General features: G+C 71.3%; 51 protein-coding genes (2 of these 51 cut by a window edge). 35 read left to right on the plus strand and 16 right to left on the minus strand.

What is annotated here, in order from left to right; all coding sequences use genetic code 11:
* Both ACIHIX_RS35725 and ACIHIX_RS35730 read right to left on the minus strand, forming a co-directional pair.
* A protein-coding gene (locus tag ACIHIX_RS35725) for a KGGVGR-motif variant AAA ATPase (RefSeq protein WP_399963932.1) crosses the window boundary here: on the minus strand, window positions 1-107 show its beginning. 1,729 nt of this gene lie to the left of the window's left edge; the window shows 107 of its 1,836 coding nt (coding positions 1-107); it begins with the start codon at window positions 105-107; its stop codon lies off the left edge, out of view.
* Window positions 107-691, minus strand: a complete 585-nt coding sequence (locus ACIHIX_RS35730; RefSeq protein ID WP_399963651.1) for a TIR domain-containing protein — start codon at window positions 689-691, stop codon at window positions 107-109. Before ACIHIX_RS35730 ends, ACIHIX_RS35725 begins: the two co-directional genes overlap by 1 nt.
* Before the next feature lie 157 nt (window positions 692-848).
* Here ACIHIX_RS35730 and ACIHIX_RS35735 point away from each other — a divergent pair, with 157 nt between their 5' ends.
* Complete coding sequence (locus ACIHIX_RS35735) at window positions 849-1,964, plus strand: transglycosylase family protein (RefSeq protein ID WP_399963653.1); 1,116 nt, start codon at window positions 849-851, stop codon at window positions 1,962-1,964.
* A gap of 22 nt (window positions 1,965-1,986) precedes the next feature.
* Here ACIHIX_RS35735 and ACIHIX_RS35740 read toward each other — a convergent pair whose 3' ends face one another.
* The gene (locus ACIHIX_RS35740; protein WP_399963656.1) at window positions 1,987-3,135 is read right to left on the minus strand and encodes a DMT family transporter; all 1,149 of its coding nucleotides are present in this window, start codon (window positions 3,133-3,135) and stop codon (window positions 1,987-1,989) included.
* Between the two features lie 210 nt (window positions 3,136-3,345).
* Between ACIHIX_RS35740 and ACIHIX_RS35745 the strand changes: the two genes are divergently transcribed.
* The 6 genes from ACIHIX_RS35745 to ACIHIX_RS35770 all read left to right on the plus strand — a co-directional run bounded on the left by ACIHIX_RS35745 (window position 3,346) and on the right by ACIHIX_RS35770 (window position 9,953).
* Window positions 3,346-4,101: a (2Fe-2S)-binding protein gene (locus ACIHIX_RS35745; RefSeq protein ID WP_399963659.1), complete on the plus strand. Its 756-nt coding sequence runs from the start codon at window positions 3,346-3,348 to the stop codon at window positions 4,099-4,101.
* Between the two features lie 40 nt (window positions 4,102-4,141).
* Entirely contained in the window at window positions 4,142-5,293 is a 1,152-nt protein-coding gene (gene glgA / locus ACIHIX_RS35750) for a glycogen synthase (protein WP_399963934.1), read from the plus strand.
* Window positions 5,294-5,346: 53 nt separating this feature from the next.
* The gene (gene glgC / locus ACIHIX_RS35755; protein ID WP_399963661.1) at window positions 5,347-6,567 is read left to right on the plus strand and encodes a glucose-1-phosphate adenylyltransferase; all 1,221 of its coding nucleotides are present in this window, start codon (window positions 5,347-5,349) and stop codon (window positions 6,565-6,567) included.
* A 149-nt stretch (window positions 6,568-6,716) separates the two neighbouring features.
* A complete protein-coding gene (locus tag ACIHIX_RS35760) occupies window positions 6,717-8,036 on the plus strand; it encodes a wax ester/triacylglycerol synthase family O-acyltransferase (protein ID WP_399963663.1) in 1,320 nt (439 codons plus the stop codon).
* A 104-nt stretch (window positions 8,037-8,140) separates the two neighbouring features.
* Window positions 8,141-9,646, plus strand: coding sequence for an SDR family NAD(P)-dependent oxidoreductase (locus ACIHIX_RS35765; RefSeq protein ID WP_399963666.1), 1,506 nt, complete (start codon window positions 8,141-8,143; stop codon window positions 9,644-9,646).
* A gap of 76 nt (window positions 9,647-9,722) precedes the next feature.
* The gene (locus ACIHIX_RS35770; RefSeq protein ID WP_399963668.1) at window positions 9,723-9,953 is read left to right on the plus strand and encodes a hypothetical protein; all 231 of its coding nucleotides are present in this window, start codon (window positions 9,723-9,725) and stop codon (window positions 9,951-9,953) included.
* Window positions 9,954-9,962: 9 nt separating this feature from the next.
* Here ACIHIX_RS35770 and ACIHIX_RS35775 read toward each other — a convergent pair whose 3' ends face one another.
* Window positions 9,963-10,766 (minus strand): SDR family oxidoreductase, encoded by an 804-nt coding sequence (locus ACIHIX_RS35775; RefSeq protein WP_399963670.1) that lies wholly within the window; start codon window positions 10,764-10,766, stop codon window positions 9,963-9,965.
* Between the two features lie 25 nt (window positions 10,767-10,791).
* The gene (locus ACIHIX_RS35780) at window positions 10,792-11,187 is read right to left on the minus strand and encodes a hypothetical protein (protein ID WP_399963672.1); all 396 of its coding nucleotides are present in this window, start codon (window positions 11,185-11,187) and stop codon (window positions 10,792-10,794) included.
* Window positions 11,188-11,667: 480 nt separating this feature from the next.
* Between ACIHIX_RS35780 and ACIHIX_RS35785 the strand changes: the two genes are divergently transcribed.
* Window positions 11,668-11,841, plus strand: coding sequence for a hypothetical protein (locus tag ACIHIX_RS35785; RefSeq protein ID WP_399963674.1), 174 nt, complete (start codon window positions 11,668-11,670; stop codon window positions 11,839-11,841).
* Window positions 11,842-11,971: 130 nt separating this feature from the next.
* On the opposite strand, the gene ACIHIX_RS35790 is transcribed toward ACIHIX_RS35785, so the two are convergent.
* A complete protein-coding gene (locus ACIHIX_RS35790; RefSeq protein ID WP_399963676.1) occupies window positions 11,972-13,315 on the minus strand; it encodes an amidase in 1,344 nt (447 codons plus the stop codon).
* Window positions 13,316-13,573: 258 nt separating this feature from the next.
* Between ACIHIX_RS35790 and ACIHIX_RS35795 the strand changes: the two genes are divergently transcribed.
* Both ACIHIX_RS35795 and ACIHIX_RS35800 read left to right on the plus strand, forming a co-directional pair.
* A complete protein-coding gene (locus ACIHIX_RS35795; protein ID WP_399963678.1) occupies window positions 13,574-15,415 on the plus strand; it encodes a family 20 glycosylhydrolase in 1,842 nt (613 codons plus the stop codon).
* Window positions 15,416-15,429: 14 nt separating this feature from the next.
* Entirely contained in the window at window positions 15,430-16,974 is a 1,545-nt protein-coding gene (locus tag ACIHIX_RS35800) for an alpha-L-fucosidase (protein WP_399963680.1), read from the plus strand.
* A 17-nt stretch (window positions 16,975-16,991) separates the two neighbouring features.
* On the opposite strand, the gene ACIHIX_RS35805 is transcribed toward ACIHIX_RS35800, so the two are convergent.
* Window positions 16,992-18,002, minus strand: a complete 1,011-nt coding sequence (locus tag ACIHIX_RS35805; RefSeq protein ID WP_399963935.1) for a LacI family DNA-binding transcriptional regulator — start codon at window positions 18,000-18,002, stop codon at window positions 16,992-16,994.
* A 245-nt stretch (window positions 18,003-18,247) separates the two neighbouring features.
* Here ACIHIX_RS35805 and ACIHIX_RS35810 point away from each other — a divergent pair, with 245 nt between their 5' ends.
* From ACIHIX_RS35810 to ACIHIX_RS35845, 8 genes are all read left to right on the plus strand, one after another.
* The gene (locus ACIHIX_RS35810; RefSeq protein WP_399963682.1) at window positions 18,248-19,537 is read left to right on the plus strand and encodes an ABC transporter substrate-binding protein; all 1,290 of its coding nucleotides are present in this window, start codon (window positions 18,248-18,250) and stop codon (window positions 19,535-19,537) included.
* 2 nt (window positions 19,538-19,539) lie between these two features.
* Window positions 19,540-20,451, plus strand: coding sequence for a carbohydrate ABC transporter permease (locus tag ACIHIX_RS35815; RefSeq protein ID WP_399963684.1), 912 nt, complete (start codon window positions 19,540-19,542; stop codon window positions 20,449-20,451).
* Window positions 20,448-21,278: a carbohydrate ABC transporter permease gene (locus ACIHIX_RS35820; RefSeq protein WP_399963686.1), complete on the plus strand. Its 831-nt coding sequence runs from the start codon at window positions 20,448-20,450 to the stop codon at window positions 21,276-21,278. Before ACIHIX_RS35815 ends, ACIHIX_RS35820 begins: the two co-directional genes overlap by 4 nt.
* Window positions 21,279-21,311: 33 nt before the next feature.
* Entirely contained in the window at window positions 21,312-22,568 is a 1,257-nt protein-coding gene (locus ACIHIX_RS35825) for a glycosyl hydrolase (protein ID WP_399963688.1), read from the plus strand.
* Window positions 22,565-24,547 (plus strand): endo-beta-N-acetylglucosaminidase, encoded by a 1,983-nt coding sequence (locus ACIHIX_RS35830; RefSeq protein WP_399963690.1) that lies wholly within the window; start codon window positions 22,565-22,567, stop codon window positions 24,545-24,547. The genes ACIHIX_RS35825 and ACIHIX_RS35830 overlap by 4 nt, the downstream gene beginning before the upstream one ends.
* A 28-nt stretch (window positions 24,548-24,575) precedes the next feature.
* The gene (locus ACIHIX_RS35835; RefSeq protein WP_399963692.1) at window positions 24,576-27,599 is read left to right on the plus strand and encodes an alpha-mannosidase; all 3,024 of its coding nucleotides are present in this window, start codon (window positions 24,576-24,578) and stop codon (window positions 27,597-27,599) included.
* Complete coding sequence (locus ACIHIX_RS35840) at window positions 27,596-28,741, plus strand: winged helix DNA-binding domain-containing protein (protein ID WP_399963694.1); 1,146 nt, start codon at window positions 27,596-27,598, stop codon at window positions 28,739-28,741. The genes ACIHIX_RS35835 and ACIHIX_RS35840 overlap by 4 nt, the downstream gene beginning before the upstream one ends.
* A 78-nt stretch (window positions 28,742-28,819) precedes the next feature.
* The gene (locus tag ACIHIX_RS35845) at window positions 28,820-29,296 is read left to right on the plus strand and encodes a hypothetical protein (protein WP_399963696.1); all 477 of its coding nucleotides are present in this window, start codon (window positions 28,820-28,822) and stop codon (window positions 29,294-29,296) included.
* Between the two features lie 10 nt (window positions 29,297-29,306).
* Here the strand turns inward: ACIHIX_RS35845 and ACIHIX_RS35850 are convergent, their stop codons facing one another.
* Complete coding sequence (locus ACIHIX_RS35850; RefSeq protein ID WP_399963698.1) at window positions 29,307-30,008, minus strand: FadR/GntR family transcriptional regulator; 702 nt, start codon at window positions 30,006-30,008, stop codon at window positions 29,307-29,309.
* 165 nt (window positions 30,009-30,173) lie between these two features.
* On the opposite strand from ACIHIX_RS35850, the gene ACIHIX_RS35855 reads away from it, so the two are divergent.
* From ACIHIX_RS35855 to ACIHIX_RS35890, 8 genes are read left to right on the plus strand one after another with little or no spacing between them, the layout of a single operon-like run.
* Entirely contained in the window at window positions 30,174-31,262 is a 1,089-nt protein-coding gene (locus tag ACIHIX_RS35855) for a sugar ABC transporter substrate-binding protein (RefSeq protein WP_399963700.1), read from the plus strand.
* On the plus strand, window positions 31,259-32,752 hold the full coding sequence (locus tag ACIHIX_RS35860) for a sugar ABC transporter ATP-binding protein (RefSeq protein WP_399963702.1): 1,494 nt from the start codon (window positions 31,259-31,261) through the stop codon (window positions 32,750-32,752). The genes ACIHIX_RS35855 and ACIHIX_RS35860 overlap by 4 nt, the downstream gene beginning before the upstream one ends.
* The gene (locus ACIHIX_RS35865; protein WP_399963704.1) at window positions 32,745-33,770 is read left to right on the plus strand and encodes an ABC transporter permease; all 1,026 of its coding nucleotides are present in this window, start codon (window positions 32,745-32,747) and stop codon (window positions 33,768-33,770) included. The genes ACIHIX_RS35860 and ACIHIX_RS35865 overlap by 8 nt, the downstream gene beginning before the upstream one ends.
* Window positions 33,771-33,796: 26 nt before the next feature.
* Window positions 33,797-35,155: an L-fuconate dehydratase gene (locus ACIHIX_RS35870; RefSeq protein ID WP_399963706.1), complete on the plus strand. Its 1,359-nt coding sequence runs from the start codon at window positions 33,797-33,799 to the stop codon at window positions 35,153-35,155.
* Window positions 35,152-35,907 carry an SDR family NAD(P)-dependent oxidoreductase gene (locus tag ACIHIX_RS35875; protein WP_399963708.1) on the plus strand — a complete coding sequence of 252 codons (756 nt, stop codon included), beginning with the start codon at window positions 35,152-35,154 and terminating at the stop codon, window positions 35,905-35,907. The genes ACIHIX_RS35870 and ACIHIX_RS35875 overlap by 4 nt, the downstream gene beginning before the upstream one ends.
* Window positions 35,904-36,854, plus strand: coding sequence for an aldo/keto reductase (locus tag ACIHIX_RS35880; protein WP_399963710.1), 951 nt, complete (start codon window positions 35,904-35,906; stop codon window positions 36,852-36,854). Before ACIHIX_RS35875 ends, ACIHIX_RS35880 begins: the two co-directional genes overlap by 4 nt.
* Window positions 36,851-37,165, plus strand: coding sequence for an L-rhamnose mutarotase (locus ACIHIX_RS35885; RefSeq protein ID WP_399963712.1), 315 nt, complete (start codon window positions 36,851-36,853; stop codon window positions 37,163-37,165). Before ACIHIX_RS35880 ends, ACIHIX_RS35885 begins: the two co-directional genes overlap by 4 nt.
* The gene (locus ACIHIX_RS35890) at window positions 37,162-37,983 is read left to right on the plus strand and encodes an amidohydrolase family protein (protein WP_399963715.1); all 822 of its coding nucleotides are present in this window, start codon (window positions 37,162-37,164) and stop codon (window positions 37,981-37,983) included. Before ACIHIX_RS35885 ends, ACIHIX_RS35890 begins: the two co-directional genes overlap by 4 nt.
* Here ACIHIX_RS35890 and ACIHIX_RS35895 read toward each other — a convergent pair.
* Window positions 37,971-39,392 (minus strand): lipase maturation factor family protein, encoded by a 1,422-nt coding sequence (locus tag ACIHIX_RS35895; RefSeq protein WP_399963717.1) that lies wholly within the window; start codon window positions 39,390-39,392, stop codon window positions 37,971-37,973. The two genes, ACIHIX_RS35890 and ACIHIX_RS35895, sit on opposite strands and share 13 nt — an antisense overlap.
* A 136-nt stretch (window positions 39,393-39,528) precedes the next feature.
* On the opposite strand from ACIHIX_RS35895, the gene ACIHIX_RS35900 reads away from it, so the two are divergent.
* The 3 genes from ACIHIX_RS35900 to ACIHIX_RS35910 are packed head-to-tail and all read left to right on the plus strand — an operon-like array spanning window position 39,529 to window position 43,758.
* Window positions 39,529-40,728, plus strand: coding sequence for a DUF6777 domain-containing protein (locus ACIHIX_RS35900; RefSeq protein ID WP_399963719.1), 1,200 nt, complete (start codon window positions 39,529-39,531; stop codon window positions 40,726-40,728).
* A 56-nt stretch (window positions 40,729-40,784) separates the two neighbouring features.
* Window positions 40,785-42,872: a SpoIIE family protein phosphatase gene (locus tag ACIHIX_RS35905; RefSeq protein WP_399963721.1), complete on the plus strand. Its 2,088-nt coding sequence runs from the start codon at window positions 40,785-40,787 to the stop codon at window positions 42,870-42,872.
* A gap of 22 nt (window positions 42,873-42,894) precedes the next feature.
* On the plus strand, window positions 42,895-43,758 hold the full coding sequence (locus tag ACIHIX_RS35910) for an Fpg/Nei family DNA glycosylase (RefSeq protein WP_399963723.1): 864 nt from the start codon (window positions 42,895-42,897) through the stop codon (window positions 43,756-43,758).
* Here the strand turns inward: ACIHIX_RS35910 and ACIHIX_RS35915 are convergent.
* The 4 genes from ACIHIX_RS35915 to ACIHIX_RS35930 form a co-directional block, all read right to left on the minus strand.
* Window positions 43,751-44,614: a hypothetical protein gene (locus ACIHIX_RS35915; protein ID WP_399963725.1), complete on the minus strand. Its 864-nt coding sequence runs from the start codon at window positions 44,612-44,614 to the stop codon at window positions 43,751-43,753. The genes ACIHIX_RS35910 and ACIHIX_RS35915 overlap by 8 nt on opposite strands.
* 66 nt (window positions 44,615-44,680) lie before the next feature.
* A complete protein-coding gene (locus ACIHIX_RS35920) occupies window positions 44,681-45,331 on the minus strand; it encodes a zf-HC2 domain-containing protein (RefSeq protein WP_399963727.1) in 651 nt (216 codons plus the stop codon).
* A 183-nt stretch (window positions 45,332-45,514) separates the two neighbouring features.
* Window positions 45,515-46,030 (minus strand): hypothetical protein, encoded by a 516-nt coding sequence (locus ACIHIX_RS35925; RefSeq protein ID WP_399963730.1) that lies wholly within the window; start codon window positions 46,028-46,030, stop codon window positions 45,515-45,517.
* Between the two features lie 136 nt (window positions 46,031-46,166).
* Window positions 46,167-46,712 (minus strand): sigma-70 family RNA polymerase sigma factor, encoded by a 546-nt coding sequence (locus ACIHIX_RS35930; RefSeq protein WP_399963732.1) that lies wholly within the window; start codon window positions 46,710-46,712, stop codon window positions 46,167-46,169.
* A gap of 224 nt (window positions 46,713-46,936) precedes the next feature.
* Between ACIHIX_RS35930 and ACIHIX_RS35935 the strand changes: the two genes are divergently transcribed.
* On the plus strand, window positions 46,937-48,097 hold the full coding sequence (locus ACIHIX_RS35935) for a CapA family protein (protein WP_399963734.1): 1,161 nt from the start codon (window positions 46,937-46,939) through the stop codon (window positions 48,095-48,097).
* Between the two features lie 38 nt (window positions 48,098-48,135).
* Here ACIHIX_RS35935 and ACIHIX_RS35940 read toward each other — a convergent pair whose 3' ends face one another.
* Window positions 48,136-48,609 (minus strand): MarR family winged helix-turn-helix transcriptional regulator, encoded by a 474-nt coding sequence (locus ACIHIX_RS35940; protein WP_399963737.1) that lies wholly within the window; start codon window positions 48,607-48,609, stop codon window positions 48,136-48,138.
* Window positions 48,610-48,681: 72 nt separating this feature from the next.
* Here ACIHIX_RS35940 and ACIHIX_RS35945 point away from each other — a divergent pair, with 72 nt between their 5' ends.
* Window positions 48,682-49,500, plus strand: a complete 819-nt coding sequence (locus tag ACIHIX_RS35945) for an alpha/beta fold hydrolase (RefSeq protein ID WP_399963740.1) — start codon at window positions 48,682-48,684, stop codon at window positions 49,498-49,500.
* A gap of 143 nt (window positions 49,501-49,643) precedes the next feature.
* Window positions 49,644-51,383, plus strand: coding sequence for a RyR domain-containing protein (locus ACIHIX_RS35950; RefSeq protein WP_399963743.1), 1,740 nt, complete (start codon window positions 49,644-49,646; stop codon window positions 51,381-51,383).
* 16 nt (window positions 51,384-51,399) lie between these two features.
* Here the strand turns inward: ACIHIX_RS35950 and ACIHIX_RS35955 are convergent, their stop codons facing one another.
* Complete coding sequence (locus ACIHIX_RS35955) at window positions 51,400-51,861, minus strand: universal stress protein (protein ID WP_329342220.1); 462 nt, start codon at window positions 51,859-51,861, stop codon at window positions 51,400-51,402.
* Window positions 51,862-51,950: 89 nt separating this feature from the next.
* Between ACIHIX_RS35955 and lysX the strand changes: the two genes are divergently transcribed.
* Window positions 51,951-55,217, plus strand: a complete 3,267-nt coding sequence (gene lysX, locus ACIHIX_RS35960) for a bifunctional lysylphosphatidylglycerol synthetase/lysine--tRNA ligase LysX (RefSeq protein WP_399963746.1) — start codon at window positions 51,951-51,953, stop codon at window positions 55,215-55,217.
* Between the two features lie 89 nt (window positions 55,218-55,306).
* The gene (locus ACIHIX_RS35965; protein WP_399963749.1) at window positions 55,307-56,155 is read left to right on the plus strand and encodes a polysaccharide deacetylase family protein; all 849 of its coding nucleotides are present in this window, start codon (window positions 55,307-55,309) and stop codon (window positions 56,153-56,155) included.
* A 31-nt stretch (window positions 56,156-56,186) separates the two neighbouring features.
* Here the strand turns inward: ACIHIX_RS35965 and ACIHIX_RS35970 are convergent, their stop codons facing one another.
* The gene (locus ACIHIX_RS35970; RefSeq protein WP_399963752.1) at window positions 56,187-56,855 is read right to left on the minus strand and encodes a class F sortase; all 669 of its coding nucleotides are present in this window, start codon (window positions 56,853-56,855) and stop codon (window positions 56,187-56,189) included.
* A 332-nt stretch (window positions 56,856-57,187) separates the two neighbouring features.
* On the opposite strand from ACIHIX_RS35970, the gene ACIHIX_RS35975 reads away from it, so the two are divergent.
* Window positions 57,188-57,671: the 5' portion of a hypothetical protein gene (locus ACIHIX_RS35975; RefSeq protein WP_399963754.1), read on the plus strand. 2 nt of this gene lie beyond the right edge of the window; the window shows 484 of its 486 coding nt (coding positions 1-484); its start codon is at window positions 57,188-57,190; only part of the stop codon is in view: it crosses the right edge, with 1 base visible at window position 57,671.

Consider the following 57,671-nt stretch of genomic DNA (forward strand, 5'->3'; position numbering starts at 1 on the left):
ACGCGATAGCCCCAACGCGCCAGCACCACGGCCGTGTTGGCGAGCGCGAAGCTACGGCCCACCCCGCCCTTGTAGGAGTAGAACGTAATGATCTGTCCGGTTTCCATCACGCTCCAAAGCGTGGAAGTCGGCCGGGAGTCGGCGTGGCAGCGGGGGGCGGTCTGAGGGCCGGCCAGTCGGCGCACCAGTCCGGCACCTCCGCGAGGCGCGTGGCGATGAGCTGGGCGAGGCGCTGCACCTCCTGATGGAAGTACGGATACGCCTCGGATTCCTGGTACTTGGGATAGGGGACGTTGTAGTTCTTGAATTCCTGGTGCAGTTGGCGGCGGCGCACCGGCTCCGGAAAGCTGGTCCCGTCCGCGAACACCACCGGAAAGATCAGCCCCTCGGCCTGTGCCTGTTCTTCACGCTCCTCCATCGTGGCCCATTCCGCGGTGCACCAAGGGGAGCGGAAATAGGGCGCGGAGAGCACGGGAACGAGAAGTCGGCTCCGGCCCAGGGACGTGGCGAGCCGATCCGGCCAGGGCACGCCGAAGCGTTCGTCCAGCTGCTGGTCGAGGAATATCTCGGCCTTCCCGGTCTCGTCCTCCAGACAGCCTTTGAGCGCCGGGTAGAAGTGGTTCCGCACCCACGCGCTGACGTGCCCCGCGCTTCTGCTGTAACTGACGAACACGTCGAACTCGTAATCCACCGCCGCCCCGTTCACCCTCCAGCGCGCCCCGGGCCCTGGTGCGAGGGAGTGTATCCGTCGTGCCGAGAGGCGGCTGATTGCGGTCTTGTCATGGCCTGTTCGGGGCGCTTACTTTTGGCCCTCCTGACGTATGCACGTATGTCGAGGGGGACGCTCCATGGCCGTACGCGGCCGGCACCGCCGGTATCAGCCGAACAGGATCAACCGCGCCTCGCTCACCGTCACGGCGGGCGGTGCCGGAATGGCGATCCCGCTCATCGGCGCCGGCACGGCACAGGCCGCCGACGTGGACACCTGGAACAAGGTCGCCGCGTGCGAGTCGACCAACAACTGGAGCATCAACACCGGCAACGGCTACTACGGCGGGCTCCAGTTCACCCAGTCCACCTGGGAGGCCTACGGCGGCACCCGGTACGCGCCGCGGGCCGATCTCGCCACCAAGGACCAGCAGATCGCCGTGGCCGAGAAGGTGCTGGACGGGCAGGGGCCGGGAGCCTGGCCGGTGTGTTCGGTGCGGGCGGGGCTCACCCGGGGCGGGGACACCCCCGACATCCACCCGGCCGGGGGCACCAAGGCCGCCGTCCCGGACGTACAGCCGCAGACCACGCCCCAGTCCAGGGCCGGCTCGGCCGAGATGTACACCGTGGTGCACGGCGACACCCTCTCCGGCATCGCCGAGCGGGAGGACGTCAAGGGCGGGTGGCGGGGTCTGTACGCCGCCAACCGGAAGGCCATCGGGTCCGATCCCGACCTCATCCTGCCGGGACAGCGGCTGAGCCTGCGCGGCAAGGCCGCCACGGTCACGACGCAGACGTCCACGGCGCCGGCGAAGGAGAAGAAGGAGAAGCCGGCCGCCGAGGAGACCGGGCACTCGCTCGTCGCCCCGGTGGACGCGCCGACCGGCACGCCGTACCACAAGGCGGGTTCCTCCTGGTCGAAGGGCTATCACACGGGCGTCGACTTCGCCGTCCCCACGGGTACGACCGTCAAGGCCGTCGCCGCCGGGCGGGTGGTGGCCTCCGGATGGGCCGGGTCGTTCGGGTATCAGGTGGTGATCCGGCACTCCGACGGGCTCTACACGCAGTACGCCCATCTGTCCGCGATCTCGGTGAAGAGCGGGCAGAGCGTCGGTGCCGGACAGCGGATCGGCCGCTCGGGGTCCACGGGCAACAGCACGGGCCCGCATCTGCACTTCGAGGTGCGGACGGGGCCCGGCTTCGGTACGGACGTCGACCCGGTCGCCTATCTCCGGGCCGGAGGGGTCAGGGTCTGACCTCGCGGTCAGGACCTGCCCCTCAGGATTTGACCCTCATGCGGTGCCGGTCGAGCACGGGCATCGGGATGTAGGAGGCGCCGTAGAGGGGGCCGACGTAGAAGATCGGCTGTTCCTCGGACTCGGCCGGGTCGACGGGGTCCTCCAGGACCGCCGACTCGGCCACCGCGACCAGGGACTCCTCGCGAGGCGTCGGCGTCTGCCCGGGCAGGACCGCGAGCAGCTCCTCGGCCGAGGAGGGGACGCGTACCTGCACGTCCCCGACCCGCACCGGCTCCTCCGCCTGGGCCGGCAGCTGGACCGGCTGGACCGGCTCCGGCGTGGGCTCCGGCACGGACTCCGTGCGGGCGATCCGCTCCGACGTCAGCAGGATCAGGCCACCCGCCGCCACCACACCGCAGCTCAGGGCGAGCGCGGTGCCGGTCGTGCCGTAGCGGAAGGTCTCGCCGAACATCGTGATGCCGACGACGGCCGCCACCACCGGGTTCACGACGGTCAGCGTGGCCAGCGGGGCCGCGAGCCCGGCGCCTCGGTAGGAGGCCTGGGAGAGCAGCATGCCGGCCGTGGCCAGGACGCCGATCACGGCGAGGGAGGGCACGTCGGCCGCCGAGACGCCGCCGGTCCAGTCGACCGCGACCGTCTTGGTGAACACCGACGACATGCCGAAGGCGATACCGGACGCGGTGGCGAGCAGGATGCTGCGCACCGCCGGGTGCCGGTGGGCCGCCCGGCCCGCGATCATCAGGGCGACGACCGCGACGCCGGTGACCGTGGCGACGGCCACCCGCTGGGCGGTGTCCAGGGACTGCGCGTCGGAGGCACCGACCAGCGACAGCAGACCGGCGAGGCCCACGGTCGCCATGATCGCGCCGCGCCACGCGGTCGCCCCGGCCCTGCGGCCGACGAAGAGGGCGGCCATGGGGAGGGCGAACACGATGGTCAGCGCGCCCAGCGGCTGGACCAGACTGAGGGGGCCGAAGGCCAGAGCCACCACGTGCAGCAGGCCGCCGAGGCCGTTCAGCGCGACCGCCGCCCACCAGCTCGGCCGACGGAACGGCGCGAACTGCTGCTCGGGGGAGGACACCGCGACCTGCTCCTGGACGATCGCCCCGCCCGCGTACGCGACGGCGGAGACGAGCGACAGGACGACGGACAACGCGAGGGCGCTCATCAGCAGCTCCTCTGCGTGAAGCAGGGGTGGTTACCCCGGCGCGGCGAACGGTCGGCTTCCATGTCCAACACGATGCCGTGAAAAGACATTCCCGTCGTCGTACCTGAGCAGGCAATGGGTCCTACTGCCGATGGAGTACTACGGAGGGTCAGTCCTCCCCAAGGTGGGTGACACTGCCCCGTGACCCCCTGATGGCCTCCCCTAGGGGCCTTGGTACTACTGCTCTTCGTGGACCTCGACGCCGATCTCGCCGCGCTCCGCCCGCTCGGCGGCTACTTCCTACTACGCACGGGCGCGCCGCCCCGTTCAACGCTGCCCACCCTCGCACGGGCGTACGACATCGAAAAATCGGATGTTTACGAAGAATCCGTGACTTTTCGTGTCCGGAAAGTGGCCGATGCTCTCCGGGCCCCGGAGTTGCGGATCGCCGCCTCCATCGCCCAGCAGGGCCTCGCGGCCCGGCTCTGGTCGGCGGCCCTCGGCTGCGCCGTGCTGTACGGCCACGTCCCCGACCTGGACGCCCGGCTGCTGCGCTGGGACGCCGACGGCAGCGCCCCCGACGACCTGTGGCTGACCGAGGTGCGCGCGCTGCCCGGCGACGCGGGCGCCGTCGCCGCGGTCGTACTGGAAGGACACCTGGAGCCGCTGGCCGCGGCGCTGCGGTCCCGGTACCGACTCGCCCCCGGCCTGCTCCGCGGCAACGCCGCCTCCGCCCTCGCCGGAGCCGCCCGGCAGCTGTCGCTCTGGGCCCGCGCACACGACCGCCCCGAGGCGGCCGCCCGCACCCGCGCCCTCACCGCGGACCTCCTCGCCCACCCCCTCCTCACCGGCACCGGAACCCTCACCGGCACCGCCTTCCGGCGCCGCAGCTGCTGCCTCTACTACCGCGTCCCCGGCGGCGGCGTGTGCGGGGACTGCTGCTTCACCCGGCCCCCGCGGTCTTCCCCGCGCGCCGCATCTGGGTGACCATGAAGGGCAACCAGCCGTGGAGAACAGGGGGTTCCGGGTGCGAGTGGGACTGCTGACCCGGGAGTACCCGCCGGACGTGTACGGCGGCGCGGGCGTCCATGTCGAGTTCCTCGCCCGGGAGTTGGCCTCCCTGGTCGATGTCGAGGTGCACTGCTGGGGCGAGGGCCGCGGCGTGGGCGTGGTGCGCCACCGCCCCTGGCCCGTCCTCGACACCGCCAACGACGCGTTGCGCACCTTCTCCGTGGACCTCGCGATGACCGCCGGCCTCGAAGGCCGTGAACTCGTCCACTCCCACACCTGGTACGCCAACCTCGCCGGCCACCTCGGCAAGCTCCTGTACGGCATCCCGCATGTGATGACCGCCCACTCCCTGGAGCCGCTGCGCCCCTGGAAGGCCGAGCAACTCGGCGGCGGATACGCCCTGTCGAGCTGGGCCGAGCGCACCGCGATCGAGGCCGCCGACGCGGTGATCGCCGTGTCGGGAGCCATGCGTGAGGACATCCTCGCCTGCTACCCCGCCCTCGACCCGGCCCGGGTGCACATCGTGCACAACGGCATCGACACCGCTCTCTACCGCCCCGACCACGGCACCGACGCCCTGACCCGCGTCGGTCTCGACCCGGACCGCCCCTTCGTGCTCTTCGTCGGCCGCATCACCCGCCAGAAGGGCGTGCCCCATCTGCTGCGCGCGGTACGGGACATCGACCCCGCCGCCCAGGTCGTGCTGTGCGCCGGAGCGCCGGACACCCCGGAGATCGACCGTGAGTTCCGGGAGCTGTACGAGGAGTTGAGCCGGGTCCGTGAGGGCGTGCACTGGATCCCGCAGATGCTGCCGCGTCCGGACGTGATCCAACTCCTCACCCACGCAGCCGTGTTCGTCTGCCCCTCGGTGTACGAACCCCTCGGTATCGTCAACCTCGAAGCCATGGCGTGCGGAACTCCCGTCGTGGCCTCCAAGGTCGGCGGCATCCCGGAGGTCGTCGACGACGGCAAGACGGGTCTGCTCGTCCCGGTGGACGACGACTTCGAGCCCGCCCTGGCCCGCGCGCTGGACTCGGTCCTCGGCGACCCGGAGGGCGCCCGGCGGATGGGTGAGGCCGGGCGGGAGCGCGCGGTGGGGGAGTTCGGCTGGGACGCGGTCGCCCGGCGCACGGTGCGGCTCTACGAGGAGATCCGCAAACAGGCGTAGTGCGCCCCGGGCGGGGGCAGGCATGGGTCACAACCAGGGTGAGGGGAGCGACCATGCGTCGTGGCGGACCTTCGGTGCTCGGGATCGTACTGGCGGGCGGAGAGGGCAAGCGCCTGATGCCCCTGACCGGTGACCGCGCGAAACCCGCGGTCACCTTCGGCGGAACGTACCGCCTGGTGGACTTCGTGCTGTCCAACCTCGTCAACGCGGACATCCTGCGCATCTGCGTCCTCACGCAGTACAAGTCGCACTCGCTGGACCGCCACATCACCACGACGTGGCGGATGTCCAGCCTGCTCGGCAACTACGTCACCCCCGTCCCCGCCCAGCAGCGGCTCGGCCCCCGCTGGTACCTGGGCAGCGCCGACGCGATCCTGCAGTCCCTCAACCTCGTCTACGACGAACGGCCCGAGTACGTCGCGGTGTTCGGCGCCGACCACGTGTACCGCATGGACCCGCGCCAGATGCTCGCCCAGCACATCGAGAGCGGCGCGGGCGTGACCGTGGCCGGGATCCGCGTCCCGCGCTCCGAGTCCTCGCAGTTCGGGGTGATCACGCCCGGCTCGGACGGGCTCACGGTGGACCGCTTCCTGGAGAAGCCCGCCGATCCGCCCGGCCTCGCGGACGACCCGGAGTGCGTGTTCGCCTCCATGGGCAACTACATCTTCACCACCAAGGCGCTGATAGAGGCCCTCCAGCGGGACGCCGAGGACGAACGCTCCGTCCACGACATGGGAGGCTCGATCCTTCCCCAGCTCACCGAGCGCGGCGAGGCCCAGCTGTACGACTTCAGCGCCAACCACGTCCCCGGCGAGACCAACCGCGACCGCGGCTACTGGCGGGACGTCGGCACCCTGGACGCGTACTACGACGCCCACATGGACCTCATCGCCGAGCGTCCGGCGTTCAACCTCTACAACCGGCAGTGGCCCATCTACACCCACTCGGGCCAACTGTCCCCGGCCCGCTTCAACGCGGGCGGCATCGCCAGCGAGTCCATCATCAGCGCGGGCTGCCTCATTCGGGGGCAGGTCACCCGGTCGGTGCTGTCGCCGGGGGTGGTGGTCGACCCGGGGGCGGTCGTGCAGGGGTCGGTGCTGCACGACAACGTCAAGATCGGGCGGGGCGCGGTGGTACGGGGCGCGGTCCTGGACAAGAACGTGGAGGTGCCACCCGGTGCCACGATCGGGGTGAATCCGGAGCGGGACGCCGAGCTCTACACCGTCTCCAAGGGCGGGGTGATCGGGCTCGGAAAGGGCCAGCGAGTGTCCTGAGACACACCGGCGGGCACCCCCGTGACCCCTGGGGCGCGAACGACCGGACTTAATCTGCTGTTAACTGTGCGTAGCTTGATCGTACTTGACCGTAATCGCCAGAGGGCGATTGACTGCTTGCCCACCCGTCGTCGACGCGAGGCAAGCCATTGACTTCCGACCCGCTCGCCCCTCTCGACCTGGCGTTCTGGAACATCGAGTCCGCCGAGCACCCCATGCACCTGGGCGCCCTCGGCGTCTTCGCGGCGCACTCACCCACCGCGGGCGCCCACGCGGCCGACCTGCTCGCCGCGCGGGCCGCCGCGGTGCCCGGCCTCAGGATGCGGATCCGGGACGTCTGGCAGCCGCTGTCCTTCGGCGGGGCGACCCGCGAACCCGCCCCCGACTTCGACCCCCTGGACCACGTCCGGCTGCACGCGCCGACCGCCGACTTCCACGCCGAGGCCGGCCGGCTCATGGAACGCCCGCTGGAGCGCGGCCGCCCGCCGTGGGAGGCGCACGTCCTGCCGGGGGAGGACGGCGTCTCCTTCGCCGTGCTCTTCAAGTTCCACCACGCCCTCGCCGACGGTCTGCGCGCCCTGACGCTCGCCGCGGCGATCCTGGACCCGATGGACCTGCCCGAGCGCAGGCCGCGCCCCGAGGCGCCGTCCCCGGGCTTCCTGCCGGACGTGCGCAAGCTGCCCGGTCTGGTCCGCGGCGCCGTCTCCGACGTGGGCCGGGTCCTCGACATCGGCGCCTCCGTCGCCCTGTCCGGCGTCGGGGTGCGTTCCTCGTCGGCCCTGACCGCGGAACCGAGCGGGACCCGCCGCACGGCGGGCGTGGTCATCGACCTCGACGACGTGCACCGTGTGCGCAAGGCCCAGGGCGGCACCGTCAACGACGTCCTCATCGCGGTCGTCGCGGGCGCCCTGCGCCGCTGGCTCGACGAGCGGGGCGACGGCAGCGACGGCGTCGCCCCCCGCGCCCTGATCCCCGTCTCCAAGCGCCGCCCGCGCACCGCGCACCCACAGGGCAACCGGCTCTCCGGGTACCTGATGAGGCTCCCGGTCGACGACCCCGACCCCCTCGCCCGCCTCGACACGGTCCGCACCGCCATGGACCGCAACAAGGACGCCGGACCCAACCGCGGCGCCGGTGCCGTCGCGCTGCTCGCCGACCACGTCCCCGCGCTCGGCCACCGGCTCGGCGGGCCCCTGGTCAGCCAGGCCGCCCGGCTCTGGTTCGACATCCTCGTCACCAGCGTCCCGCTGCCCAGCCTCGGCCTGAAGCTCGGCGGCAATCCGGTCACCCAGGTGTTCCCGTTCGCCCCGCTGGCCCGCGGCCAGTCCCTGGCGATCGCCGTCTCGACGTACCGCGGCCACGTCCACTACGGCCTCGTCGCCGACGCGGCAGCAGTGCCCGACCTGGACGTTCTGGCCAGGGCCCTCACCGCGGAGGTGGAGACGCTCATCACCGCCTGCGAGGCTTGACCCCCTCCGTTTTTGGAGGACGGGCCCGGCGCTCCGTAGAATTCCCTGTTCGAAAGCGGACGCGGTCGGAGCGCCGCACGGGGCAGCAGGGAAACGGCAGCGCGATGACGGTGACAGAGGACGGCTCGGCGATCACGGACGAGGCCGTGGACGAGGTCGTGTACGGCCCCGGGATCGACCCGGAGCGGCTGGCCGTCTGCCTCGCCGTGCTCGACGAGCTCGACCGGCTGGAGGTCGACCACCCCGACGCGATCGCCGTGCGCCGGGCCACCGCCGGCGTCTACCGCACGGTCAAGCAGCGCCGCCGCCAGGAGCGCAGGGCCGCCAAGACCGCCCACGACAAGGCGGTCACCGAGGCCACCGCGACCGGCTCCGCCCAGCGCATCGACGACGAGACCGAGGGCATCCTCCCCTCGTCGGTCACCGAGGAGGGCCGGATCGCCGGGATACTCCAGCGCCCCCGCTCCTGCTACACCTGCAAGACCCGGTACGTGGAAGTCGACTACTTCTACCACCAGCTCTGTCCCGACTGCGCCCGGCTGAACCGCGACCGGCGCGACGCCCGCGCCGACCTCACCGGCAAGCGCGCCCTGCTCACCGGCGGCCGCGCCAAGATCGGCATGTACATCGCGCTCAGGCTGCTGCGCGACGGCGCCCACACCACCATCACCACGCGCTTCCCCAAGGACGCCATCCGCCGGTTCAAGGCCATGGACGACTCCGGGGACTGGATGCACCGCCTGGAGGTCGTCGGCATCGACCTGCGCGACCCGGCCCAGGCCGTCGCCCTCGCCGAGCAGGTCAGCGAGGCAGGCCCGCTCGACATCCTGGTCAACAACGCGACCCAGACCGTGCGCCGCCTGCCCTCCGCCTACGCCGCCCTGGTCGACGGCGAGAGCGCCCCGCTGCCCGCCGGTGAGCTGCCCGCCCACCACGTCATCGGCGCCTTCGGCTCCGGCGCCGTCGACGGCCTGGCCTCCCTGCCCGCCGGGATCTCCGGCATCGACGCCCAGCAGGTCGCCGACCTCGCCCTCGTCGCGGGCAACGCCAGCGTCGCCAAGCACCTCGACGGCACCGCCATCGACGCGGGCGGCCTCGTCCCCGACGTCGTCGACACCAACACCTGGGTGCAGACCATCGAGCAGATCTCCCCGGTCGAGCTGCTCGAGACCCAGCTGTGCAACTACACGGCGCCCTTCATCCTGATCAGCGCCCTGCGCCCGAGCATGGCCGAGGCCGCGAAGAAGGCCGCGAGCGGACGTGCCTACGTCGTGAACGTCTCCGCGATGGAGGGCGTCTTCGGCCGCGGCTACAAGGGCGCGGGACACCCCAACACCAACGCCGCCAAGGCGGCCATGAACATGGTCACCCGGACCAGCGGCCAGGAGATGTTCCAGACCGACGGCATCCTGATGACCTCCGTCGACACCGGCTGGATCACCGACGAACGCCCCCACTTCGACAAGCTGCGCCTCGCCGAGGAGGGCTTCCACGCCCCGCTCGACCTGGTCGACGGAGCGGCCCGGGTCTACGATCCGATTGTGCGCGGTGAACAGGGCGAGGACCTGTACGGCGTCTTCCTCAAGGACTACGCGCCCGGCAAGTGGTGACGCGCCTGCCGTGACGTGTGCCCCGGCGCCCGCAGGGGAACCCGGACCCTCCTGAGTACCGCGCCAGGAGTGAGTCATGGCCAGTCCGCACAACATCGATCCGCGCGCTCTCGGTGACCCGCGCAACCACTACCCCACCGACGAGCAGTTCTACGCGAGCGACCGCCCGGCGCATCCCGTCCTCCCCGAGGACCGGCCCCGCGGCGGCGCCCACGACCCCTACAAGCACCCGTGGACGTGGGGCACGATCGCGCTCGTCGCGTTCATCGTGCTGATCGTCCTCATGGGGATCGCGCTCTTCCCGTAGAGAGGCTCTTCAGGGCTGCGGCGGCGCGTACGACCGCAGCCGGTCGTGGACGGCGTACCCGCCCGGCCGCGCCGCCCCGACCCGCGTCCCGCCGTCCACCAGCAGATCCGCACCGGTGATCCACTCGGCCGCGTCGGAGGCCAGCCACACTACGGCCCGCGCCACGTCCGACGGCTCCCCGATCCGCCCGAGCGGCAGCCCCGCCGCGAGCTCCGCCTCGCCCGGCTCCCATACGAACCGGGCCATCTCGGTACGCACCAGACCGGGCGAGACGGAGTTGACGCGGACCCGCGGAGCCAGCTCCCCCGCGAGCTGCCGGGTGAGATGGAGCAGGGCCGCCTTGCTGGTGCCGTAGGCGCCGATGCGCGGCCCGACATGCGTGGCACCCTCCGTACAGACGTTGATCACGGACCCGCCGTGCTCCCGCATCCACGCCCGCCACGCGCAGCGCACCAGTCGCAGCGGTGCCTCGACGTTGACCGTGAACGCCTCGCGCCAGGCGTCCGGGTCCACGTCCATCAGCGGGCCGTACGGCTGGTTGGTCGCGGCGTTGTTGACGACGACGTCGAGCCGCCCGAACGCGCGCAGGGTGAGTGCGGTGACCTCCGCGAGATGAGCGGGGTCGGCGACGCTGCCCGCCACTCCGATGCCGCCCAGCTCGGCGGCGGTCCGCCGGACGTCCGCCGCCTCCCGGGCCGTCACGCACACCAGCGCCCCGGCGTCCGCCAGCTGCCGGGCGACCTCGCGCCCGATCCCGCGCGTCCCGCCGGTGACGACGGCGGCCTTCCCGCTCAGCCCGTACGGCGACGTCATCGACGTACCGTCTCATGACGGGCCGTCAGTCGACAGCCCCGAGACGGGAGTTCCGTGCGGCCAGCAGCTCCAGCACGGTTCGCCAGTCCTCCAGGACCCCCGCGTCGAAGGCGGCGGCCCGGCTCTCCTCCTCCGCGAGGCGCAGCCGCAGCAGGTCGTCGTCGCCGACGGGGCCTTCGCGTCGTACGAGACGGTGAACGCGTTCGCCGAGCAGGGTCCGTACGGCGTCCGCCGCCCGCTCGTGGCGGTGGGCCTCGTCGCCCGGGCACAGGACCTGCCCGATGTCCTGCACGAGCCCCGCCACTTGGAGCTCCTTGTCGGCGGGGCGGCCGCGGCGCAGCAGCGCGGCGGTCCGCAGGCCGTGCGGGTCCCGGCAGGCGTACAGCAGATCCATCAGCTCCTCGACACTGCGCAGCTCCACGCGTAGTCCTCTCGCCGGGCAGGCCGTTGCCGCCCGTCAGCAGATCATGGCCGTCTTGCGAATCGGCCAACGGGACCTGAACTGCGCGACCGAGGGCGGATTTCCTCGAACTTCCTCGAAGGCGCGACCATGCGTGTACGCCGAACGGGTGAGCTTGCCGACAGGGCATAAATGGACAAATGCCTTGTTAAAGGACCCAATGAACACGGGGGACTTGTGATAGTTACCCCTTGTTTTCAGCCCCATCGAGCGGGCCCCTGCTCATTTGGTTAATCTGTAGCGGACGGACAGCAGTACGGGGTCCTACCCACACCCACGGTCCGTCCTGGGGCAAACCGATCACCACGGTCTGTTCTCACCAGAGTTACCGGCGCCACCGCGTCCGAACTGTTCTCGACTCAGACCCGAGCGGGCGTCCGGTGCCAGGCCGCATCCTGGCTGGTACGCCCCGAGGGTGACCCGACACATAAGGAGTGCGCGGTGACACCGGAGAAGACGAATCGCGAGCAACGCCCCAAGGAACGCCAGGAGCAGGCCGGCCACAGGCCCGGACAGCTCGGCAGCCTCGACGTGTGGGCGCGGTCCGCCCCCATCCGCCTCGCGGGCTACGAGGACGACCTCGCCGAGCCCCACATCCTGCCCAGCGTGGACTGACGCCGACAGCCCCCTTCGCGATCGCCGACGGCATGGGCGTGCGAGACTCACGCCCATGCCGATGGATGCGCCGAGCACATGGCAGCGCAGGACAGCCGTGCCGTCGTCGCTCTTATGGCGCTGACCGGTCTCAGTCCAGGGGTGCCGTTCGCTGCCACGGGTGCAGCTTCTCCAGCTGCTCCGCCGTTTCCAGCAGCAGGGCCTCCGAACCCGGGCGGCCGACCAGCTGTACGGCGGTGGGGGCGCCCGAGGGGAGGGTGCCGAAGGGGACGGACATCGCGGGCCAGCCGGTCAGGTTCCAGGGCGGGGTCATGGGCGAGTAGTTGGTGTTGGCCAGGACGTTGCGGAGCCAGCCGCGCTCGTGCCAGGGGGCCGAGGCGGGGGAGCGGCGGGCCAGCGCCGGGGTGAGCAGGACGTCGTACTCCTCGAAGAACGGTTCCAGGCGACGGCGGAGTTCCTCGCGGCTCCTGCCGGTGCCGACCCCCTTCACGAAGCGGCGGCCCACCGCGGCGTGGACCCGGGTGCGCCGGGTCAGCAGGGTCCGGTCGAGCCCCTGGGCGTCCTCGGACGTGCCCGCCGTCCAGTGGGCGAGCGAGGTGAAACTCAGCGACATCGGGTACGCCGGGTCCGCGCGGCGCACCTGATGGCCGGCCTTCATGAGCACCTCGGCGGCGTCCCGGGCGGCGGTCTTGTAGGGCGCGGTGATCGCGATGCCGGCGATCGGGCTGCGCAGCGACACGGCCACCTTGCGCATCCCGGACCCGGGCGGCCGTCCGAACTCCGCATCGGCCAGGATGCCCAGCATCAGCCGCGCGTCCTCGACCGTCGTCGCCAGCGGACCGTTCTCGGACATGCCGAACCAGTCGCCGTCGCTGACGCCCGCCGGGACCACGCCGTGACCGGGCTTGACGGTGGCGAGTCCGCAGTTGGCCGCCGGGATGCGCAGCGATCCCATGCCGTCGTTGCCGAGGGCGATCGGGACGAGCCCCGCGGCGACCGCGGCCGCGCTGCCGCCGGAGGAGCCGCCCGCCGTGCGTGAGGTGTCCCACGGGTTGCGGGCGGTGCCGTGGACGCCCTCGGTCGTGCCGAAGACGCACAGCTCGGGCACGTTCGTCAGGCCCACGACCACCGCCCCCGCGGCGCGCAGCCGGGCGACCGTCACATGGTCCTCCGCCGACGGCGTGTCCGGCGTGGCCGCCGAGCCGACGCGCTTGGCCTCGCCGCGCACCGCGAGGTTGTCCTTGACGGCCACCGGCACCCCGGCGAGGGGCAGTTCGGTGAGGTCGGCACGGGCGCCCACCTCGTCGGCCTCGGCGAGCGCCGCCTCGGCCCGTACCGTCCGGAAGGCGCCGACGCGGCCGTCGAGCCGCTCGATCCGGGCGAGGTGCTCGGCCACCACCTCGCGGGGCGTCGCCCGCTTCTCCCGCACGGCGGCGGCGATCTCGGCGGCGGTCCGGCCGATCCAGCTGGTCACGGGTCTCTCCTCGTACTGGCGAGTATGTAGGGAGAACTGTGCCCCGGCTCGGTCGTGGAGTCGAGAGGGGGGCCTGCCTGGGCACCCGCACGGACGCCTTCTTGGACAATCGCGCCGCTGTTGTTGGACTTTTCGCGAAGCGGCTTCTGGAGACGCGCAGGTCATCCGATCAATGAGTCAACTCGGCCGGTTCCCGGTCCCATTGACAGCTCCTGGAGGCCGTCCAATGATCAGCCATCCGATGAATTGGAGTGGCGTGTGCGTACGTTTCCCAGACGCCGGTTCGTGGGTGTCGCCGCGGCCCTGGCCCTGCTCCTGTCGCCCGTCCCCGCGGTCGCCGGGCAGCGGGCCGCCGAGCCGCCGCCGGTCACCGTCCCGGCCCTCACCGACTGGACCCCGGAGCCCGGCACCTACGCCTTCGGGTCCGGCACCCGGCTCGTCGCGGACACCCCCGCCGAGGTCCGCGTCGCCGGCACCCTCGCCGACGATCTGCGGGCGGCCGGGCACGGCAGCGTCCCGGTGGTCGGCGGCACGGCACGCGGCGGGGACATCGTTGTCGACATCCAGCCGGCCAGGAAGTCGCTCGGCGCCGAGGGCTACGAACTCCGCGCAGGCAAGCGGCTGTCGGTGACCGGCGCGACCGAGACCGGCGCCTTCTACGGCACCCGCACCCTCCTGCAACTCCTCGCGCAGGGCGACCGCGTCCCCGCCGGACGGACCGTCGACGTACCGCGCTACAAGGAGCGGGGCGTCGGAGTCTGCGCCTGCTACATCCACGTCTCCCTGCCCTGGCTGGAGAACCTCGTCCGCGAGATGGCGTACCACAAGCTCAACCAGCTGCTCCTGGAGCTGAAGGTGAAGAGCGACGCCCACCCCGAGGCCAACACCTGGGGCTACTACACCAAGGACGAGATCCGCCGGCTGGTCGCCCTCGGCGAGAAGTACCACGTCGAGATCATCCCGGAGATCAACTCCCCCGGGCACATGGACCCGTGGATCGAGAACCGCCCGGATCTCCAACTCACCGACTCCGACGGCGACAAGCAGCCCTCCCGGCTCGACATCACCCAGCCCGCCGCCTTCGACTACTACACGAGCCTGATCGACGAGTACGCCGAGGTCTTCAAGGCCCCGGCCTGGCACATGGGCGCCGACGAGTACATGCTCGGCTCCGACTTCGCCAAGTACCCGCAGATCCTCAAGTACGCCCAGGACAGATACGGTTCCGGCGCCACCCCGCAGGACGCCTTCATCGACTTCGTCAACCGCGTCCACGCCCACGCCGCCGCCAAGGGCAGGAAGCTGCGCATCTGGAACGACGGGCTCACCGGCGCCAACACCGTCCCGGTGACAGCGGGCACCACCGTCGAGCACTGGCTGAACGTGACGACGAAGCCCAGCCAACTCATCGCCCAGGGCTATCCGTTGATGAACGCCTCCTACTCGCTCTACCTCATCCGCGGCGGCTTCCACAGCGACACCGAGGGCCTGTACGACCAGAGTTGGGACCCGCGCAGCTTCGAGGGCGAGAAGCTCACCTCCGCGCGGGGCGTCACCGGCGCGAAGATCAGCCTGTGGCCGGACAACGGACGCGGCGAGACCGAGAACGAGGTCGCCGTACGGCTGTGGCCGGCCCTGCGTCACATCGCCCAGGCCACCTGGGGCGACCCTCACCCGGACGCCACCTACGCCGGGTTCACCGCGCGCGGCACGGCCGTCGGGCACGCGCCCGGATGGCGGGACCTGACCTCGGTGCCGGTGCCGGACGGGTCGTACACCTTCCGGGCGGACGGCGTCACCTTCGACGCGGACCTGGCGCGCACCGCGGACGGCTATGTCACCCTGCGCGGCCCGTCCGGCTGCCTCGCGGTGAGCGGCGGCAAGCTGACCCTCAACGTGCCGCTCCAGCCGGGCGTCCAGGCCACCTGGGACAGCTGCGCCGCCTCGAACACCTTGCAGCGCTGGCAGGTGCAGCCGGTCGCGGGCGGATACCGCCTCGTCAACGTCATCACGCAGATGGCGCTGAGCGTGACGGCCGACGGCCGCATCGCGCAGTACCCGCCCGACCAGCACCCGCCCGCCGTATGGCAGTTGACCTGAGGAGCCACACCCCCATGACCGTCTCCAGACGCACCTTCGTCGCCGGCTCGGTCTCCGCGCTCATGGCGACCGGCCTCACCTCAACCTCCGCGCTCGGCTCCCCACTGCCGGCCGAGCCCGCGTACCGCATCCCCGTCAGCCCCGACGACACCCCCGACGACCTCGTCCGCAAGGCCTCCCGAGTCCGGCCCACCGCACGGCAGATCGCCTGGCAGGCGCTGGAACGCACCGCGTTCCTGCACTTCGGCGTCAACACCTTCACCGGCCTGGAGTGGGGCACCGGGGACGAGGACCCGGACGTCTTCCAGCCCACCAACCTGGACACCGACCAGTGGGCCAGGGCCCTGCGGGACGGCGGCTTCAGGCTCGCCATCCTCACCGTCAAGCACCACGACGGCTTCGTCCTCTACCCCTCCCGCTACACCGACCACTCCGTGGCGTCGAGCAGTTGGCGCGACGGGCGGGGCGACGTACTGCGGTCGTTCGCCGACTCGATGCGCCGGCACGGCCTGAAGGTCGGCGTCTACATCTCGCCCGCCGACGAGAACCAGTACCTCGACGGCGTCTACGCCAACGGCAGCGCCCGCTCGACCCGCACCGTCCCCACCCTCGTCGCGGGCGACGACCGCACCCCGCCGCAGACCTACACACTGGACGCCACCGACTACGGCGCCCACATGCTCAACCAGCTCTACGAAGTCCTCACCGAGTACGGCCCGGTCGACGAGGTGTGGTTCGACGGCGCCCAGGGACGCATCCCGTCGGACAAGGTGGAGAGCTACGACTGGGACAGCTGGTACACCCTGGTCCGCGCCCTCGCCCCGGACGCGGCCATCGCCGTCACCGGACCCGACCTGCGTTGGGTCGGCAACGAGAGCGGGCTCGCGCGCGAGGACGAGTGGAGCGTCGTCCCGGTCAAGGAGAACCAGTACGGGCGCACCGACTGGGCCCTGTCCTACGACACCCCCGACGAGGGCAGCCGCGCCGCCCTGGTCACCGCCCAGCCGAAGACGGATCACCTCCAGTGGTGGCCCGCGGAGTGCGATGTCTCCATCCGGGACGGCTGGTTCTACCACGCCGACCAACAACCCAAGAGCGTCGACCAGTTGACCGACATCTACTTCGGGTCCGTCGGCCGAAACGCGGTGCTGCTGCTCAACGTCCCGCCGGGCACGGACGGGTTGCTGCCCGCCGCGGACGTGACGCGGTTGCGTGAGTTCCGGGAGCGCGTGGACCGGGAACTGCCCGAGGATCTGACCCGTGGCGCCCGTACGGTCACCTCCCAGGGCACGGTGACCGTCGACCTCGGGGCGGTGCGCGCGGTCGACCGGGTCCGGCTGGCGGAGGACATCCGGCACGGTCAGCAGATCGAGGGCTTCGTGGTGGAGGCGTATCTCGACGGGGCCTGGCGGGAGGTGGTGACGGCCGGAACGGTCGGCGCGAGCCGGATTCTGCTGCTGCCGACGACGGTTCGGGCACGGCGGTGGCGGCTGAGGGTCACCGCGGCCCGGAGCGCGGTGCACGTCGCGGAGTTCGGGCTGTACAAGTCGCGGGTCTGAGGAGGGACGGGCGGGCGTCAGGCCCCCCGAGCCGCGCCCGTACTGCCCCGCTCGATCAGCCGCGGCACCGGCACCCGTACGGTCCGCGCCGGGCCGCCGTCCAGCAGGGCCGTCAGCTCCCGGGCCGCCGTCCGCCCGAACTCGACGCTGTCCCGGGACAGGGCGGACAGCCATGGCCTGACCATGCGGCACAGCGCCGAGTCCTCCCAGGAGACCACCGACACGTCCCCGGGCACGGACCGGCCCAGCTCGGTCGCGGCGGCGGCACCGGCGACGGCCATCACGTCGTTGTCGTAGATCAGCGCGGTCGGCGGATCGGCGGCCTCCAGGACCCGGCGGGTGACGGCGGCGCCCTCGGCGTCGGAGTAGTCGGTGGTCACCGACCGCACCCCGCTGAGGCCGCGCCGCTCGGCCTCGGCGCGCAGGGTGCGGATACGGCGTTCGGTGTGGGCGAGCCCCGGCAGGCCCGCGATGTGCACGATCCGGCGGTGGCCGAGGGCGTACAGCTCGTCCACCACCGAGGCCATCGCGCCCGCGTCGTCCGCCCACACCGTCGACAGACCGGGGTGGCGCTCGTCGGGCGCGCCGCCGATCACCACGGCGGGCAGGCCGAGTTCGTCGAGGACGTCGGGCCGCGGGTCGGCGGTGCGCGGGTCGACCACCAGCACTCCGTCCACCCGGTGCTCGGCCCACCAGCGCCGGTACACCGCGCACTCGTCTGCGACGTCCTCCACCACCTGGAAGAGCAGCCCGAGATGGCGCTCCGCGAGCACCTCCTGGATGCCGGAGACGAGCTGGAGGAAGAAGGAGTCCACGCCCAGGGTGTCCGCCGGGCGGGCGAGTACGAAGCCGACCGTCGCAGCGCCCTCGCCCGACAGGGCGCGCGCAGCCGTACTGGGCCGCCAGCCCAGTTCCTCGGCGACCTGCCGCACCCGGTCCCGGGTGTCCTCGGAGACGCCGGGCCGGCCGTTGAGGGCGAAGGAGACGGCGCTCTGGGAGACGCCGGCATGCCGCGCGATGTCCTTCATCGTGGGCCGTCGGGCCGGTGAGCGCTTGCCTGACACGTGCTTCCCCATTCCTGCGAAGATTCCGCGCCAGCATGCACTAATGCGGTTCAGCGCTCAAGTGGCTAAACCGCATTAGTCACTAATTCGATTAGCCCTGCGAGAGTTATTGACGGGCCCTCGGCGAGGCGTGCAGGGTCTGCGTCGTCGGCCAACCCGCCGCACCCGCCCCGCCGCACCCACCCGCCGCACAAGGAGGCCGTTTCGCCGTGCCTGTTTCCCGTAGAGCCCTGGTCGCCGCCGCCGTCTGTCTCGTCCTGCCGCTGAGCGCCTGCGGCTCCGGGGACGACGGCGGGGGCTCGACCGACGCCTCCGGCAAGGTCGAGGGCGACATCACCTTCCAGACCTGGAACCTCAGGGCCAACTTCAAGCCGTATTTCGAAGGCCTGATCGCCGACTTCGAGAAGAAGTACCCCGGGACCAAGGTCAAATGGATCGACCAGCCCGCCGAGGGCTACGCCGACAAGATCAGCGCCGACGCCGCCGGCGGCACCCTGCCCGACGTCGTCAACGTCTCCCCGGACCTCGTCGCCCCGCTCGCCAAGGCCGGCCTCGCGCTCGACCTCGACAAGGCGGCGGCGCAGTACAAGAAGGAGTACCTGGAAGGCGCCTGGGCCAGCCACCGGATACCTGGCATGACCGGCACCTACGCCTTCCCCTGGTACCTCAACACCGGGCCGCTGTTCTACAACAAGTCCCTGTTCAAGAAGGCCGGCCTCGATGCCGACCAGCCGCCGAGGACGTACGACGAACTCTTCACGGACGCCCTGCAGATCGCGAAGAACAGCGACGGCGAGGTCTCCACCCTCGCCAACGTCCCCACCATCGAGGACTTCGGCCGCTACGGCGTCGAGCTCATGAACCCGGCCGGCACCGCCTTCGCCTTCAACGACGCCAAGGGCGTCGAACTCCTCACCAAGTACAAGGAGTTGTACGACGCCAAGGCCCTCGACCCGCAGGCACTCACCGCCACCCCCGAGTCGTCCGGCAAGAAGTTCCTCACCGAGGCCGTCGCCATGAACCCGGGCAGCGCCCTCGACCTCGGCAACTTCAAGAAGCAGGCGCCGAACCTGTACAAGAACATCGGCATCACCGACCAGATCACCAGCACCGGCCACGCCAACATGTACGTGATGGGCGTGATGGTGAACGCGCAGACCAAGCGGAAGCCCGCCGCGGTCGCCTTCGCGCACTACGTCACCGACGCCACGCACCAGATGTCCTTCGCCAAGCAGGTCGCCATCTTCCCCAGCACCGCCGGCTCCCTCGACGACCCGTACTTCACCAAGGAGGACGGGACGGACGAGACCCGGGTGCGGATCGCGGCCGCCAAGTCCCTGAAGACCGCGGTCAACTACACGCCGGTGCTGTTCAGCGAACAGATGAAGACGGCGCTGCGCAACGAGGTCGCCAAGGCGCTCCAGGGCAAGGAGAGCCCCGAGGAAGCCCTCGACAACGCTGTCAAGGCCTGCGACACGCTGCTCCAGCAGCAGGGCTAGCCATGCTGATGCCGTCGACCGGGCCCCGGACACGTCCGGTACGTGTCCGGCGCCACCTGCCCACCAGCCCCTGGCTGTTCGCCGCGCCCGGCCTGCTGATCATCGGCGCGTTCATCCTGTACCCGTTCGTGTCGACCCTGGTGAACGCCTTCACCGACCGCCGCACCCTGATCCCGGGCGAGTTCGTCGGACTCGCCAACTTCCGCGAGCTGCTGCACGACGACATGTTCTGGATCGGGCTGCGCAACAGTGTGCTGTACGTCCTCGGAGTCGTCCCCGCCCTCGTGATCCTGCCGCTGCTGCTCGCGCTGCTCGTACAGAAGAACATCCCCGGCATCACCTTCTTCCGGTCCGCCTTCTACACCCCGGTCGTCGCCTCGATCGTCGTGGTCGGCCTGATCTGGGTATGGCTTCTCGACGAACGCGGCCTCATCAACGCCCTGTTGGAGGCCGTCGGGGTCGGCCGGGTCGGCTTCCTGAGCGACCAGTGGTTGCTCCTGATGAGCGCGATGGCCGTCACGGTCTGGAAGGGCCTCGGCTACTACATGATCATTTACCTGGCGGCGCTGGCGAACGTCCCGCGGGAACTGCACGAGGCGGCGGCCGTGGACGGAGCGGGCGCTGTACGGCGCTTCTTCGCGGTGACCGTGCCCGCCGTCCGCTCGACCATGGCACTGGTCGGGGCGCTGTCCTCGGTCGCCGCCTTCAAGGTCTTCTCCGAGGTGTACCTGATGGCGGGCCCGAGCGGCGGCCCGGCGGGCGAGGACACCACGCTCGTGATGCTCGTCCAGCGCACCGGTACCGGACTGACCGGCCGCGTCGGCTACGCCTCCGCGATCTCCGTCGTCGTCTTCGTCGTCACCGTCGCGCTGATGCTGCTCGTGCTGCGGGCCGACCGCAGGAGTGAGTCATGACCCGAGTACGCGCGGGGGAGCTGGCGCTCCGGTACGTGCTGCTGCTCGCCGTCCTCGCCCTGACCGTGGGCCCGTTCCTCTGGCAGCTGTCGACCTCCCTGAAGGGTCCCACCGAGGACATCTACAGCTCACCACCGACCTTCCTGCCCCGACACCCCACCCTGCACAACTACGAACGCGTCGCGGACACCATCCCCGTCTGGGACTACGCCTTCAACTCCCTGAAGGTCGCCACCGCCAACGTCGTCACCAACTGCGTCGGCTCCGCCCTCGCCGGATACGCACTGGCCCGGCTCCGCTACCGGGGCCGTCGGGTGGCCACGCTCGCCTTCATCCTGGCGATGCTCGTACCGGTGGAGGGCATCATCATCGCCCAGTTCACGACCATGCGGGAGCTCGGCCTCAACAACACCCTGATCGGCGTCGTCCTGCCGGGCTGCATCGGCGCCATGAACGTCCTGCTGATGCGCAACGCCTTCCTCAACCTGCCCTACGAGATCGAGGAGGCGGCCTACGTCGACGGCGCCAACGTCTGGCAGCGGTTCCTGCGGATCGCGGTCCCCTCGGTCAGGGGCACCCTCGCCGTCGTCGCGATCTTCGCCTTCATGGGCGCCTGGGACGACTTCCTGTGGCCGCTCATCGTGCTGAGCGACCCGTCCCGGTTCACGCTCACCATCGGCCTCAACTATCTGCACGGCACCTTCGCGGGCGACGAACGCCTCGTCGCCGCGGGCACGGTCATCGCCGTGGCCCCGCTGATCGCCCTCTTCGCCTGCCTCCAGCGGTACTTCTTCCGCGGGGTGGGGGAGGGCGCGGTCAAGGGCTGACCCGACCCCGGTACCTCCGTCACAAGGACACGCATGTCTGCTGCCGTGCGCTTCGGCGTCAACTACACCCCCAGTGAAGGGTGGTTCCACCACTGGCTCGACTTCGACCTCGACTCCGTCCGGGCCGACCTCGACTCGATCGCCGCGCTGGGCCTCGACCACATCCGGGTCTTCCCGCTGTGGCCGTACTTCCAGCCCAACCGCACCCTCATCCGCCCCGCCGCCGTGGACCAGCTCGTGCGGTTGACGGACGCCGCCGCCGAACGCGGCCTCGACGTCAACGTCGACGGACTGCAAGGACACTTGAGCAGCTTCGACTTCCTGCCCGCGTGGACCAGGACCTGGCACCGACGCAACCTGTTCACCGACCCGGACGTCGTCGAGGGCCAGGCGGCCTACCTGCGGACGCTCGCCGCGGCGCTGGCCGACCGGCCCAACTTCCTCGGCATGACCCTCGGCAACGAGGTCAACCAGTTCTCGGCGGGCCCCCACCCCGACCCCGACCGGGCCACCGCCGACCAGATCGACGCCTGGCTGACGCGTCTGCTGGCCGCGTGCGAGGAGGGCGCCCCCGGACGGCTGCACCTGCACGCCGAGTACGACGCCACCTGGTACCAGGACGACCAGCCCTTCACCCCGGCCCAGGCCGCCCGGCTCGGCGGGGTCACGGCCGTGCACTCCTGGGTGTTCAACGGCACCGCCCAGCGGCACGGCCGTACCTCCGTGCCGGCCGAGCACCACGCCGCCTACCTCGTCGAGCTGAGCAAGGCCTGGGCCGCCGAGCCGCACCGGCCCGTCTGGCTCCAGGAGGTCGGCGCTCCCGCGCCCCTCGTCCCGCCCGAGCACGCCGCCGCCTTCACCGAGGCCACCGTCGCCAACGCCCTGGACTGCCCCGACCTGTGGGGCATCACCTGGTGGTGCTCCCACGACGTGTCCCGGGAACTGGCCGACTTCCCCTCGCTCGAATACGGGCTCGGCCTGCTGACCAACGACCGCCGGCCCAAGGACATCGCCCACGCGCTGGCGAAGGCGGCCCGCGCACACACCTACGCCCCGGCCGCCCGCACCACCGCCCTCGTCGTCCCCGCCCGCCCGTCGCGGCGCTCACGGTGCGCACCCGGCGGCCCCGTCTACGACGCCTTCTTCCGGCTGGTCGCCGACGGAGCCCGCCCCACCACCGTGCTCGACACGCACGCCGCCGACGCCGCCCACCTCGCCGCGCGCGGCATCACCGAAGTCGTCACGTCCGACCAGGTACTCCCCACCCCACAAGGAGGCACCCGCTCGTGAACCCCACCAGACGCACCGTGCTGATCGCAGGAGCCGCGGCGGCTCTGCTCGGAGCGCAGCCCGCGGGGGCCGCCCCCGAAGCGAAGGCCGCCGCCCTCCAGCCGTACGCCTCCTACTGGTACCCGGACTCCCTGCCCTCCGGCACCCCCGGCACCGGCATCACCTGGCGCAGCCTGAAGTCCTGGCGCGCCACCGACGACCCCGACCTGGCCTTCAACGCGGCGTCCGTGCCGCTCGCCGCCCGCTTCACCCCCACCCCGGCGAACGGGACCGCCCGCGCCGGACAGGCCCGCATCCAGTCCCTGGTGTCCTTCGGGCCGACGTCCGGCAACCCCGCGCAGGGCGCGCCGACGGCCGACTACTACGCCTTCGGGCACTGGGCCTACGTCGACGAACTCGTCTTCTGGGGCGGTTCCTCCGGTGAGGGGCTGATCCTGGCGCCCAACGCGCCGATCGTGGACGCCGCCCACCGGCACGGCGTGCCCGTCCTCGGCAACATCTTCCTGCCGCCGGTCGCCTACGGCGGGCAGTTGCGGTGGACACGGGATCTGGTGCAGAAGGACGCGGCCGGGCGGTATCCGCTCGCCGCTCAACTCGTCGCGGTGGCCGAGGCGTACGGCTTCGACGGGTGGTTCGTGAACGCGGAGACCGGGGGTGGGGACAGCGCGCTCGGGGCCGCCATGCTCGGCTTCCTGCGCGAGCTGAAGTCCCTCGCCGCCGCCCGGGGGCAGCGGGTGACCTGGTACGACTCGATGACCGTGAACGGGTCGGTGAGCTGGCAGGGCGCCCTCAACAGCAGCAACCAGGCCTTCTTCGAGACCGCCGACGACATGTTCGTCGACTTCCGGTGGACGGCGAGCGGTCTCGCCTCCTCGGGTACGCGTGCTGAGCAACTGGGGCGCAGCCGCTATGAGTTGTGGGCGGGCGTGGACGTGGAGGCGAATGGCTCGGACAAGTCCGTGAACTGGGACGCGATCGTGCCGAGCGGACGCGCGCACATCGCCTCGATCGGGCTGTACCGCCCCGAGTGGACCCGCAACCACCTGCCCGCGACCCGCACCCCCGAGGACTTCCACGCCGCCGACGACCGCTTCTGGAGCGGCCGTTCGCTCGACCCGTCCCGGCCGGACGCCACGGACCCCTGGCGGGCGCCGGCCGTGTCCGTCGCCGACCGGTCGACGGTGACGTCGCTTCCCTTCGCGAGCGTGTTCAACACCGGGCACGGGCTGCGCTGGTACGAGGAGGGCACGGTCACCTCGGACACGCCCTGGAACCACCTCGGCCTCCAGGACCGGCTGCCGTCACGACAGTGGGTGGTGCGCACGGAAGGCCAACGCCCCGCTGTCGGCTTCGACTTCGCGGACGCGTGGCGCGGTGGAAGCAGCGTGCTGGTGGACGGCGCCCTGGACGCGCCGACGGTGCTGGAGGTGTACGCCACACGCCTGCCGATCACCGCTGACACGGTCGTCGAGGTGACGCACCGGACCGACGCGGGCGCGGTCCGGATCGAGCTCGCGGTGGCCACCGGCGAGCCGAGTGCGTATGCGTATCTGCCCGTGGACTCGGGCGACACATGGCGGACATCGACCGTACGACTCCGAGGCCTGACCGGGACCGTCCACGCGCTCGGGGTGCGGCTCACCGCGACCGACGGGCCCGTGACCTGGCGGCTGGGCGGCATCGCGGTCCGGGACACGGTCCTGAGCCCCGCCGCACCCACCGGGTTCCGCGTGACCGCCGCGTCCGGCGGCGACCTCCGCCTCGCCTGGAACCCCGCCCCCGGCGACGTACGCCACTACACGCTGCACCGCCTCCTCCCGGACGGCACCCGGCGCTTCCTCGGCGGCACCTGTCAGCGGGCCTACTTCCTCGGTGGCCTCCAGCCCGAACAGGGCGAGCGGGCGGCGCGGTTCGAACTGCGTGCCGTGGGGGAGCTGTACACGTCGTCGGCCCCCGTCTCCGTCACCCACCCCTGGTAACCCACCCCCTCAGCTTGGAGTACCCCGCATGCATGACGACCGCCGTCTGGTCGAGGCCCGCCTCAAGCGCGTCCTCGACGAGCGCATCCGCCCCGCCGTGTACCCCGAGTCCGTGCCGCTGGACGTGGCGGTCTGGCACGCCCCCGGCGAGCCGGTGCCGGTCGCCGAAGGCCTGGCGGCCGAGCCCGAGCCGATCGAGGTCGGCGCCCGCTGGGGCGCCCCGTGGGGGACCAGCTGGTTCCGGGTCACCGGGACCGTCCCCGAGGCATGGGCCGGGAAGACCGTCGAGGCGCTTCTCGACCTCGGCTTCGACGAGAACATGCCCGGCTTCCAGTGCGAGGGCCTCGTCTACCGCCCGGACGGCACCCCGGTGAAGGGCCTCAACCCGCGCAACCAGTGGGTCAGGATCGGTGCGCCGGTCGAGGGCGGCGAGGAGGTGCGGCTGCATGTCGAGGCCGCCTCCAACCCCGTCATCCTCGACTACCACCCCTTCCTGCCCACGCGGTTGGGCGACAAGGAGACCGCGGGCGACGAACCGCAGTACACGCTCACCCGCATGGACCTCGCCGTCTTCGACGAGACCGTCTGGCAGCTCGTCCTCGACCTGGAGGTGCTCGGCGAGCTGATGCATGAGCTGCCGACGGACTCGGCACGGCGCTGGGACCTCGTGCGGGCCGTGGACCGGGCGCTGGACGCCGTCGACCTCCAGGACGTGAACGGCAGCGCCGCCCAGGCGCGGGTGCGCCTGGAGACCGTCCTGTCCGAGCCCGCCGCGCCCTCCGCGCACCGCATCAGCGCGGTGGGCCACGCGCACATCGACTCGGCGTGGCTGTGGCCACTGCGCGAGACGGTGCGCAAGGTGGCCCGTACGACCTCCAACATGACCGCGCTCCTGGAGGACGAGCCCGAGTTCGTCTTCGCCATGTCCCAGGCGCAGCAGTGGGCGTGGGTGAAGGAGCACCGGCCCGAGGTGTGGGCGCGGGTGAAGAAGGCGGTGGCGGACGGGAGGTTCGTGCCGGCGGGCGGGATGTGGGTGGAGTCGGACACCAACATGCCGGGTTCGGAGGCGATGGCCCGTCAGTTCGTGCACGGCAAGCGGTTCTTCCTCGACGAGTTCGGCATCGAGAACGACGAGGCGTGGCTGCCGGACACCTTCGGTTTCGCGGCCGGGCTGCCGCAGATCATCAAGGCGGCGGGCTCCAAGTGGCTGCTGACCCAGAAGATCTCCTGGTCGCAGACGAACAAGTTCCCCCACCACACCTTCCGTTGGGAGGGCATCGACGGCACCCGGATCTTCACGCACTTCCCGCCCGTCGACACCTACAACTGCTCCATGAAGGGCAGCGAGATCGCCCACGCGGCCCGCAACTTCAAGGACAAGGGCGTCGCCCGGCACTCCCTCGCCCCGACCGGCTGGGGCGACGGAGGCGGCGGCACGACCCGGGAGATGGTCGCCAAGGCGGCCCGTCTGCGCGACCTCGAAGGCTCGGCGACCGTGGTGTGGGAGACGCCGACGGAGTTCTTCCAGAAGGCCGAGTCCGAGTACCCGGAACCGCCCGTGTGGGTGGGCGAGTTGTACCTCGAACTCCACCGCGCCACCCTCACCAGCCAGGCGAGGACCAAGCAGGGCAACCGCCGCAGCGAACACCTTCTGCGTGAGGCCGAACTGTGGGCGGCGACGGCGGCCGTCAGGACCGGATTCCCCTACCCCTACGAGGACTTGGACCGCATCTGGAAGACGGTCCTGCTCCACCAGTTCCACGACATCCTGCCCGGCTCCTCCATCGCGTGGGTGCACCGCGAGGCACGGAGGACGTACGAGAGGGTCGCCGAGGAGCTGACCGGCGTCATCGAGGCCGCACAGCGCGCCCTGGCGGGGGAGGGGGACCGGGAGCTGGTCTTCAACTCCGCCCCGCACACCCGCGCCGCCGTCCCGGCGGGCGGCGCCGCGACACCGGTCACCGAAGGCCGTACACGGATCAGCGACCGCCCCGCCGGAGGGCACATCCTGGACAACGGCCTTCTGCGCGTCGAGATCGACGGCGACGGACTGGTGGTCTCGGCCCACGACATCGCGGCCGACCGCGAGACGATCGCGCCCGGCACGGCCGCCAACCTCCTCCAACTCCACCCCGACTTCCCGAACATGTGGGACGCCTGGGACGTGGACGAGTTCTACCGCAACACGGTCACCGACCTCACGGCGGCGGACGAGGTCGTCGCCCACGGCGAGAACGGCGTGCGGATCGTCCGCACCTTCGGCTCCTCCCGCGTCACCCAACTGCTCTCCCTGGCACCGGGGGAGCGGCGGCTGCTGCTGGACACGGAGGTCGACTGGCACGAGACGGAGAAGTTCCTGAAGCTGGCGTTCCCGCTCGACGTGCACGCCGAACGGTACGCGTCGGAGACCCAGTTCGGGCACTTCCACCGCCCCACCCACACCAACACCAGCTGGGAGGCGGCCAAGTTCGAGGCCTGCAACCACCGCTTCGTCCACCTGGAGGAGCCCGGCTGGGGCGTCGCCGTCGCCAACGACTCGACGTACGGCCACGACGTGACCCGCACGGTGCGCACGGACGGCGACGGCGGTACCACGACCACCGTCCGGGTCTCCCTCCTCCGTGCCCCGCGCTTCCCCGACCCCGAGACCGACCAGGGCGTCCACCGCTTCCGGCACGCGCTGATCCCCGGCGCGGGCATCGCCGACGCGGTCCGTGAGGGCTGGCGGATCAACCTCCCGCAGCGCCGGACCACCGGCGCCGGCGAGGTGGCCCCGCTGGTCACGGCCGACCAGGACGCGGTCGTGATCACGGCGGTGAAGCTGGCCGACGACGGCAGCGGCGACGTGGTCGTACGGCTGCACGAGGCGCACGGTGGACGGGCCAGGGCCACCCTGACGGCCGGGTTCGAGGTGGCGGACGTGACGGCGACCGACCTCCTGGAGCGGCCGCTGCCGGAAACGGTGACCCGGGACGGCAACCGCGTGCCGCTGCGCCTGCGTCCCTTCCAGCTCGTCACCCTGCGTCTGAGGAGGGCAGAATCCGGGGTGTGACGAGCACTTCGACGACGATCACCGCGCGGGAACTCAACCGGGCCGCACTCGCCCGTCAGCTGCTGCTGCGCCGGGAGCCACTGGGAGTCGCCGCCGCGGTCCGGCGCCTCCTCGCCCTCCAGGCCCAGCAGCCCGCGTCGCCGTATCTCGCGCTGTGGAACCGGCTCGACGGCTTCGACCCGGCCGAGCTGGACGCGGCCTTCGCCGATCGCACGCTGGTGAAGGCGACCCTGCTGCGGATCACTCTGCACGCGGTCCACCGCGACGACTACGGCACGGTCCGGGAGGCGATGCAGCCGACGCTGCACGCCTCCCGGCTCGGCCACCGCTTCGCCGCCGCGGGTCTCACCCCGGCGGACGCGGCCGAACTGGAGCCGGGGTTCCTGGAGTTCGCGTCCCGGCCCCGGTCGAACGGTGACCTGGCGGGCTGGCTGGCGGAGCGGGTGGGCGCGGAGAAGAAGGACGGGGCGTGGTGGGGACTGCGGTCGTACGCCCCGCTGGTGCACGTCCCGACCGGCGGACCCTGGTCCTTCGAGTACTCCCCGTCGTACGTCGCCGCACCCGAGGGCCGTTTCACCGGCGACCCCGGAGCGGCACTGCGCACCCTCGTCCTGCGCTACCTGGAGGGCTTCGGACCCGCGTCGGTGGCGGACATCGCCCAGTTCGCGATGGTCCAACGGGCCCGCGTCCGGGCGGTGTTGGGGACGCTCGGCGAGACGCTGGAGGTGTGGGCCGGCCCCGACGGGAGGACGCTGTACGACGTCCGGTCCGCCCCGCGCCCACCCGCCGACACCCCCGCCCCACCTCGTCTCCTCCCCATGTGGGACAGCGTCCTGCTGGCCTACGACGACCGCAGCCGGGTGATCCCGCCCGACTACCGCAAGCTGGTGACCCGGGTCAACGGCGACGTCCTGCCGACCCTGCTGGTCGACGGGTACGTGGCCGGTGTGTGGCGCGCCGTGGAGGGCGGCATCGAGGCGACGGCCTTCCACGACCTCCCGGACGCGGCATGGGACGGGCTGGCGGAGGAGGCACGCGCCCTGCTCGCCCTCCTGGCGGACCGGGACCCACGGGTCTACAGCCGGTACGCCCACTGGTGGAGCAAGCTCCCCGCGGGACAGACCCGGATGCTCCCTGGCTGACCGCCCACGCCCCGCGTTGTCAGTGGCTGTCCGTAAGGTGACATCGATCTTGCGGATGCGGCATCGGGAGGTGGGGACATGGGTGCCAGCGGTTGGGAGTACGTCACCCCGTTCAAGGGGACCGTCGAGGAGTCACTGGAGGCGCTGCACGCGCAGGTCTTCCAGGAGGAGTACGGCGACGACGACACGTACGGGAGCCTTGAGGAGCTCTGGGCGGACGAGGAGTTCATGGGCGAGGAGGGAACCCACTCGATCCTGGACATCGACCGCGTCGTCCACACGGCCACCGCCCCCTCGGACCACGACGTCCGGGACTACGGCACCCTGCGCCCGCTCGCGCCCGAGCGCGTCAGACACCACTTCGGCACCGAGCACCCCACGCCCGACCAGTTCCAGGAGGCGCTGGCCCGTTCCTACGCGTCCATGGGACCCCGCTCCGGCCCCGACGAGACGCTCCTCGACGAGTGCCGGATGCGGTGGACCGGCCTGTACGTCGTCCTGCACACGGGCGATGAGCCGACTCACCTGGGGATGTTCGGCTTCTCGGGCGACTGAGCCGCTGTGGTCAGGCCTCGCTGATCTGCGACCGCAGCCAGTGCTCCACCTCACCCACATGAGCCGCCGCCGCGGCCCGTGCCGCCTCAGGGTCATGGGCCACCAGCGCCCGATGGATCGCGGCGTGTTCCCGCCGCGTCCGCTCGAAGGCACCCTCTTCCTGGTAGCCGCGCCACACCCGGGCCCGGAAGGTGCGTGAGGACAGGCCCTCCAGGATCGCGGCCATGGTGTCGTTGCCGGCGGCCAGGGCGATCTCGCGGTGGAAGGCGAGGTCGTGGGCGAGGATCTCCTCGGGATCGTCGGTGGCGTTCATCGCCGTGAGGTGTTTCTCCACCTCGGCCAGCTGGTCCGGGGTGATGCGGGCCGCCGCCAGCGCGGTCGCCGTCGACTCCAGGATGCGGCGCACCTCCAGCAGCTCCACCAGACGCGGGCCCCGGGACAGATCGGCGACCACGCCGAACGTCTCCAGCAGGTCACCCGCCTCCAACTGCGTGACGTAGATGCCCGAACCGTGCCGGGCCTCCAGCACCCCCAGCACCGTCAGCGCGCGGATCGCCTCCCGCATCGAGCTGCGCGAGATCCCCAGCTGCACGGCCAGATCCCGTTCCGTGGGCAGCCGCTGCCCGGGCTCCAGGCTGCCCTGGGCGATCATCGCCTTGATCTGCTCGATCGCCCGCTGGGTCACCGTGCCCTTCTGCGGGGTCTCCTCCACGCCACCACTCCTCCACTCGCCGTGCGCCGCAGTCTAACCATCGAGGTGGTCTGACCACTATGGCCCGAGCGCACGGAAAATTGGCTCCACAGGGTGTTGTGGAGGCGAAGTGGTCTGATAAATATGCGGGCATCTGCTCGATCACGCTCGACGAGGAGCTGAGAGATGGCCGGCTGGACAGTGCGGAACGGACGGCGTGACAGGCGCATGTCCGCGTGGGCGGTGCGTACGACGGCTGCGGCCGCCTGCGCGGGGCTCGCGCTCACGGCATGCGGCAGCACCAAGGACACCGGCGGTTCCACCACCGCCGCGGGCGACGGGAACGGCAAGGTCGGGGTGATCCTGCCCCTGCTCACCTCGCCGTTCTGGCAGTCGTACAACGACTACGTCCCGAAGATGGCGAAGTCCGAGGGCGTCGACGCGCTCAAGACGGTGAACTCCAACAGTGATCCCTCGCAGCAGATCACCGACATCAACACCGAACTCAACCAGGGCGTCGAGGGCCTGGTCGTCGCCCCGCTGGACAGCGCCGCCATCGAAGCCGGCCTGGACCAGGCGGAACGCAAGGGCGTACCCGTGGTCGCCGTGGACGTGGCCCCCGACAAGGGCAAGGTCGCCATGGTCGTGCGCGCGAACAACGTCGCGTACGGCGAGAAGGCCTGCCAGTACCTCGGCAAGCAGATCCCCTCCGGCAAGGTCGTGCAGATCATGGGCGACCTCGCCTCGGTCAACGGCCGGGACCGCTCGGAGGCGTTCCGGGCCTGTGTGAAGAAGAACTTCCCGAAGCTGAAGGTGCTGGAGATCCCCGCCAAGTGGGAGTCCGACGCGGCCGCATCGAAACTCGACACCCTGCTGAACTCCAACCCCGACATCAAGGGCATCTACATGCAGGCCGGCGGCGTCTACCTCGCGCCGACCCTCCAGACCCTGAAGTCCAAGGGCATGCTGAAGACCGCCGGGCAGTCCGGGCACATCACCATCGTCTCCAACGACGGCATCCCGCAGGAGTACGACGCCATCCGCAAGGGCGAGATCGACGCCACCGTCTCCCAGCCCGCGGACCTGTACGCCAAGTACGGCATGTACTACATCAAGGCGGCGATGAAGGGGGAGACCTTCAAGCCCGGCCCCACGGACCACGACTCGACGATCGTCGAACTGCCCAGCGGCATCCTGGAGGACCAGCTCCCCGCGCCCCTGGTCACCAAGGACAACGTCGACGACCCCGACCTGTGGGGCAACACCGTCAAATGACCACGGCACTCGTAGAAGCCCAGGGCATCGTCAAGCGGTACGGCCCGACCACCGCCCTCGCCGACGGCCGCCTCACCGTGCTGCCGCGCGAGTCCCACGCCCTCGTCGGCCGCAACGGCGCCGGCAAGTCCACGCTGGTGAACATCCTCACCGGCCTCCAGTCCCCGGACGAGGGAACGGTCCGCTTCGACGGCGGACCCGCCCCCGCGCTCGCCGACCGGGACGCCTGGCGGCGCAAGGTCGCCTGCGTCTACCAGAAGCCGACCGTCGTCCCCGAACTCACCGTCGCCGAGAACCTGTTCATCAACCGCCAGCCCCTGCATCGCGGATTCATCAGCTGGCGAAGGCTCCGCCGCGACGCCGCCGAACTCCTCGGCACCTGGGGCGTCCACGTCGACCCGGAGGCCCGCACCGCCGACCTCAAGGTCGAGGACCGCCAAATGGTGGAGATCGCCCGGGCGTTGAGCTTCGGCGCCCGCTTCATCGTCCTCGACGAACCGACCGCCCAGCTCGACAACCGGGAGATCGAACGCCTCTTCACCCGGATGCGGGCCCTCCAGGAATCCGGCGTCACCTTCCTCTTCATCTCCCACCACCTCCAGGAGGTGTACGAGGTCTGCCAGACCGTCACCGTCCTGCGCGACGCCCGCTGGATCACCACGGCACCCGTGGCGGACCTGCCACGGGCCGCGCTGGTGGAGGCCATGGCGGGGGAGACGGTCGCCGAACACGCCGTACGAGGGCGCTCCGTCGACGCCGGCGCTCCCGTCCTGCTCGACGCCCGCGGGCTCACCTCCGACGCCTACCAGGACATCGACCTGACCGTCCGCCGCGGCGAGGTCGTCGGGCTCGCCGGTATCAGCGGCAGCGGCAAGATCGAGCTCGCCGAGTCCTTCACGGGGCTGCACACACCGACGAGCGGCACCGCCCGACTCGACGGCGCACAGCTGCCGTTCGGCGATGTACAGGCCGCCCTGAAGGCAGGCGTCGGCTGCGTGCCCCGCGACCGGCACGGACAGGGCCTCGTCTTCGGCATGAGCGTCGGTGACAACGCCACCATGAGCGTCCTGGACCGGCTCGGCCGCTTCGGCTTCGTCGGCAGCGAACGCAGACGGGGCTGCGCCACCGAGCTGATCGACCGCCTCGACATCCACACCGAAGGCCCCGACCAGCCCGTCTCCGACCTGTCCGGCGGCAACGCGCAGAAGGTCGTGATGGCTCGCGCCCTCGCCTCCGACCCCCGTCTCCTCGTCCTCATCAACCCCACCGCGGGCGTCGACGTGAAGTCCAAGGAGTCGCTGCTCGCCCACGTGGACAGCGCCCGCGACGACGGCACCGCCGTACTCGTCGTCTCCGACGAACTCGACGACCTGCGCCGCTGCGACCGCGTCCTCGTCCTCTTCCACGGCCGCGTGGTCGCCGAGCACGCGGCCGGCTGGCGCGACCACGAGCTGATCGCCTCCATCGAAGGAGTGGACCACCATGGCTGACACCAAGGCTCCGCCGGTGAAGCAGCCGCGCGTGCCCGAGGCGGGGGCGGCTCGTGCGGTGCTGTTGCGCAGGGCGCGCGAACTGGCCCTCGTCCCCGCGCTGTTGCTGCTCCTCGTGCTCGGCGCGGTACTCAACGACTCCTTCCTCACCGAAGCCACCCTGGTCTCCATCCTGGCCTCGTCCGCCGCGCTCGCGATGGTCGTGCTCGCCGAGTCGCTGGTACTCATCACCGGCAAGTTCGACCTGTCACTGGAGTCGGTGGTCGGCATCGCTCCGGCGGTGGCGGCGCTCCTGGTGCTGCCCGCCGCGCAGGCCGGCTGGGGCACCGAGCTGCCCGCCGCGGTCGCCCTGCTGGCCATCCCCCTGGTGGGAGCGGTCATCGGGGCGTTCAACGGCGTTCTCGTGGTGAAGGTGAAACTCAACGCCTTCATCGTCACCCTGGCCATGCTGATCATCCTGCGGGGACTCCTGGTCGGCGCCACCAAGGGCAAGACGCTGTTCGGCATGCCGGACGCGTTCTTCTCGCTCGCCACCACCACCTTCCTGCGGATCCCGATGTCGGTGTGGGTGGCCGCCGTGGCCTTCGCGGTGGCCGGGCTCGTCCTCAAGTACCACCGGATCGGCCGCGCGCTGTACGCGATCGGCGGCAACCTGGAGGCGGCCCGCGCGGCCGGTGTCCGGGTCGACCGCGTCCGGCTCGGGGTCTATGTCGTCGCCGGGGTGCTCGCCTCGATCGGCGGCCTCATGTACACCGGCTACGTCGGTGCCATCGGCGCCAACCAGGGCCAGAACATGATCTTCACGGTGTTCGCCGCGGCCGTCATCGGAGGCATCAGCCTCGACGGCGGCCGGGGGACCATGTTCGGCGCCCTGACCGGCGTACTCCTGTTGGGTGTCGTCAAGACGATGCTCACCATGGCCCAGGTGCCGTCCTTCTGGATCGACGCCATCTACGGCGGAATCATCCTCCTGGCCCTCATGATCGCCCGCGTCACCACCGGCCGCGCCCAGGACTGACCCCGTCACCTACTGAAAGGCCCTCCGTGTCACCGACCCCCGCCGGCGTCGCCCGCATCACCGCGGTCGACACCCACGACATCCGCTTCCCCACCTCGCGCGAGCTCGACGGCTCCGACGCGATGAACCCGGACCCCGACTACTCGGCCGCGTACGTCGTCCTGCGCACCGACGCCGGTGACGGGCACGAGGGGCACGGCTTCAGCTTCACCATCGGGCGGGGCAACGAGGTCCAGGTGGCCGCCATCCACGCACTGCGGCACCACGTGGTCGGACGGTCCGTCGAAGAGCTGTGCGCCGACCCCGGAACCCTGAACCGCGACCTGATCGGCGACAGCCAACTGCGCTGGCTCGGACCCGAGAAGGGCGTGATGCACATGGCGATCGGCGCGGTCGTCAACGCCGTGTGGGACCTCGCCGCCAAGCGCGCCGACAAGCCCCTGTGGCGGCTGCTCGCCGACGCCGAGCCCGAATGGCTGGTCCGCCAGATCGACTTCCGGTACCTCACGGACGCGCTGACACCGGACGAGGCACTCCAGATCCTGCGCCGGGGGAGGGCGGGCGCGGCGGAACGTATCGGCACGCTGTCGGAACGCGGCTACCCCGCCTACACCACCTCCCCGGGCTGGCTCGGCTACGACGACGCCAAGCTCACCCGCCTCGCCACCGAGGCCGTCGCCGACGGCTTCCGGCAGATCAAGCTGAAGGTCGGCGCGGACCTGGACGACGACATACGGCGCTGCCGGGTCGCCCGCCACGTGGTCGGCCCCGACATCCGTATCGCGATCGACGCCAACCAGCGCTGGGACGTCGACGAGGCGGTCCGCTGGACCAAGGCACTCGCCGAGTTCGACCCGTACTGGATCGAGGAGCCCACCAGCCCCGACGACATCCTCGGCCACGCCGCGATCCGCGAGGCCGTCGCCCCGGTGAAGGTCGCCACCGGCGAGCACGTCCAGAACCGGGTCGTCTTCAAGCAGCTCCTCCAGGCCGGCGCCGTCGACGTCGTCCAGATCGACGCGGCCCGCGTCGGCGGCGTCCACGAGAACCTCGCGATCCTCCTGCTCGCGGCCAAGTTCGGCGTCCCGGTCTGCCCGCACGCGGGCGGCGTGGGCCTGTGCGAACTCGTCCAGCACCTGTCGATGTTCGACTACGTCGCGATCACCGGCACCACCGAGAACCGTGTCATCGAGTACGTCGATCATCTGCACGACCACTTCCTCGACCCGGTGGTGATCAGGGAAGGTCACTACACGGCACCCGCCGCGCCGGGCTTCTCGGCCACCATGCGGCCCGAGTCGATCGCCCGCTACACGTTCCCGGACGGCGCCTTCTGGGCAGAAGATCTCGCCGACGCAGCGCACAAGAAGGGACACGCGGCATGACCGACTTCGAGGGCCTCAAGGCCCTGGTGACCGGCGGCGCCTCCGGCATCGGCCGGGCCACCGCGGAACTCCTGGCCGCGCGCGGCGCCCAGGTCGCCGTCCTCGACCTCGACCCGTCGTCCGTGACCGAGCCCCTGCTCGGACACAAGGCCGACGTCACCGACGACGCCTCAGTCCGCCAGGCGGTCGCCGCCGCCGTCGCCGAACTGGGCGGCCTCGACATCCTGGTCAACAACGCGGGGATCGGCGCCCAGGGCACCGTCGAGGACAACGACGACGCCGAATGGCACCGCGTCCTGGACGTCAACGTCGTAGGCATGGTCCGCGCCGCCCGCGCCGCCCTCCCGCACCTGCGCCGGTCGTCCCACGCGGCGATCGTCAACACCTGCTCCATCGCCGCCACCGCGGGCCTTCCCCAACGCGCCCTCTACAGTGCGACCAAGGGCGCGGTGTACTCGCTGACCCTCGCCATGGCCGCCGACCATGTCCGCGAGGGCATCCGCGTCAACTGCGTCAACCCCGGTACGGCGGACACCCCGTGGATCGGCCGCCTCCTGGACAAGGCCCCCGACCCGGCCGCCGAACGCGCCGCCCTGGAGGCCCGCCAGCCCACCGGCCGCCTTGTCTCGGCCGACGAGGTCGCGGGCGCCATCGCCTACCTGGCGAGCCCCCTCTCCGGAGCCACCACCGGCACCTCCCTCGCCGTGGACGGCGGCATGCAGGGCCTGCGACTGCGTCCGGCGGGCCAGTGAGCACGCCCCCCACGCCATCGGGGCTGGGCTTCGGAGCCGCCGTCATCGCCAACCTCTACACCGAGGTCCCCGAACAGCAGGCGTACGAGGCGGTGTCCGCCGCCTGGGAGCGCGGCATCCGCTACTACGACACCGCGCCCCACTACGGCCTCGGTCTGTCCGAACGCCGCCTGGGTGCGGCGCTGCGCGAGCACCCGCGCGAGGAGTACCTGATCTCGACCAAGGTCGGCCGCCGCCTGGAGCCCTCGGCCGACGGCGGTGACGACCTGGCCCACGGCTTCGCCGTCCCCGCCACGCACCGGCGCGTCTGGGACTTCACCGCGGACGGCGTACGACGCACCCTCGAAGCCAGTCTGGAACGCCTCGGCCTCGACCGCGTCGACATCGTCTACCTGCACGACCCCGACGACCACGCCGAACAGGCCTTCCGCGAGGGGTACCCGGCCCTGGAGAGGCTCCGGGCGGAGGGCGTCGTCGGCGCGATCGGCGCCGGGATGAACCAGGCCGAGATGCTCACCCGCTTCGTCCGTGACACGGACGTGGACGTGGTGCTGTGCGCCGGCCGCTACACCCTGCTCGACCGGAGCGCGGCCACCGAGTTGCTCCCCGCCGCCCTCGCGAAGGGCACCTCTGTCGTCGTCGGCGGCGCCTTCAACTCCGGGCTGCTCGCGGATCCGAAGCCCGGCGCGACGTACGACTACACCGAGGCGCCGGCCGAGTTGCTGGACCGGGCCCTGCGCATGAAGGCGGTCGCCGAGCGGCACGGCATCGGCCTGCGCGCCGCCGCCCTGGCGTTCTGCGCCGCCCATCCGGCCGTCACGAGCGTCCTGGTGGGAGCCCGTTCGGCGGCCGAGGTCCACGACAGCGCCGACCAGTTCGCGACGCAGGTACCGGAGGCCTTCTGGCAGGAGCTGCGGGAGACCGGCCTGCTGAAGGAGCCCGCATGAGAATCGCCCTGCACACCAAGGTGCGCGCGGATCGCGTCACGGAGTACGACGCGGCCCACCGCGAGGTCCCCAAGGAGCTGACGGACGCCATCCGCGCGGCGGGCGCCGGCTCCTGGACGATCTGGCGCAGCGGCACCGACCTCTTCCACGTCCTGGAGTGCGAGGACTACGGACGGCTCCTCGCCGAGCTGGAACAGCTGCCGGTCAACGTCGCCTGGCAGGCGAGAATGGCCGAACTGCTGGACGTCGTGCACGACTACACGGCCGAAGGCGCGGACGCCGGCCTGCCCGTCGTCTGGGAACTGCCATGACCGTCGTGGACGCGCACCACCACCTGTGGGACCTGTCGGTGCGCGACCAGGACTGGATCGCCGAGGACAGCCCGATCCGCCGGGACTTCACGGTCGACGACCTCGCCGCCGAGACCCGGGCCGCCGGAGTCGACCGGACGGTGCTCGTGCAGACCGTCACCGTCGCCGAGGAGACCCCCGAGTTCCTCGCGCTCGCGGCGGAACACGACCTGATCGCCGGCGTCGTCGGCTGGACCGACCTCACGAGCCCCGCGGTGGCCGACGCACTGGCGAGGCTGCGCGAACTCCCGGGCGGAGGCTTCCTCAAGGGCGTCAGGCACCAGGTCCAGGGCGAGCCCGACCCGGAGTGGTTGCTGCGGGCCGACGTACAGCGGGGGCTCGCGGCGGTCGCGGAGGCGGGGCTGGTGTACGACCTGGTGGTCCTGCCGCATCAGCTGCCGGCCTGCGTGAAGGCGGCCGTCCTCCTGCCACAACTGACCTTCGTCCTGGACCACTTGGGCAAGCCGCCGATCGCCTCGGGCGACCTGGACGCCTGGGCCGCCGACCTCCGGGCCCTCGCGGCCCTGCCCAACACGGTCGCCAAGCTCTCTGGGCTGGTCACCGAGGCGGACCCCGGCTCCTGGACCGCCGACGACCTGCGCCCGTGCACGGAGACGGCGTTGGACGCCTTCGGCCCCGACCGGCTCCTGTGGGGTTCGGACTGGCCGGTGTGCCGACTGGCGGCGACCTACGGTCAAGTGCTGGACGTCACCCACCGGTTGGTCGGCACGGACCCCCGGATCCTCGGGGCGACCGCCACCCGTGTCTACGACCTCTGAGCCACCCCCGCCAGCCGCGTCGGCGGCAGATACTCCCGCACATACGTCCGCTCCCAGCACGCGCCCGTCTCCCGCAGTTCACGCCAGGTCGTGTACCGGTAGCGGAAGAGACGGGCACGCACGTAGCGCGGCGGGGCGTCGGGCGGGAAGGGGGAGCGGCGGAGCAGTTTGAGGGTGTCGCGGTCGTTCTCCAGCAGGCGTTCCACGAACGTGCCGAACCACGACCCCGCGTACGCCGGCGACAGGGCCGCGAACCACATCAGCCAGTCGAGCCGCAGATGGTACGGGGCGAACTGACGCGGCCAGCGCCGGGGATCGCCGGGCTTGCCCTTGAACTCGTACTCCCGCCAGTCCGAGTCCTCGCGCGGCACGTCGTCGGCCGTGCCCTCGACGACGACCTCGTAGCGGATCCGGCTGACGCTGCCGAACGCGCCGTAGGTGTTGACCAGATGGAGCGGGTCGAAGGAGCGGTTCATGATCTGGCGGCGGGAGACCATGTTGGTCACCGGGTGGTAGCTGAGGTAGACCAGCACCGCGGCGACGGCCAGGACGACGATCTCGTACCAGAGCGGGGCGTCGGGCGTCGAGGGGGCGTCGTACGGGAACTCCACCACCGACAGGGCCAGCACGACGGTGATCCAGTTCAGCCAGGAGAAGTTGCCCGACAGGACCAGCCACAGCTGGGTGACGATCATCAGTGAGGCGGCCGCCGTCGCGAGCGGCTGGGGAGTGAACAGCAGGACCGGCACGACGAGTTGGGTGACGTGGTTCGCGGCCACCTCGACCCGGTGCAGGGGCCGGGGGAGATGGTGGAAGAACCAGCTCAGCGGGCCCGGCATCGGCTGGGTCTCGTGATGGTGGTCCAGACAGGTCAGCTTCCGCCAGCACGCGTCCCCGCGCATCTTGATGAGACCGGCCCCGAACTCCACCCGGAACAGGATCCAGCGCAGCAGGAACAGCACCACGACCGGCGGAGCCACGTCGTCGTTGCCCAGGAAGACGGCCAGGAAGCCGACTTCGAGCAACAGGGACTCCCAGCCGAACGCGTACCAGGTCTGGCCGACGTTGACGATCGACAGATACAGCAGCCACGGCACCAGCCACAGCGCCATCCCCGCCGCCAGCGGCAGCCGGGAGTCGAGACCCGCGAGCAGCGCCGCCGACACCGCGCAGCCCGCCCAGGCGCAGCCGGCGAAGAAGCGGTCGGAGTAGTGGAGATGGAACAGGCTCGGGGCCGCCTTGAAGGGCAGCCGTTCGACATAGCGGGGGACGGGAAGCATGCCGCGCGAGCCGAGCAGGGCCTTGAACTGAAGGGCCGCCGTCAGGAAGGCCACGAGGTACACACCGGCCAGCGCCCGCTGGAAGACCAGTCGGCTGAGCCAGTAGTCGGGTGTGGTGAACCAGTTCACGGCCAGGTGCTCCTTCCTGCCATTGTCGCGCGGGAACCCCGTGTCACTCTCCGTCTACCACTCCTCCGCTTGCGTAACCCAAGTGAGTGAAGCAGACAATAGTGACGAATTACCCGTCATGAGGTGGGAGAGCACGGTGCGCACCGGAACCTTCGTCACTGTCTGCGCGCTCGCGGCGACGCTGATCGTCGTCGGCTGCGCGGGATCCGATGACATCGCGGACGGCACGCGGGCGAGCGGGGAAGTCTTCCTCCAGCCCGTCGCGGCACAGGGGCCGGACCCCTTCACCGCGTCCACGGCGACCGCGACGGCCACCGCCGCACCCGTCACCCGAACGCAGCAACCGCGCCCGTCCGGCGACCGGTCGATCTCGGGCGGCACGCCCGGCCTCTACGGCGGCACCGCGGGCACCGGCAGCTGTGACGTGAACCGGCAGATCGACCAGCTGACCGCCGACCCGGCCAAGGGGAGCGCCTTCGCCCAGGTCGCCGGTGTCCCGCGGGCCTCGGTCCCCGCCTACCTGCGCTCCCTCACCTCGGTCGTGCTGCGCGCCGACACCCGCGTCACCAACCACGGATACCGGGGTGGGCGGGCCACCGACTTCCCGTCCGTCCTCCAGGCCGGCACCGCCGTCCTCGTCGACAACCGCGGCGTCCCCCGCGTCCGCTGTGCCTGCGGCAACCCGCTGACGGCCGCGCCGCCGCAGCACGGCAACCCCGGGACGAAGGGGCAGGCGTGGTCCGGTTACGGGCACGACCAGGTGATCGTCGTGACCCCGGCGCCCCAGGTCATCACCCGCATCACGATCATCGACGTCGCCGACAACACCTGGATCGAGCGGCGCTGCGGACACGACGTACGCCACGACCACGTCGTACCCCGGCCGGAGCCGCTGATCCCGACACCCACCCCGACCGCCACGCCGACACCCACGCCCCGTCCGTCGGGGACCGGGTCAGGTCCGGGCGTGACGCCCGGCGAGAGCGAGAACTCCGCCTCTCCGTCGGACGGGCACGGGCTGACGACCGACTGCGTCACCCCGACCGTCACCGTCACCCCCGGCGTCCCCCTCCCCGCGACGCCCGGCACACAGAACCCGGCCTGCACGCCCGCCACGGCCACCGCGGCGCCCCGGACGACCGCGCCGCAGACCCAGACCGCCCCCGACACGCCCTCGGCCGCGCGGCCCACGGACACCGGGCAGGACATCGGCCCCGAGACCGTCCCCGACACCCCCGACCTGCCCGACGGCGGCGGGCTCGTCCCCGGCAGCCCCGACGAGCCGGTCTCCACCGACAGCATCTTCGACAGCCCCACCGACGTCTTCGGAAGTTGACGCCCATGGGGACCGCCCCAGTCGAAGAATCGGACAAATCCTGGCAAGGTGGCCCCATGGTTGATCGGGGAGCGAGCGCCCTGTCACTCCCGGACGACTGGCCCGCCCACCCGGACCCGATTCTGGCGCTCAACCGCATGGGCAGCTTCGACTGGGACCTGGACACCGGTCTGTTCCACATGGACGTCCAGGCCCACGAGGTCTTCGACCTGCGCCCCGACGAATACGACGGCCACCCGGAGACCCTCGCGATCCGGGTCCCGGCCCCGGAGGGCTACCGGCTCGACACCCTGGTCTCCCAGGCCATGAAGGACGGCAGCGAGAACTACGGCACCTACTTCCGCATCCGCTGCCGCAACGGCTCCCTGCGCTGGACCCACACCCAGGGCTACATCCGCCGCGACGAGACCGGGCGCCCGCGCCGGATCGTCGGCATCGTCCGCGACGCCACCCAGGAACTCGACGATCTCGCCGCCCGGCGCGAGCAGGCCAGCCTGGACGCCGCCCGGCAGGAACAGACCAACGTCGTCCAGCTGACCACCGCCGCCCTCGCCTACGCCCGCTCGGTCGACGACGTCATCGACGTCCTCAAGGACACCCACGGTCTGACCCACCTCGGCGCCACCAGCCTGGTCATGGGCCTGGTCGAGGCGGGCCGCATCAGGCTGATCGCCGAGGGCCCCGTGGGCAGCTTCGTGCCCGGCACCGACGTCACCGGCATCGACGAGCAGTACCCGATGAGCGAGGTCGTACGCACCCTGACCCCGCGCTTCATCGAGTCGCCGGAGGAGTTCGCCGAGCGCTATCCGCTCCTGTGGCCGCACATCACCGGCCTGAACATCACCGCGGCCGCCTATCTGCCGCTGATCGCCCAGGCCCGGCCCATCGGTGCCATGGGCCTGCTCTACAGCGACCGGGACGGCTTCTCACCCGAGGACCGCAACGTCCTCGTCGCCCTCGGCAGCAGCATCGCGCAGAGCCTCCAGCGCGCCATGTTCTACGAGCAGGAGAAGGACCTCGCCTCGGGCCTCCAGCAGGCCATGCTGCCGCGGACCATCCCCAGCGTGCGCGGCGCCGACGTCGCCGTGCGCTACCGCGCCGGCTCCGCCGCGGGCTCCCTCGGCCGGGACATCGGCGGCGACTGGTACGACCTCATCCCGCTGCCCGGCGGCCGGGTCGGCGCGGTCATCGGCGACGTCCAGGGCCACGACACCCACGCCGCCGCCGTGATGGGCCAGCTGCGGATCGTGCTGCGCGCCTACGCCGCCGAGGGCCACACCCCGGCCACCGTCATGGCCCGTGCCTCCGTCTTCCTCCACGAACTCGACACCGACCGCTTCGCGACCTGCCTCTACGCCGAGGCCGACCTCGCCACCGGAGTCGTCCAGGTCGTCCGGGCCGGACACATCGACCCCCTGGTACGGCAGGCCGACGGGAGCTGCCGCCGGGTCCCCGTCGAGGGCGGCCTGCCGCTCGGCCTGTCCGCCGAGTTCGGCAGCCTCGAATACCCCGTCGCCACCCTCGAACTCGACCCCGGCAACACCCTGCTCCTCTGCACCGACGGCCTGGTCGAACAGCCCGGCGCGGACCTCGACGACGGCATGCAGACCCTCACCGCGCTCATCGGCTCCGGCCCCGCCGATGTGCGTGACCTCGCCGACAAGCTCATCGACGTGGCCGAGGAACGCGGCGGGGACGACGACGTCGCCCTGCTCCTGCTGCGCCGCCGGGGCCTGGACGCCCCGCAGTCCGGCGGGCGGCTCCAGCAGCACGTCGCCCCGGGCGACCCGGAGGCGCTGGCCGAGGCCCGGCACATGATCCGCGCCGCCGTCCGGGCCTGGGGCTCGGGCGAGCGGGCCGACGAGATCGAGCTGGTGGCCGACGAGATGATCACCAACGCCCTGATGCACACCGAGGGCTCCGCCATCGTCACCCTCAGGGTCCTGGCCGGCCCCGAACGCCGGCTGCGCGTCGAGGTCGAGGACTCCTCCAGCGCCCTGCCGCGCCGCCGGGAGGCGGGGGAGTCGGGGGTCTCCGGCCGCGGCCTGCTCCTCGTCGACCTGCTCACGGACGTGTGGGGCGTGGAGGCGCGGGGCGGCGGCAAGTGCGTGTGGTGCGAGTTCGTCGTCCCGGGACGCACGTGACGGTCGATGGCACCCTGGACGTATGCCGGAACTCCCCGAGGTGGAAGCGCTCAAGGACTTCCTCACCGAACACCTGGTCGGCCATGAGATCGTCCGGGTGCTGCCCGTCGCGATCAGTGTCCTGAAGACGTACGACCCTCCGCTCACCGCCCTGGAAGGCCGTGAGGTCACCGCCGTGCACCGGCACGGCAAGTTCCTCGACCTGGTCACGGACGGCGGCCCGCATCTCGTGACCCATCTGGCCCGCGCGGGCTGGCTGCACTGGAAGGACGAGCTGCCCAGCGGCATGCCCCGCCCCGGCAAGGGCCCCCTCGCCCTGCGCGTGGCCCTGGAGACCGGCGCGGGCTTCGACCTGACGGAGGCCGGTACGCAGAAACGACTCGCCGTGTACGTGGTCCAGGACCCCCAGGAGGTCGCGGGGGTCGCCCGCCTCGGCCCCGACCCGCTGGCGGACGACTTCGACGAGGCGCGCCTCGCCGCACTCCTGGCGGACGAACGCCGTCAGCTCAAGGGCGCCCTGCGCGACCAGAGCCTCATCGCCGGCGTCGGCAACGCCTACAGCGACGAGATCCTGCACGCGGCGAAGATGTCCCCCTTCAAACTCGCCGCGTCCCTCACCCCGGAGGAGACGGCACGCCTCCACGCGGCCCTGCGCGACACCCTCACCGAGGCCGTCGAACGCTCGCGCGGAGTGGCGGCCGGGCGGCTCAAGGCGGAGAAGAAGAGCGGCCTGCGCGTCCACGGCCGCACCGGCGAGCCCTGCCCGGTCTGCGGCGACACCATCCGTGAGGTCTCCTTCAGCGACTCCTCGCTCCAGTACTGCCCGACCTGCCAGACGGGCGGCAAGCCGCTGGCGGACCGCAGGATGTCGCGGCTGCTCAAGTAGGGATGCGGCGCTGAGCGATCGGCGCTCCCGTGAAGGCGTCCAGGAGGACCCGGTCGCCGAGTTCCCGCTTCAGCTTCACCGTGACTTTCTGGAACAGCAGTTGAGCCATGCAGTCGCCGTCGGTCGCCCCGAGGATCGACGCCGACAGCACCACGCTGCCGGCCGTTTCCCGTACCTGTACGTCGGCTCCGTCGTCGCAGGCGCCATGCCCCGCGAGGACGGTGACGGTCCGGCCGTCGCGGTCAACGGCGACGAGCTGCTGGAGTTCCATCAGGTCGTCCGTGGCGTCCTCGAGCGGTTCGATCGGCGAGCCGGGCAGGACCGACGGTTCCAGGGCGACCCGCTTGAGCGGGGTGTCGTACCCGTCCAGGGTGAACAGCCACGCCGGTACGGTGGCCGGCCCACGGCTGGTGACGAGGGTCGTCCTGCCGAGCTTCACCGCGGTCACGGTCAGATGTGGTCCCTCGTTGCCACCGCGGGCGACACTGTCGTACGCCTTCCGCGCGTCCATCAAGTGCAGGCTGAGCGAACTCCCGCTCTCCCACTCGACCTTGCCCTTCTTCGGCGAGGCGGCGGGCAGTTCGGCGTCCAGGACGTAGTTCTCGGCGGCGTACGCGCTCTTGTCCTCGTCGTTCCGGAAGGCATGCTCGGGGAGTTGGACCACGTCGGCCAGCGGGTAGTACCCCGCGCGCCACACCTCCGCGGCCCGTGAACCGTCCCACGCGGCGGCCACCTCGCGGGCCCGGTCCTTCGACGCGGGGGACCGGGCGCCGCCGGCCTGCTCGCTGCCGCAGCCGGCCGTGAACAGGGCAATGGGTATGAGAACGGCGACAGTTCGTGCGATGTGTGCCCGCATGTGTTCCCCCAGGACCGAAGGTGTCGCTCCTGAGACGCGGGAGGCGGGTCCCGCGTTCGGCCCGATTCAGGGGGACTTGAGCGTCACCAGGTGTTCGTTGTCCGAGGAGCGCACCTCGTAGCGGGCGATCTGGTCGGGGTGGAGCGACGAGGAGCCCTGCATGGTGAGTTCGCGGGCGTCGTGGCGCGGGACGTTCCAGGTGGTGACCGTCTCCTCGGAGCCGTCCGTGCCGATGATGACCAGACGACAGGTGCGGGGACCCGCCCCGTCCTTCACCTTGAGCTCCAGCTGGCTGCCCGAGGTGTAGTCCTCGGCGGTGACCTGCGCCCAGACGCCCGACCGTGCGTCGGTCGCGTCGATCTGCAGGGTGTCCTCACCGCCGCTCGCGAGGACCACGAGCCCGGGCCCCGCCACCGCGAAGGCGACGGTGGCCGCTACCGCGCAGAGAAAGCGCCGGCGCCCGGCCCGGTGCCGCGCCCCGACCTCGGAGAGCAGCCGGTCGAGCAGCCGGGGGCCCGGCTTGGTCATCGGGTGCACGAACTGCGGCGTGGAACGCCGGTACAGCAGCAGCTGCCGGGTGATCGGGCCGAACTCGGTGACATGCGCGGCGCACCTCGTGCATTCCATGAGGTGGTCCTCAAAACGGAACGCGTCCGCCTCGTCCAGCACGCCGAGCGCGTACGCGGCGACGTCGCGATGCCTCTCCTGGGACCTCATGGGGAATCCTCGTGCCGTTGGGTGCGGGTGGGGTTACTCCTTGCTCCCACCGGTACGCACCGGACCGCCGAATCACTCAAGCCCCACACAGAATCGCAACCAAGGGATTCGGAGCGGTCGGGCACGAGGATTGGTCCCGTTCGAAAAAAGTTCGGGACCAGGTCTCCGTGGGCCGGCGACGGGCTAGAAGAGGTGGATGGCGAGGTGCCCCAGTGGCAGCCCGAGCTGCCAGGCCGGCGTCCACACCTTCGGGCCCTCGTCCTCGCCGATCACCGGACCGCCGCCCGGCACCGCGTTGAGGTCGGGGGCGAGGAGTTCGGTCTCCTGGAGCCAGCGCCAGGCCGCCTCCGCGAGGTCCAGGTCGGGTGCGGGCCCGCCGGCGTCGACGGCTTCGGCGGTGAGCCGCGCCATGCGGTCACGGACCCAGTCCTGCCAGGGCTGGTCGTACGCCGTCAGCGACAGCCAGGTCTCCAGCTGGGAGACGACCCGGATGCCGGACAGCTCCCCGTCGGTGTCGGACAGGAAGATGGTCAGCGCCAGGGCGTCGCGCCCGGCGCGGAACTCGAAGGACGTCGGCGGCATGAGATCGCCGGTCCGCAGCAGCTCGTCGGCGATGTACTCGGCGTACAACCAGGCCATGGGAACGGTGAGTTCACCGCCACCGGCGCCGTCCGTGCTCTCTTGACCTCTGTGCAGCATCCCTTCCTGCCTTCCTCCGGTGCGTGCGCGTCGCCCGTCGCCGGGCTCCCAGTCGGGAACACGGATGAAGACAGCCGATTACTCAACCATGGTCCTCAGCAAGGCGCTTTGCGAAGGCTTTGCTTCACCATGAGTTTCATCGCAGGTCGGCCGCGTAACCCGGAAGGACCCGGCGCAGGGCGCGCAGCGCGTAGTACGCGCGGGACTTCACGGTACCGGGAGGGATGCCGAGGGTTTCCGCGGCTTCCGCCACACTCGCCCCCTGGAAGTACACGAGCACCAGGACTTCACGGTGCTCCGGAGTGAGTGTCTTCACAGCCTCGCGCACATCGAGGGTCGCGGCGGCCCGCTCGGCGTGATCGGCGCACACCCGCGCGTTCTCCAGGATCGCGTCCCCGACCTCCGCCGGCCGCGCCTGCCGGGCCCGCCGCGCGTCGATCGCGAGGCGCCTGCCCACGGTCAGCAGCCAGGGCCGTACGGAGTCGAAGTCGTCGGCGCGCAGCGCCTCGGGGTGCTGCCAGGCCCGTACGAGGGTCTCCTGGACGAGATCCTCGGCCCGCTGCCGGTCCCCGTCGCACAGCCGGAGGAGCAGCGCGAAGAGAGGCCGGCCGTGCTCCCGCTGCAATGCGGCGAGCTCGTGCTCGGCGGTCGTCCCGTTCGTGAGCGTGATTCCGGCCGTCATGGCCGTATGGCATCGCAGGGCGTGGGCGAGGGACAGGGCGTGCGCGCGGATCTGCGGCGGGCGGTCGATCGCGTCGGCGAACGGTACGACGAACGGTTCGTTCCGCCTCGCTCATCGGGCGAATGCCCAAGCCCATCGGGCGAATGAAGGCGCCCGGACCGTTTGCGGCCGCGGTCATCTTCGTACCTATTTGTGCGTAAATATGATCACAGTGGGGTGAGCTGATGATTGCACGCAGTCGCCAAGTGGCCCTGGCCATGACCGCACTCCTGGCCGCGGGCGCCGCCTGTCAGGCCCAGGACCACGAGAAACCCGACCGACCCGTCGGCGGCGGCCACCCGGCACCGGCCGCCGCCCGCGGGTTCACGCTCGTCGCCTCCGGCGACGTCCTGCCGCACAGTTCCATCATCGACCGCGCCCAGTTCGACGCGGGCGGCGCCGGCTACGACTTCCGCCCGATGCTCTCCGGGGTCCGACCGGTCGTCTCCCGTGCCGATCTGGCGCTGTGTCACATGGAGACCGTCTACGGGGCGAACGGCGACTACACCGGCTATCCCGCCTTCAAGTCCCCGCCCGAAGTCGCCCAGGGCCTCGCCGCCACCGGCTACGACGGCTGTTCCACCGCCTCCAACCACAGCCTCGACGACGGTGCCGACGGGATCCGCCGCACTCTCGACGCCCTCGACCGTGAGGGCGTACGGCACGCCGGAACCGCCCGCACCGAGGGCGAGGCGCGCACCGTCACGGTCCTGCGCGCGGGCCCCGCGAAGGTCGCCCACCTCTCCTACACCTACGACACGAACGGCTACCCGCTGCCCGCCGGTGAGCCGTGGGCCGTCAACCTCATCGACGAGAACAGGATCATCGGCGACGCCCGGGCGGCCCGGAGGGCGGGCGCCGACGTCGTCGTGGTCTCCGTGCACTGGGGCACGGAATGGCAGGACGCCCCCGACGACCGCCAGCTCGCCCTGGCCGGCTCGCTCACCGCCGCCCGCACCGGCGGCCGCCCCGACATCGACCTGATCCTCGGCACCCACGCCCACATCCCGCAGGCGTACGAGAAGGTCAACGGCACCTGGGTGATCTACGGCATGGGCGACCAGGTCGCCGGCGAGATGTTCAACTACGAGGGCGCCCAGGACCCGCGCGGCAACCAGTCCACGATCGGCCGCTTCACCTTCGCCCCGCCCGCGAGGCCCGGGGGCCGCTGGGAGGTGCGGAAGGCCGAGTTCGTTCCGCAGCTGTTCGACATCGACGCCGGACGGGTGGTGAACCTCAACCAGGCGATCGCTGAGGGCGCCGAGCTGGCCGGCGTGCGCGACCGCATCCGGGACGTGGTGCTGAGCCGGGGTGCGGCGAAGGACGGTCTGGTCATGGGGAAGTAGGTCGGCCCCCCGGTCGATGCCATCGCCCGTCCCCACTGTCAGTCGACGTCCACCTCGTCGAACGTCCGCAGCATCTCCTTGAGGACGCGTCGGCACGCCCGCAGCTCGGCGTCGGTCAGCTCCCCGCCGACCTGCCGGTTCAGGGCGTGTTCGCGCGCGAGGATCGCGTCGATCACCGCCTCGCCCGCGGCCGTGATCCGGATCAGCGAGGACCGCTGATGCGCGGGGTTCGGCGTGACCTCGACCCAGCCCCCGGTCGCCGCGTCGTTGACCATGCGCTGCACGAACTGCCGGGTCAGCGCCATGATCCGGGCCATCTGAGGCACGGTCATGGGCCCGTGGCGACGCAGCAGGACGAGGACGGAGCGCACGCCGACGGAGACTCCCTCCTCCTTCTCGGCCTGTTCGAGCTTGCGCAGTCCGCGCCGGTAGAGCGCGCCGATCAGGTCGAAGACCTCGGAGACGCGGTCGCCGAGTTCGTCGGGGGGCAGCGGGGCGTCGTTGTCGTTCACGAGGCAATCATGCACCCGTCCATCTTGACAACCCAGTTGTCAAAGTCGCCGAAAGATGACACCTTGGTTGTCATGACAGTCACCTCGGAACTGAGCTACTTCCCGTCCACCGACGGCGACCTCGCCTACCACGACACCGGCAGCGGCGAGCTCGTGGTCCTCCTCCACTCCGGCTACGTCGACCACCGGCTCTTCGAGGACCAGACGCCGTCCCTGGTCGCCGCCGGGTACCGGGTGATCGCCCCGGACACCCGCGGTCACGGCTGGTCCGCCAACGCGAGCGAGCCCTTCCGCTGGGCCGACGACCTCGCCCTCCTGCTCCGGCACCTGGACGCCGGCCCGGCGGTCCTCGCCGGGGTGTCGATGGGCGGCGCCATCGCCGGGGACACCGCGATCGAATACCCGGAACTGGTCCGCGGGATCGTCCTGAGCGGGGCCTCGGTCAGCGACTTCCAGTACACCTACGACACGACCCGCGAGATCGTCGCCGAGTCGGCCCGCACCCTGCACTCCGGCGACATCGAGGGCTGGCTCAAGGTGTTCCTGCGGGCCATGGCGGGCCCGTTCCGTACCGCCGACGACATCGAGCCGGCCATCCTGGACCGGCTGCGCGAGATGGCCCTGCACACCATCGCCAAGCACACGCCCGGCGAACACAACTGGCACGTCCCCATGGCCGACACCTGGCCGCGGGTGCCGAAGATCGACGTCCCGGTCCTCATGGTCAACGGCGCCCTCGACTCACCTGACCTGATCGCCGACGCGGAACTCTTCGCCCACACCGCCCGCAACGGCCGCCCGGTCCTCGTGGAAGGCGCCGCGCACTTCCCCAACCTGGAGAAGCCCGAGGAGTTCAACACCCTCCTGCTGGACTTCCTCCGCGAGCTGTAGGGCGCCGGGCGCCGCGGCTAGATCGCTCAACAGTCCAGCGGGGAAAGGGGATTGACGCCCCGTGCGCAGGGCTCGACCATGAGTGCCCTGTGGTGCCGCTGTCGCCAGGGGGGTCGGTGCCACGTCGACGCACGGGGTGGGGCATGACCACGCAACGAAGCCGGCTCGTCCGCCGGTACCCGGTTCTCCAACTCGTCTCCGTCGCCCTCGCCCTGGCGGGGCTCGTGCTGGGGTACGTCGGATTCCACGAGTATCTGGACAAGCACCCGGAGTTCGGGCACGGCTTCTTCGATCTGCTCTATTACTCCTGCCAGTTGTTCGTCCTCGACGCCGACCCCCTGAACGGGTCCGGGTCCCTGCCCTGGGCCCTGGAATGGGCCCGCTTCCTCGCGCCGCTCGCCACCCTCTCCGCCCTCGTCGAGGCGGTCCGGCTGCTGGGCGCCGACGAGCTGCGCCGGCTGCGGCTGGCCCGGCTGGAGGGCCACAGCGTGGTCTGTGGTGCCGGGAACACGGCGCAGATGCTCACGGCCCGGCTGCGCGAGGCGGGCCGGACCGTGGTGGCCGTGTCCGCCGTCGGGGTCGACGACGACGGAGTCCTGTCCGTGGTCGGCGATCCCAGCAGCCTTGAGGCGCTCCGGGCGGCGGGCGTGGCCCGCGCGAGCGCCGTCTACGCCTGCGCGGACGACAGCGGCGACAACGTCCTGATCGCCGCGACGGTCCGCGAACTGGCCCAGAACTCCGACCATCCGCTGCACGTCCACGCCGCGATCGGCGACCAGGACCTGTGCGGTGCCCTCCAGGCCCGCCACCTCATGGGCGCCTCAAGGGGGCGGGTGCGCCTGGACTTCTTCAACGTGGACGTCCTGGCGGCACGCCGACTCGCCATGATGGAACGGATCGAGGAGCATGACGCGGCCACCCCGCCGCCGCACTGTCTGATCGTCGGCGTCTCGCCGTTCGCCCGCGCCCTGCTCGTCGAACTCGCCCGCCGCTGGCGGCTGCGCCCCGGCACCGACCTGCTGCCGATCACCTGGGCCGGCGCCTCGGCCACGGCGGAACTGCGCCGGCTGAGCGAACAGTACGGCTTCCTCTCGCAGGTCTGCCGGATCGAGCCGAAGGAGATCGAGGAGACCGGCTCGGCGGTCAACGCCCTGCTGTCCGCGACGGGTTCGCGGGCCCAGCGCGTCTACGTCGCCGGCCCCTCCGACGACACGTCCCTCTCCATCACGCTCTCGGCCTTCGCGGCATGGCGCGTTCCGCCCGGCGGCCTCGTCCTCCAACTGCGGGAGCACGGTCCCTTCGGGGCGTCCCTGGGCCACGACGACTCCGCCCTGCTGGACGACCTGGACGGGCGGCTGAGCACCTTCGGCGTCCTGGACGCCGCCTGCCGTCCCGATCTCCTCGGGGACGACCTGGTGGAACACCTCGCACGGGTCATGCACGAGCACTACGAATGGGCGGGTCGCACCCGGCGGGGGGAATCGGAGGAGACCCACGCGTCCGTGGTTCCGTGGGACCGGCTGTCCGCCCGGAAACAGGAGGACAACCGGCAGGCGGTGCTGGCCATCGGCGAGAAACTGCGCGCCCTCGACTGCGCGATCGCTCCCCGCCTGGACCCCGCGCCCCCCTTCGTACTGGAGGAGACCCAGGTCGAACGGCTCGCCCGCATGGAGCACAAGCGCTGGCTGCGGGCACGCCGCGCGGAAGGCTTCACCTACGGTCCCGACCGCGACGACGACGCGAGGATCCACCCCGACATGAAGGACTGGGACGAGCTCACGGAGCCCGCACGAGAGAAGGACCGCGAAGCCGTACGAGCCCTGCCGGACGTCCTCGCCACCGCGGGCTTCCAGATCGTCCGGCTGACTCCCGAAGGGTCATGACCGGCGGCGGCGCATCTCAGGGCACCACCGTCACCGGCCACCGCCCCGCCTTCACCAACCGCACCGCCACCGAGCCCACGATCCGGTGCCCGGCCTGCTCCGAGGCGCCCACCACCACCGCGTCCGCCTTGAGCTCGTCCGCCGCCTTCACCAGGCCGCCGTACGGGTCACCGCGGAAGGTGTGGAACTCCCAGCGCACGTCGAATATCCCCTTCGTGCGCTCGGTGGCCTCCCTGATCTGGGCGACCAGGTCCTCGGCGATCTCGTCGGTCGTCTCGGCGACCGGCGCGCCCATGGCGGCTCCCGCCGCCATCACCGGCTGCACATAGACGACGGCGAGGAGGGCGCGCTGGCGGCGGGCCAGACCACCGGCATATGCCGCCGCTCTGAGGGAGGAGTCGGAGCCGTCCACTCCCACGACGATGACCTTCGGCCCGTCCGTGCCCCGCTCGAACTGGTGCGAGTGCTGTTCCGTCACGGCACGGAGGCTATCGGAAAGCCCAGGTCCCGCCGTCACGCGGGACCTCCCGACGGGCGAGGTCGGCGAGCAGTTCCTACAGTCGGAACATGAGTGCCACCGTCGAGGCCGCCCCGGCGAAGGACAGCAAGGGCCCGATACGACGGCCCGGCAGCGGCCTCCTCAGCAGGGTGCCCGAAGGCTTCGCCGCCTTCTTCGGCGCCCTCGGACTGCTCTGTCTGCTGCTGGCCTTCATCCCGCCGCTGCGCGGACCGCTGCGTCCCGTCGTGCGCTTCCTCGACGTGCTCATCGTCCCGGTCAGCGCCAACCTCGCCTACGCCGTCTTCCTCTTTCTCCTGGCCGGCGCGACAGCGGCCCGCAAACGGGTCGCCTGGTGGCTCGTGGTCGTCTACCTCGGCCTGCTGGTCCTCGTCGACGCGCTGGGCGTCGTGGTCGGCCTGTACGCCGACTCCGTCCCGTCCCTGGTGGTGTGCGCCCTCGCCCTGGCCCTGCTCGTCGTCGCCCGCGGCGAGTTCTACGCCGACTCCCGACGCGGCGCGGTGCGCCGGGCCGTCGGCGTGCTGATCCTCGGCCTGCTCCTCGGCATCCTCGTGGGCTGGGGCCTGGTCGAGCTGTTCCCCGGCACGCTGCCGCGCGGCCAGCGGCTGCTCTGGTCGGCCAACCGGGTCTGCGGCGGCCTGGTCTCCGGCCGCTCCTTCGACGGCGCCCCACCACGCGCCCTGTTCTTCCTGCTCGGCCTCTTCGGCGCCCTCGCGCTGCTCAACGCCGCCGCCACCCTCTTCCGCTCCCAGCGTCTGGAAGCCGCCCTGCACGGCGACGAGGAGGCCCGCATCCGCGCCCTCCTCAAGGCCTACGGCGACCGCGACTCCCTCGGCTACTTCGCCACCCGCCGCGACAAGGCCGTCGTCTTCTCCACCAGCGGCAAGGCCGCCGTCACCTACCGCGTCGAAGCCGGCGTCTGCCTCGCCAGCGGCGACCCCGTCGGCGACCGCGAGGCCTGGCCGCACGCCATCGCCGCCTGGCTCGACGCGGCCCGCCGGCACGGCTGGGCGCCCGCCGCGATGGGCGCCTCCGAGGACGGCGCCAAGGCCTTCGCCCGCGCCGGACTCGGCGCCCTCCAACTCGGCGACGAGGCGATCCTCAACGTGGCCGGCTTCGACCTGAACGGCCGCGACATGCGCGTCACCCGGCAGGCCGTGCACCGGGTGCGCCGCACCGGCGCCCACTGCCGCGTCCGCCGCCACCGCGCCCTCACCGACACGGAGATGGAAGAGGTCGTCGACAAGGCCGACGCCTGGCGCGACACCGAGACCGAACGCGGCTTCTCCATGGCCCTGGACCGCCTCGGCGACCCGGCCGACGGCGACTGCCTTCTCGTGGAGGCCCTCGGCGAGGACGGCAAGCTGCTCGCCCTGCTCTCCTTCGTGCCCTGGGGCGGCGACGGCGTCTCCCTGGACCTGATGCGCCGTGACCGCAGCGCCCCCAACGGCGTCATGGAGTTCATGGTCGCCGAACTCTGCGCGGTCGCACCGAAACTCGGCGTCCGCCGGATCTCCCTCAACTTCGCCGTCTTCCGTTCGGTCTTCGAGGAGGGCGCCCGCATCGGCGCCGGACCCGTGCTCCGCCTCTGGCGCCGACTGCTGCTGTTCTTCTCCAAGTGGTGGCAACTGGAGGCCCTCTACCGCTCCAACGCCAAGTACAGGCCCGAGTGGTACCCCCGCTTCATCTGCTACGGCGAGACCGGAGCCCTCGCCCGCATCGGCCTCGCCTCCGGAATCGCCGAGGGCTTCGTCTCCGTACCGTCGCTGCGCAAACTATGGGGAAAGGGGCACCCGAAGGCCGGGCCGCGGCCGGCCACCACCGAAGGCCTGCCGTCGCTGTCGGCGCTCGGCCTCGCCGGAGGGGACGAGACCGGGGCCGCCGAGCCGGATGCGGGCCTGCCGGAACAGGCCCGCATCCGGCACCGCACACTGGCCCGGCTCAGGGCCGAGGGCATCGACCCCTACCCGGTGGGAATCCCGGCCCGCACCCACGCCCTCGCCGATGTCCACAACGGCGAGGAGGTCACCGTCGCGGGCCGGATCATGCGCGTGCGCGACTTCGGCGGCATCGTCTTCGTCACCCTGCGCGACTGGTCCGGGGACCACCAACTGGCCCTCACCCACGACGGCGTGGACCGCTTCCGGTCGGACACCGACATCGGCGACCACATCACCGCCACCGGCACGGCCGGGCTCAGCGACAAGGGCGAGCCGACCGTCTTCGTCACCTCCTGGCAGCTCGTCGGCAAGTGTCTGCGCCCCCTGCCGGACAAACGCCGCGGCCTCACCGATCCCGAGGCCAAGGTCCGTATGCGCTACCTCGACCTCGTCGCCAGCCCCGAGGCCCGCGACGTGGTCCGCGCCCGCTCCACCGCCGTACAGGCCCTGCGCCAGGGCCTCCTGGAGCGCGGCTACCTGGAGGTCGAGACGCCGATGCTCCAGCAGATCCACGGCGGCGCCAACGCCCGCCCCTTCACCACCCACATCAACGCCTACGACCTCGACCTCTATCTGCGCATCGCCCCCGAGCTGTACCTCAAACGGCTCTGCGTCGGCGGCCTGGAGAAGGTCTTCGAGATGGGCCGCACCTTCCGCAACGAGGGCGTCTCCTACAAGCACAACCCCGAGTTCACGATGCTGGAGGCCTACCAGGCCTTCGCCGACTACGACGTGATGCTCGACCTCACCCGCGAGCTGATCCAGGGCGCCGCCACCGCCGCGTTCGGCACACCCGTCGCCCGCAAGGACGGTCAGGAGTACGACATCTCCGGGGCCTGGCCGGTCAAGACCGTGCACGACGCGATCTCCGAGGCGCTGGGGGAGGAGGTCTGCGCCGACACCGAACTCGCCCGGCTGCACCGGCTGTGCGACCGCGCCGGAGTGCCGTACACCCCCGACGACGGCCGCGGCGACGTCGTCCTCGAAATGTACGAACGCCTCGTCGAGGAGAAGACCCAGCTGCCCACCTTCTACAAGGACTTCCCGACCGACGTCTCCCCGCTCACCCGCCAGCACCGGGTCGACCCACGGCTCGCCGAACGCTGGGACCTCGTCGCCTTCGGCACCGAACTCGGCACCGCCTACTCCGAACTCACCGACCCCGTCGAACAGCGCCGCCGCCTCACCGCGCAGTCGTTGCTCGCCGCCGGGGGAGACCCGGAGGCCATGGAACTCGACGAGGACTTCCTCGACGCCCTCGAGTACGCCATGCCGCCCACCGGCGGGCTCGGCATCGGCGTCGACCGACTGGTCATGTTCCTCACCGGGCTGACGATCAGGGAAACCCTCCCGTTCCCGCTCGTACGCCGCCACTGACGGCCCGTCATAGGCCGGGCGGGTGCTTTCCTGCCGCCGCACCGGTGCTGTCCTGGTGCGTCGGCCGTCGAGCGGGCGACTGATGAGTCATGACGAAGGATCAGTTGCTCACCCGGCTGCTCACGCGACGCCGGGCCCTGCTCGCCGGCGCCGCCGCCGTCGGGGCCGCCGGCACCGCCGGGCTGTTCGCGGCACTCGGCGGCGAGGACCCGGTCAAGCCCCCGCTGCCCGCCGCGGGACCCCCCGCCCGCCGCCCCCTCAAACCCTCGGCCTACCGGCTCCAGCCCCTGACCGGGTACGGCCCGCCCCGCGCCGCCCCCGGCCGGACCCCGGTGCGCCGCGAACCGCTGCTGCGTGTGAACGGACGCGGCCGCACCATGGTGCTGACCTTCGACGACGGTCCGGACCCCCGCTACACCCCCGCCGTCCTGGACACCCTCGCCGAGTACGACGTCCACGCCATGTTCTTCGTGTGCGGCGAGATGGCCGTCGACAACAAGGACCTGCTGGAGCGCATGTCCGACGAGGGGCACGTCGTCGGCAACCACACCTGGTCCCACCCGCTGCTGACCCGCCTCAGCCGCGGCCGCATCCGCTCCGAGATGGAACGCACCAGCGACGTCATCGAGGAGGCCTACGGCGAACGCCCCCAGTGGTTCCGCGCGCCCTACGGCGCCTGGAACCGCACCGCCTTCCAGCTCGGCTCCGAACTCGGCATGGAACCCCTCGCCTGGACCGTCGACACCCTCGACTGGACCACCCCGGGTGCCGGCACCATCGAGCGGCGGGTCGAGAACGGCGCCGCCCCCGGCGTCGTGGTGCTCTCGCACGACGCCGGGGGCGACCGCTCCCAGAGTGTCCGGGCGCTGCGCGACTATCTGCCGCGGCTTCTCGACTCCGGATATCACATCACCGTCCCGAGACGGCATTACGCGTAAACACCGGTCACCCCGCCCGGTCGGGGTTCGCTCAGCGGACCTCGACCAGGCGGGCGAAGGCGACGACGTTCCCGGCATAACCGCTCTGTTTCGAGAAACCGCCCCCGCAGGTGATGACCCGCAATTCCGGGGTGCCCTTGGAACCGTAGACACGGTCGCCCGGGAAGTTGTTCTTCTCGAAGACCTCGATGCCGTAGATCTCGAAGATCGCTGTTTTCCCGTCCTTGCGGCTGACCTCGACGCGATTTCCCTTCTTCAGGGCGCCGAGTCCGTAGAACACGGCGGGCCCCATCTTGTTGTCCACATGGCCGACGACGACGGCCGTGCCCTTCTCGCCGGGCGAGACGGCACCGGTGAACCAGCCCGCCAGGTTCGGGTCCTCCGGCGGCGGCGCGCCCACCCAGCCCTCGGTGTCGAGGCCGACCGGCATGACCGGCGCGTCCACCTGGATCGCCGGAATCCGCACCCGCTCGGGCTCGGCGAACGACAGCGGCGCCGCCGACCCGGAGAAGGCGCCGGGCACACGACTGTCCGCCGCAGCCGCCGTCGCCGGCTGCGGCGGACCCACGTCGAACTCTCCCGAACCATTCCGAATGAGAGCGAGGCCGGTCAGCAGAACAAGCGCTATCACGCCCCAAGGAGCGCGCCGTTTCCGCTGCTCCTCCTCTTCGGCCAGATCGGCCAGCTCGGACGCAGACATTCGACTTCCCCTCTCGACGCGGCCGTCGCCACGTCATTCGCGCATACGAGCACGCTAAGTGCCGGGCACGAAACCGGCGACGGGGCAAAGGCGAACGGGTGGCCGCCAGGCGTGGGGGTGCGCCATCCGAGTTGACGCTCACAGGAAATTTCTGACGGTCCGTGACCTGCGACTATTTGTGATTGTGCGCTTTTCGCCCGGCGTGTCCGCTCACCAGGACGGACCATCGCCGAAATGCGCCCGCGCGCACGGCATCTGAGGGTCTTTCTGGGAGGCGCTTTCTCGCCGATCCACCGGGGACCGTTCCCGGGGCGTCTTCCGCGGAGGATCACATGCGTACCACCCGTGCCCTGGCGGCCTCTGCCGCCGCGGTCGCCGCTCTGGGCCTCGCCGCCCCCGCCGCCGTCGCCGACGGCATGAACACCCCGTCCAACGTCACCGCCCTGCCGAGCGCGATCGCCCGCGGCGGGCAGCTGACCATCACCGTCAACAACTGCTCCACGCCCGCGACCGCGAGCTCCGACGCCTTCCAGACGGTCAACCTGACCTCGGCCGGCGGCAACCTGGCGAGCGGTACCGCCAGAGTCAGCAACAACGCCCGACAGGGAACGCACAGCATCACGGTCACCTGCGCCAACGGGGTCATGACGAACCCGAACGCCTTCACCGTCATCGGCGCCGTCCGCGGCGGTCTCGGTGGCAGCAGCGCCACCGGGGCCACCCCGACCGACATGGCCATCGGCGGTGGACTCGTCGCCGCCGCGGTCATCGGCGGCGGGGTGTTCTGGATGCGCCGCAGGTCCGAGAAGCGCATCT

Origin of the sequence: Streptomyces sp. NPDC051913 (assembly GCF_044593635.1) — a bacterium.
GTDB lineage: Bacteria > Actinomycetota > Actinomycetes > Streptomycetales > Streptomycetaceae > Streptomyces.

Coding starts and splice junctions, on each gene's coding strand:
- ACIHIX_RS35735 (WP_399963653.1), top strand. CDS start 849: ATGGCCGTACGCGGCCGGCACCGCCGGTATCAGCCGAACAGGATCAAC.
- ACIHIX_RS35740 (WP_399963656.1), bottom strand. CDS start 3,135: ATGAGCGCCCTCGCGTTGTCCGTCGTCCTGTCGCTCGTCTCCGCCGTC.
- glgC (WP_399963661.1), top strand. CDS start 5,347: ATGCGTCGTGGCGGACCTTCGGTGCTCGGGATCGTACTGGCGGGCGGA.
- ACIHIX_RS35765 (WP_399963666.1), top strand. CDS start 8,141: ATGACGGTGACAGAGGACGGCTCGGCGATCACGGACGAGGCCGTGGAC.
- ACIHIX_RS35770 (WP_399963668.1), top strand. CDS start 9,723: ATGGCCAGTCCGCACAACATCGATCCGCGCGCTCTCGGTGACCCGCGC.
- ACIHIX_RS35775 (WP_399963670.1), bottom strand. CDS start 10,766: ATGACGTCGCCGTACGGGCTGAGCGGGAAGGCCGCCGTCGTCACCGGC.
- ACIHIX_RS35800 (WP_399963680.1), top strand. CDS start 15,430: ATGACCGTCTCCAGACGCACCTTCGTCGCCGGCTCGGTCTCCGCGCTC.
- ACIHIX_RS35805 (WP_399963935.1), bottom strand. CDS start 18,002: ATGAAGGACATCGCGCGGCATGCCGGCGTCTCCCAGAGCGCCGTCTCC.
- ACIHIX_RS35815 (WP_399963684.1), top strand. CDS start 19,540: ATGCTGATGCCGTCGACCGGGCCCCGGACACGTCCGGTACGTGTCCGG.
- ACIHIX_RS35820 (WP_399963686.1), top strand. CDS start 20,448: ATGACCCGAGTACGCGCGGGGGAGCTGGCGCTCCGGTACGTGCTGCTG.
- ACIHIX_RS35825 (WP_399963688.1), top strand. CDS start 21,312: ATGTCTGCTGCCGTGCGCTTCGGCGTCAACTACACCCCCAGTGAAGGG.
- ACIHIX_RS35835 (WP_399963692.1), top strand. CDS start 24,576: ATGCATGACGACCGCCGTCTGGTCGAGGCCCGCCTCAAGCGCGTCCTC.
- ACIHIX_RS35845 (WP_399963696.1), top strand. CDS start 28,820: ATGGGTGCCAGCGGTTGGGAGTACGTCACCCCGTTCAAGGGGACCGTC.
- ACIHIX_RS35855 (WP_399963700.1), top strand. CDS start 30,174: ATGGCCGGCTGGACAGTGCGGAACGGACGGCGTGACAGGCGCATGTCC.
- ACIHIX_RS35860 (WP_399963702.1), top strand. CDS start 31,259: ATGACCACGGCACTCGTAGAAGCCCAGGGCATCGTCAAGCGGTACGGC.
- ACIHIX_RS35865 (WP_399963704.1), top strand. CDS start 32,745: ATGGCTGACACCAAGGCTCCGCCGGTGAAGCAGCCGCGCGTGCCCGAG.
- ACIHIX_RS35875 (WP_399963708.1), top strand. CDS start 35,152: ATGACCGACTTCGAGGGCCTCAAGGCCCTGGTGACCGGCGGCGCCTCC.
- ACIHIX_RS35885 (WP_399963712.1), top strand. CDS start 36,851: ATGAGAATCGCCCTGCACACCAAGGTGCGCGCGGATCGCGTCACGGAG.
- ACIHIX_RS35890 (WP_399963715.1), top strand. CDS start 37,162: ATGACCGTCGTGGACGCGCACCACCACCTGTGGGACCTGTCGGTGCGC.
- ACIHIX_RS35905 (WP_399963721.1), top strand. CDS start 40,785: ATGGTTGATCGGGGAGCGAGCGCCCTGTCACTCCCGGACGACTGGCCC.
- ACIHIX_RS35910 (WP_399963723.1), top strand. CDS start 42,895: ATGCCGGAACTCCCCGAGGTGGAAGCGCTCAAGGACTTCCTCACCGAA.
- ACIHIX_RS35915 (WP_399963725.1), bottom strand. CDS start 44,614: ATGCGGGCACACATCGCACGAACTGTCGCCGTTCTCATACCCATTGCC.
- ACIHIX_RS35920 (WP_399963727.1), bottom strand. CDS start 45,331: ATGAGGTCCCAGGAGAGGCATCGCGACGTCGCCGCGTACGCGCTCGGC.
- ACIHIX_RS35925 (WP_399963730.1), bottom strand. CDS start 46,030: ATGCTGCACAGAGGTCAAGAGAGCACGGACGGCGCCGGTGGCGGTGAA.
- ACIHIX_RS35930 (WP_399963732.1), bottom strand. CDS start 46,712: ATGACGGCCGGAATCACGCTCACGAACGGGACGACCGCCGAGCACGAG.
- ACIHIX_RS35935 (WP_399963734.1), top strand. CDS start 46,937: ATGATTGCACGCAGTCGCCAAGTGGCCCTGGCCATGACCGCACTCCTG.
- ACIHIX_RS35945 (WP_399963740.1), top strand. CDS start 48,682: ATGACAGTCACCTCGGAACTGAGCTACTTCCCGTCCACCGACGGCGAC.
- ACIHIX_RS35950 (WP_399963743.1), top strand. CDS start 49,644: ATGACCACGCAACGAAGCCGGCTCGTCCGCCGGTACCCGGTTCTCCAA.
- lysX (WP_399963746.1), top strand. CDS start 51,951: ATGAGTGCCACCGTCGAGGCCGCCCCGGCGAAGGACAGCAAGGGCCCG.
- ACIHIX_RS35965 (WP_399963749.1), top strand. CDS start 55,307: ATGACGAAGGATCAGTTGCTCACCCGGCTGCTCACGCGACGCCGGGCC.
- ACIHIX_RS35970 (WP_399963752.1), bottom strand. CDS start 56,855: ATGTCTGCGTCCGAGCTGGCCGATCTGGCCGAAGAGGAGGAGCAGCGG.